This window comes from Pseudoalteromonas aliena (assembly GCF_038155085.1).
In the GTDB taxonomy this organism is placed as follows: domain Bacteria; phylum Pseudomonadota; class Gammaproteobacteria; order Enterobacterales; family Alteromonadaceae; genus Pseudoalteromonas; species Pseudoalteromonas aliena_A.
Map to the genome: position 1 here is coordinate 230,685 of NZ_JBAKAU010000003.1, position 57,671 is coordinate 288,355.

Annotated in this window: 55 protein-coding genes and 1 tRNA gene (2 of these 56 cut by a window edge); 37 read left to right on the forward strand and 19 right to left on the reverse strand. The window is 38.7% G+C overall.

All coding sequences use genetic code 11. From position 1 onward, the window contains the following. The 4 genes from proB to V6260_RS05345 all read left to right on the forward strand — a co-directional run. Window positions 1–494, forward strand: the 3' end of a protein-coding gene (gene proB, locus V6260_RS05330; RefSeq protein ID WP_341593076.1) for a glutamate 5-kinase. The gene continues 610 nt to the left of window position 1, outside the view; 494 of the gene's 1,104 nt are visible here — the last part of the coding sequence; its start codon lies off the left edge, out of view; the stop codon is at window positions 492–494. A gap of 132 nt (window positions 495–626) precedes the next feature. Then, a complete protein-coding gene (locus V6260_RS05335; protein ID WP_341593020.1) occupies window positions 627–986 on the forward strand; it encodes a glutaredoxin family protein in 360 nt (119 codons plus the stop codon). A 38-nt stretch (window positions 987–1,024) separates the two neighbouring features. Next, window positions 1,025–2,509, forward strand: coding sequence for a glutamate--tRNA ligase (gene gltX, locus V6260_RS05340; RefSeq protein WP_341593021.1), 1,485 nt, complete (start codon window positions 1,025–1,027; stop codon window positions 2,507–2,509). A gap of 168 nt (window positions 2,510–2,677) precedes the next feature. Then, window positions 2,678–2,977 carry a 2OG-Fe(II) oxygenase gene (locus tag V6260_RS05345; RefSeq protein WP_149615116.1) on the forward strand — a complete coding sequence of 100 codons (300 nt, stop codon included), beginning with the start codon at window positions 2,678–2,680 and terminating at the stop codon, window positions 2,975–2,977. A 13-nt stretch (window positions 2,978–2,990) separates the two neighbouring features. Here the strand turns inward: V6260_RS05345 and V6260_RS05350 are convergent, their stop codons facing one another. The 3 genes from V6260_RS05350 to V6260_RS05360 all read right to left on the reverse strand — a co-directional run bounded on the left by V6260_RS05350 (window position 2,991) and on the right by V6260_RS05360 (window position 4,132). Continuing rightward, window positions 2,991–3,386, reverse strand: a complete 396-nt coding sequence (locus V6260_RS05350; protein ID WP_341593022.1) for a hypothetical protein — start codon at window positions 3,384–3,386, stop codon at window positions 2,991–2,993. Between the two features lie 184 nt (window positions 3,387–3,570). Then, window positions 3,571–3,684: a hypothetical protein gene (locus V6260_RS05355; protein WP_341593023.1), complete on the reverse strand. Its 114-nt coding sequence runs from the start codon at window positions 3,682–3,684 to the stop codon at window positions 3,571–3,573. Further along, a complete protein-coding gene (locus V6260_RS05360; RefSeq protein ID WP_341593078.1) occupies window positions 3,638–4,132 on the reverse strand; it encodes a CPBP family glutamic-type intramembrane protease in 495 nt (164 codons plus the stop codon). The genes V6260_RS05355 and V6260_RS05360 overlap by 47 nt, the downstream gene beginning before the upstream one ends. 324 nt (window positions 4,133–4,456) lie before the next feature. Between V6260_RS05360 and V6260_RS05365 the strand changes: the two genes are divergently transcribed. The 3 genes from V6260_RS05365 to V6260_RS05375 all read left to right on the forward strand — a co-directional run bounded on the left by V6260_RS05365 (window position 4,457) and on the right by V6260_RS05375 (window position 7,627). After that, window positions 4,457–5,158 (forward strand): DUF3581 domain-containing protein, encoded by a 702-nt coding sequence (locus tag V6260_RS05365; protein ID WP_341593024.1) that lies wholly within the window; start codon window positions 4,457–4,459, stop codon window positions 5,156–5,158. Window positions 5,159–5,333: 175 nt separating this feature from the next. After that, a complete protein-coding gene (locus tag V6260_RS05370; protein WP_341593025.1) occupies window positions 5,334–6,581 on the forward strand; it encodes a DEAD/DEAH box helicase in 1,248 nt (415 codons plus the stop codon). Between the two features lie 59 nt (window positions 6,582–6,640). After that, a complete protein-coding gene (locus tag V6260_RS05375) occupies window positions 6,641–7,627 on the forward strand; it encodes a sensor domain-containing diguanylate cyclase (protein ID WP_341593026.1) in 987 nt (328 codons plus the stop codon). 133 nt (window positions 7,628–7,760) lie between these two features. Here V6260_RS05375 and V6260_RS05380 read toward each other — a convergent pair whose 3' ends face one another. Then, window positions 7,761–8,717, reverse strand: a complete 957-nt coding sequence (locus V6260_RS05380) for a hypothetical protein (protein WP_341593027.1) — start codon at window positions 8,715–8,717, stop codon at window positions 7,761–7,763. Window positions 8,718–8,966: 249 nt separating this feature from the next. Here V6260_RS05380 and V6260_RS05385 point away from each other — a divergent pair, with 249 nt between their 5' ends. Continuing rightward, on the forward strand, window positions 8,967–11,849 hold the full coding sequence (locus V6260_RS05385) for a pitrilysin family protein (protein WP_341593028.1): 2,883 nt from the start codon (window positions 8,967–8,969) through the stop codon (window positions 11,847–11,849). A 112-nt stretch (window positions 11,850–11,961) separates the two neighbouring features. Here V6260_RS05385 and V6260_RS05390 read toward each other — a convergent pair whose 3' ends face one another. Then, on the reverse strand, window positions 11,962–12,282 hold the full coding sequence (locus V6260_RS05390; protein WP_341593029.1) for a helix-turn-helix transcriptional regulator: 321 nt from the start codon (window positions 12,280–12,282) through the stop codon (window positions 11,962–11,964). Window positions 12,283–12,286: 4 nt separating this feature from the next. After that, window positions 12,287–12,694 carry a hypothetical protein gene (locus V6260_RS05395; RefSeq protein ID WP_341593077.1) on the reverse strand — a complete coding sequence of 136 codons (408 nt, stop codon included), beginning with the start codon at window positions 12,692–12,694 and terminating at the stop codon, window positions 12,287–12,289. A 344-nt stretch (window positions 12,695–13,038) separates the two neighbouring features. On the opposite strand from V6260_RS05395, the gene cysE reads away from it, so the two are divergent. Then, entirely contained in the window at window positions 13,039–13,857 is an 819-nt protein-coding gene (gene cysE, locus V6260_RS05400) for a serine O-acetyltransferase (protein ID WP_166420913.1), read from the forward strand. A 35-nt stretch (window positions 13,858–13,892) separates the two neighbouring features. Next, entirely contained in the window at window positions 13,893–14,579 is a 687-nt protein-coding gene (locus V6260_RS05405) for a hypothetical protein (RefSeq protein ID WP_341593030.1), read from the forward strand. Window positions 14,580–14,591: 12 nt separating this feature from the next. Here the strand turns inward: V6260_RS05405 and xseA are convergent, their stop codons facing one another. Next, window positions 14,592–15,932 carry an exodeoxyribonuclease VII large subunit gene (xseA, locus tag V6260_RS05410; protein ID WP_341593031.1) on the reverse strand — a complete coding sequence of 447 codons (1,341 nt, stop codon included), beginning with the start codon at window positions 15,930–15,932 and terminating at the stop codon, window positions 14,592–14,594. Between the two features lie 147 nt (window positions 15,933–16,079). On the opposite strand from xseA, the gene guaB reads away from it, so the two are divergent. The 5 genes from guaB (at window position 16,080) to rimI (ending at window position 20,309) form a co-directional block, all read left to right on the forward strand. Beyond that, entirely contained in the window at window positions 16,080–17,549 is a 1,470-nt protein-coding gene (guaB, locus tag V6260_RS05415; protein WP_341593032.1) for an IMP dehydrogenase, read from the forward strand. 140 nt (window positions 17,550–17,689) lie between these two features. After that, entirely contained in the window at window positions 17,690–19,267 is a 1,578-nt protein-coding gene (guaA, locus tag V6260_RS05420) for a glutamine-hydrolyzing GMP synthase (protein WP_341593033.1), read from the forward strand. 141 nt (window positions 19,268–19,408) lie between these two features. After that, window positions 19,409–19,485 (forward strand) — tRNA-Trp (locus tag V6260_RS05425). A gap of 64 nt (window positions 19,486–19,549) precedes the next feature. Then, on the forward strand, window positions 19,550–19,855 hold the full coding sequence (locus V6260_RS05430) for a hypothetical protein (RefSeq protein WP_341593034.1): 306 nt from the start codon (window positions 19,550–19,552) through the stop codon (window positions 19,853–19,855). Next, window positions 19,842–20,309: a ribosomal protein S18-alanine N-acetyltransferase gene (gene rimI / locus V6260_RS05435; RefSeq protein WP_341593035.1), complete on the forward strand. Its 468-nt coding sequence runs from the start codon at window positions 19,842–19,844 to the stop codon at window positions 20,307–20,309. Before V6260_RS05430 ends, rimI begins: the two co-directional genes overlap by 14 nt. A 72-nt stretch (window positions 20,310–20,381) precedes the next feature. Here rimI and V6260_RS05440 read toward each other — a convergent pair whose 3' ends face one another. Next, window positions 20,382–23,048: an ATP-binding protein gene (locus V6260_RS05440; protein WP_341593036.1), complete on the reverse strand. Its 2,667-nt coding sequence runs from the start codon at window positions 23,046–23,048 to the stop codon at window positions 20,382–20,384. A gap of 494 nt (window positions 23,049–23,542) precedes the next feature. Here V6260_RS05440 and prfC point away from each other — a divergent pair, with 494 nt between their 5' ends. The 4 genes from prfC to V6260_RS05460 all read left to right on the forward strand — a co-directional run bounded on the left by prfC (window position 23,543) and on the right by V6260_RS05460 (window position 28,878). Beyond that, on the forward strand, window positions 23,543–25,132 hold the full coding sequence (gene prfC, locus V6260_RS05445; protein WP_341593037.1) for a peptide chain release factor 3: 1,590 nt from the start codon (window positions 23,543–23,545) through the stop codon (window positions 25,130–25,132). A gap of 62 nt (window positions 25,133–25,194) precedes the next feature. Further along, on the forward strand, window positions 25,195–26,937 hold the full coding sequence (argS, locus tag V6260_RS05450; protein ID WP_341593038.1) for an arginine--tRNA ligase: 1,743 nt from the start codon (window positions 25,195–25,197) through the stop codon (window positions 26,935–26,937). A 513-nt stretch (window positions 26,938–27,450) separates the two neighbouring features. Continuing rightward, entirely contained in the window at window positions 27,451–28,089 is a 639-nt protein-coding gene (pdxH, locus tag V6260_RS05455) for a pyridoxamine 5'-phosphate oxidase (RefSeq protein WP_341593039.1), read from the forward strand. A gap of 21 nt (window positions 28,090–28,110) precedes the next feature. Then, entirely contained in the window at window positions 28,111–28,878 is a 768-nt protein-coding gene (locus tag V6260_RS05460) for a TatD family hydrolase (RefSeq protein WP_341593040.1), read from the forward strand. On the opposite strand, the gene V6260_RS05465 is transcribed toward V6260_RS05460, so the two are convergent. Beyond that, window positions 28,845–29,465, reverse strand: a complete 621-nt coding sequence (locus V6260_RS05465) for an AhpA/YtjB family protein (RefSeq protein WP_341593041.1) — start codon at window positions 29,463–29,465, stop codon at window positions 28,845–28,847. The two genes, V6260_RS05460 and V6260_RS05465, sit on opposite strands and share 34 nt — an antisense overlap. Before the next feature lie 145 nt (window positions 29,466–29,610). Between V6260_RS05465 and serB the strand changes: the two genes are divergently transcribed. After that, window positions 29,611–30,639, forward strand: a complete 1,029-nt coding sequence (serB, locus tag V6260_RS05470) for a phosphoserine phosphatase SerB (protein WP_341593042.1) — start codon at window positions 29,611–29,613, stop codon at window positions 30,637–30,639. Between the two features lie 19 nt (window positions 30,640–30,658). On the opposite strand, the gene V6260_RS05475 is transcribed toward serB, so the two are convergent. Then, entirely contained in the window at window positions 30,659–33,127 is a 2,469-nt protein-coding gene (locus V6260_RS05475) for a PilZ domain-containing protein (RefSeq protein WP_341593043.1), read from the reverse strand. A gap of 354 nt (window positions 33,128–33,481) precedes the next feature. On the opposite strand from V6260_RS05475, the gene radA reads away from it, so the two are divergent. Next, window positions 33,482–34,867 carry a DNA repair protein RadA gene (gene radA, locus V6260_RS05480; protein WP_341593044.1) on the forward strand — a complete coding sequence of 462 codons (1,386 nt, stop codon included), beginning with the start codon at window positions 33,482–33,484 and terminating at the stop codon, window positions 34,865–34,867. Between the two features lie 75 nt (window positions 34,868–34,942). Next, window positions 34,943–35,875, forward strand: coding sequence for a hypothetical protein (locus V6260_RS05485; protein ID WP_341593045.1), 933 nt, complete (start codon window positions 34,943–34,945; stop codon window positions 35,873–35,875). Window positions 35,876–35,928: 53 nt separating this feature from the next. On the opposite strand, the gene argE is transcribed toward V6260_RS05485, so the two are convergent. Continuing rightward, entirely contained in the window at window positions 35,929–37,077 is a 1,149-nt protein-coding gene (gene argE, locus V6260_RS05490; RefSeq protein ID WP_149602219.1) for an acetylornithine deacetylase, read from the reverse strand. Between the two features lie 223 nt (window positions 37,078–37,300). Here argE and argC point away from each other — a divergent pair, with 223 nt between their 5' ends. From argC to V6260_RS05525, 7 genes are all read left to right on the forward strand, one after another. Beyond that, window positions 37,301–38,311: an N-acetyl-gamma-glutamyl-phosphate reductase gene (argC, locus tag V6260_RS05495; RefSeq protein WP_341593046.1), complete on the forward strand. Its 1,011-nt coding sequence runs from the start codon at window positions 37,301–37,303 to the stop codon at window positions 38,309–38,311. Then, a complete protein-coding gene (gene argB, locus V6260_RS05500) occupies window positions 38,312–39,079 on the forward strand; it encodes an acetylglutamate kinase (RefSeq protein WP_002958765.1) in 768 nt (255 codons plus the stop codon). Between the two features lie 7 nt (window positions 39,080–39,086). Next, a complete protein-coding gene (locus tag V6260_RS05505; protein WP_341593047.1) occupies window positions 39,087–40,019 on the forward strand; it encodes an ornithine carbamoyltransferase in 933 nt (310 codons plus the stop codon). Further along, the gene (locus V6260_RS05510; RefSeq protein WP_341593048.1) at window positions 40,016–41,218 is read left to right on the forward strand and encodes an argininosuccinate synthase; all 1,203 of its coding nucleotides are present in this window, start codon (window positions 40,016–40,018) and stop codon (window positions 41,216–41,218) included. The genes V6260_RS05505 and V6260_RS05510 overlap by 4 nt, the downstream gene beginning before the upstream one ends. A gap of 51 nt (window positions 41,219–41,269) precedes the next feature. Then, complete coding sequence (gene argH, locus V6260_RS05515; RefSeq protein ID WP_341593049.1) at window positions 41,270–43,135, forward strand: argininosuccinate lyase; 1,866 nt, start codon at window positions 41,270–41,272, stop codon at window positions 43,133–43,135. A gap of 292 nt (window positions 43,136–43,427) precedes the next feature. Next, entirely contained in the window at window positions 43,428–43,625 is a 198-nt protein-coding gene (locus V6260_RS05520) for a hypothetical protein (RefSeq protein ID WP_341593050.1), read from the forward strand. 17 nt (window positions 43,626–43,642) lie between these two features. Then, window positions 43,643–44,176, forward strand: a complete 534-nt coding sequence (locus tag V6260_RS05525) for a hypothetical protein (protein ID WP_341593051.1) — start codon at window positions 43,643–43,645, stop codon at window positions 44,174–44,176. 1,042 nt (window positions 44,177–45,218) lie between these two features. On the opposite strand, the gene coaD is transcribed toward V6260_RS05525, so the two are convergent. Continuing rightward, window positions 45,219–45,710: a pantetheine-phosphate adenylyltransferase gene (gene coaD / locus V6260_RS05530; protein WP_341593052.1), complete on the reverse strand. Its 492-nt coding sequence runs from the start codon at window positions 45,708–45,710 to the stop codon at window positions 45,219–45,221. A gap of 196 nt (window positions 45,711–45,906) precedes the next feature. Between coaD and V6260_RS05535 the strand changes: the two genes are divergently transcribed. After that, a complete protein-coding gene (locus V6260_RS05535) occupies window positions 45,907–46,560 on the forward strand; it encodes a TetR/AcrR family transcriptional regulator (RefSeq protein WP_341593053.1) in 654 nt (217 codons plus the stop codon). 97 nt (window positions 46,561–46,657) lie between these two features. Beyond that, window positions 46,658–48,115: a tRNA uracil 4-sulfurtransferase ThiI gene (gene thiI, locus V6260_RS05540; RefSeq protein ID WP_341593054.1), complete on the forward strand. Its 1,458-nt coding sequence runs from the start codon at window positions 46,658–46,660 to the stop codon at window positions 48,113–48,115. A gap of 38 nt (window positions 48,116–48,153) precedes the next feature. Here thiI and V6260_RS05545 read toward each other — a convergent pair whose 3' ends face one another. Together V6260_RS05545 and V6260_RS05550 are read right to left on the reverse strand one after the other, a co-directional pair. Next, window positions 48,154–49,056: a 2-dehydropantoate 2-reductase gene (locus V6260_RS05545; protein WP_341593055.1), complete on the reverse strand. Its 903-nt coding sequence runs from the start codon at window positions 49,054–49,056 to the stop codon at window positions 48,154–48,156. Next, window positions 49,049–49,402 (reverse strand): VanZ family protein, encoded by a 354-nt coding sequence (locus tag V6260_RS05550; RefSeq protein ID WP_341593056.1) that lies wholly within the window; start codon window positions 49,400–49,402, stop codon window positions 49,049–49,051. Before V6260_RS05550 ends, V6260_RS05545 begins: the two co-directional genes overlap by 8 nt. Window positions 49,403–49,553: 151 nt before the next feature. On the opposite strand from V6260_RS05550, the gene V6260_RS05555 reads away from it, so the two are divergent. Next, the gene (locus V6260_RS05555; protein ID WP_341593057.1) at window positions 49,554–50,036 is read left to right on the forward strand and encodes a YajQ family cyclic di-GMP-binding protein; all 483 of its coding nucleotides are present in this window, start codon (window positions 49,554–49,556) and stop codon (window positions 50,034–50,036) included. A 400-nt stretch (window positions 50,037–50,436) separates the two neighbouring features. Beyond that, on the forward strand, window positions 50,437–50,775 hold the full coding sequence (erpA, locus tag V6260_RS05560; RefSeq protein WP_008169708.1) for an iron-sulfur cluster insertion protein ErpA: 339 nt from the start codon (window positions 50,437–50,439) through the stop codon (window positions 50,773–50,775). Window positions 50,776–50,824: 49 nt separating this feature from the next. Here erpA and V6260_RS05565 read toward each other — a convergent pair whose 3' ends face one another. After that, window positions 50,825–51,013, reverse strand: a complete 189-nt coding sequence (locus tag V6260_RS05565; protein ID WP_341593058.1) for a hypothetical protein — start codon at window positions 51,011–51,013, stop codon at window positions 50,825–50,827. Between the two features lie 444 nt (window positions 51,014–51,457). Here V6260_RS05565 and V6260_RS05570 point away from each other — a divergent pair, with 444 nt between their 5' ends. Further along, window positions 51,458–51,697: a helix-turn-helix domain-containing protein gene (locus tag V6260_RS05570; RefSeq protein ID WP_002958908.1), complete on the forward strand. Its 240-nt coding sequence runs from the start codon at window positions 51,458–51,460 to the stop codon at window positions 51,695–51,697. Between the two features lie 70 nt (window positions 51,698–51,767). Here the strand turns inward: V6260_RS05570 and V6260_RS05575 are convergent, their stop codons facing one another. The 4 genes from V6260_RS05575 to V6260_RS05590 are packed head-to-tail and all read right to left on the reverse strand — an operon-like array spanning window position 51,768 to window position 55,520. Then, a complete protein-coding gene (locus V6260_RS05575; protein ID WP_341593059.1) occupies window positions 51,768–53,147 on the reverse strand; it encodes an AmpG family muropeptide MFS transporter in 1,380 nt (459 codons plus the stop codon). Between the two features lie 46 nt (window positions 53,148–53,193). Beyond that, complete coding sequence (locus V6260_RS05580) at window positions 53,194–53,814, reverse strand: peptidylprolyl isomerase (RefSeq protein WP_341593060.1); 621 nt, start codon at window positions 53,812–53,814, stop codon at window positions 53,194–53,196. A gap of 2 nt (window positions 53,815–53,816) precedes the next feature. Further along, the gene (locus V6260_RS05585; RefSeq protein ID WP_341593061.1) at window positions 53,817–54,377 is read right to left on the reverse strand and encodes a YajG family lipoprotein; all 561 of its coding nucleotides are present in this window, start codon (window positions 54,375–54,377) and stop codon (window positions 53,817–53,819) included. Continuing rightward, on the reverse strand, window positions 54,378–55,520 hold the full coding sequence (locus tag V6260_RS05590; RefSeq protein WP_211001511.1) for a methyltransferase: 1,143 nt from the start codon (window positions 55,518–55,520) through the stop codon (window positions 54,378–54,380). A gap of 42 nt (window positions 55,521–55,562) precedes the next feature. Between V6260_RS05590 and V6260_RS05595 the strand changes: the two genes are divergently transcribed. From V6260_RS05595 to fabV, 3 genes are all read left to right on the forward strand, one after another. Further along, complete coding sequence (locus tag V6260_RS05595) at window positions 55,563–56,174, forward strand: alpha-ketoglutarate-dependent dioxygenase AlkB family protein (protein WP_341593062.1); 612 nt, start codon at window positions 55,563–55,565, stop codon at window positions 56,172–56,174. A gap of 53 nt (window positions 56,175–56,227) precedes the next feature. After that, window positions 56,228–56,539, forward strand: a complete 312-nt coding sequence (locus tag V6260_RS05600) for a BolA family protein (protein ID WP_341593063.1) — start codon at window positions 56,228–56,230, stop codon at window positions 56,537–56,539. Window positions 56,540–56,663: 124 nt separating this feature from the next. Beyond that, window positions 56,664–57,671, forward strand: the 5' portion of a protein-coding gene (gene fabV / locus V6260_RS05605) for an enoyl-ACP reductase FabV (protein ID WP_341593064.1). 186 nt of this gene lie beyond the right edge of the window; only the first 1,008 of its 1,194 coding nucleotides appear in the window; it begins with the start codon at window positions 56,664–56,666; its stop codon lies beyond the right edge, outside the window.

Here is a 57,671-nt window from a genome sequence, read left to right on the forward strand (position 1 = left end):
GTGGCACAAATTTAGGCACCGGTGGTATGGCAACTAAACTACAAGCAGCCGACATTGCAAGGCGCGCAGGTGTTGAAGTTATTATTGCTAAAGGCGCAGGCAAACACGTTATTTTAAAATGCATGAGTGACGAATTACCAGGTACGCGTTTTTTAAAACTTACCGCTCCAAAAGATGGCCGTAAAAAATGGCTACTAGCTGGGCCTAAAAGTACCGGCCAAATTGTTATAGATGCAGGTGCTATTACAGCGCTGCAAAGTAGAGGTGCAAGCTTACTCGCTAAAGGCGTTACTAATGCATTTGGACGTTTTGAAAGAGGCGATTTAATTGATTTAATAGATACTAATAATCAAGTGATTGCACGTGGTTTAACGCGCTTTAGTCGTACCGAGGTTAATAAAATAAAGGGTGCGCATTCTAGCCAAATAGGGCAGTTACTCGATTACGATAGTGGCGCAGAAGTACTTCATAGGGATAATATGGTATTGCTATAGCAGTACTTTGAATAAATTATTAGAAACAGATTTTAAATTATCTGAGTATAATTCTCGAATTATTCCACTTTTTTGATTGTAAATTTGTGCTAAAATCTGGCTCCTTAAATTGTTGTAAACAGAGCGCAGAACATGAAATTAGTTCGTTGGTTTTTAGGTTGTATAATCTTATTCTTTAATTTTGTATTTACTCCTCGCAGTAAAAAGCGTGCAAGCGACGAGCAAGCACAGCTTGATCAGCAAACCTCACAATTTAAACTGTATCAATTTAACGCATGCCCGTTTTGTGTAAAAGTACGTCGCGCTATTAAACGCGAAGGCCTGAATATAGAAACGCGTGATGCCAAAGGTAATGAGCAATATCGTCAAGAGTTACTAGAGCAAGGCGGCAAAGTTAAAGTGCCTTGCCTGCGTATAGAGCAAAATGGCCAAGTACAATGGATGTATGAATCAAACGATATTATTGCTTACTTAAACAAAGTAGCTGCATAAACCACTTTACTATCTCACTTATTTAAAGAGAATCTACCATGACAATTCGCACCCGTGTTGCCCCGTCGCCAACTGGTGACCCGCATCTTGGCACCGCTTATATCGCCTTATTTAACTACTGTTTTGCTAAACAACAAGGCGGTGAATTTGTACTTCGTATAGAAGATACAGACCAAGTACGTAGCACGCCAGAGTCTGAACTTGCGATTATGGATAGCCTACGCTGGTTAGGGCTTGAGTGGGATCATGGTCCTGATGTGGGTGGCGAGTTTGGTCCTTACCGTCAATCTGAGCGTAGCGATTTATACAAAAAATACGCGCACCAGTTAGTTGACGATGGTAAAGCGTTTTACTGCTTTGCAACAAGCGAAGAGCTTGAACAAATGCGTGAAGAGCAAATGGCAGAAGGCCTGCGCCCTAAATACGACGGTCGTGGTTTAAACCATACAGATGAAGAAATTAAAGCAAACTTAGCGGCAGGCAAACCTTACGTTATACGAATGAAAATTCCAAGCGAAGGCACATTTAAGTTTAACGACTACCTACGAGATGAAATTGAGATCCCGTGGGAAAACGTAGACATGCAAGTGCTTTTAAAAGCGGATGGTTTCCCAACGTACTTTTTAGCGAACGTAGTTGACGACCACCATATGCAAATTAGCCATATTTTCCGTGGCGAAGAGTGGATTAATTCAGCGCCTAAGCTATTAAAGCTTTATGAAGATTTTGGTTGGGAAGCACCAGTACTTGGTCACTTACCATTACTACGTAACCCAGATAAATCAAAGCTATCTAAGCGTAAAAACCCAACGTCTATTAACTACTATAAAGAAATGGGCTACCTGCCAGAAGCCGTGCTTAACTACTTAGGCCGTATGGGTTGGTCAATGCCAGATGAGCGTGAAAAGTTCACGTTAAACGAGATGATTGAAAACTTTGACATGAAGCGTGTATCGCTTGGTGGTCCAGTATTCGACGTAGATAAATTAAGCTGGTTAAACGGCATGTGGATCCGTGAAAATCTAACCGACGAGCAGTTAATTCAGCGCTTTGTAGATTGGAAGTTTAATGGTGAAATGTTAGCTAAAGTATTACCTGAGGCTAAAACGCGTATTAATACCCTTTCGGATATGGTTGAGCTTGCTGGGCATTTTGTAGGTGGTATTCCAACTTACGATCCTGCGCTATTAACAGCCGGTAAAGCAGACGAAAACGTAATACGCCAAGCTCTACAATTTTTTGTATGGCAGCTTGAAGGCTTGCGTAGCTTTGATAAGCCCGCTATTTTTGCAATAGCAAAAGAAGTGGCTACATTCCACGAGCTTAAAATTAAAGACTTTTTAGAGCCAATATTTGTCGCAATTACTGGCAAAACATCAAGTACGTCAGTGCTTGATGCAATGGAAATATTGGGGTCTGACCTATCACGTGCTCGTTTACGTGTAGCACTTGCTCATTTAGGTATTTCTAAAAAGCAGGCTAAAAATATAGAGCGTGCGTACCGCGAATACCCAAGTGCATAATTGCTAAACAATGTACTTTTAAAAGCCGAGCTTATTAGGTTGTAAATAAGCTCGGCTTTTTTGTTTCAGGCTGTTTGGCTATATGCCATCGCGTATTGATATTGTTTAGTTCAAGCATTGGCGCTTTAGCAAATGCTAAAATGCGCCATTTAAACAAAAGGAGGCAGTATGATCGCAACAGTTAAAAACAAAGCTATTTTCAGCAGTAATACATTTTCGATAAACCTTGTTACTTACCCAACTAATCACAGTGTAATGAATCATATTGACCCTGTGCAGCAAGGTCGCTATTACAAGCTCAATTTTGTACTAGTAAAGCCTAAAACTGGCGGGGTATTTAAATGCTCCAAATGCATTATAAATTTATTTAATCGCGTGTATTTGTTCAGACCCGATAAGTACGAACACAGCGTATCTAAAATCGAGTCTGGAAAGCGTGTGCTGCTTAGCTTTGCGCTTAATATATAATTTGCACCTTTACTTATTGATAGTCGTAAGCTTGTCCGGTGCATAAAATAGACAAATCGCAATATGATACAGACGTTTCACTACAGGAATTAATAGTAAAAGCATTTCCGCCTCTGCGCATAGCATCAGCTTTAAGTAAATCAATCGCGTTTGATTTAGAGCGATTGTAACTTACATTATTGTTACCCATACCGTCGCCATCACAGCTTTCACCTTCTATTCGCCCTAAAAGTGTTGCGCCACTTTCGTGTGCTTCTTGGTCGCTATAAAATTGCTGTAAACCTCTTTTATTAACGTAAGTGCCAATTTCTTGAGATAAAACGCCGTTGTCTATATCTGTATGATAAGTCATTCCTGAACAACCCGTTATTGTGGCGAGCACTGTTGTTGCCATTATAAAACGTAGCATATTTTTTAGTCCTTTAATTTATTATTTAAAGTAGTAAATTACTAACAAAATCAAATGCTGACAATGTTTGCTAACGGGTAAATTGTTAGCATTTGTAAATGTATTTAGATTTTACTGAGTATAGGGTAAGTAAACAAAAAGAAGTGACAAACATTAACTAGCCAATGGCATGTAATAGCAGACTTTAAGCGTTGCGTTTTATAAAAATATAGCCATGTCCTAAGCCTGTAATAAATGAAACTAATACATAGTTAAATCCTCCAGCAAAATGTGTCAAAGCAAACACTGCAGCTGTCATTATCAGAGTTGGTAGTGCTAAACGAGATTTGGCTAAGTTTGGTTTGTAATAAACCTCTAAACAAAGCCTCCTCAGCTACACAGGTAAATAAAAGATTAATAGCAATAAAGGCTAACCAAAAGTTGGGCACTTTTGGGTTAAAGCTTACAAGTCCAAGCATTAAAGCTATAGTGAGCGAAGCTAAAACCGTAGCAATAATTATAAAAATAGGCTGTTTAACGTTTAATCGACTTACTTTATTAGAGTCTGCTTTTAAGGCTTTTTTATTCGAATAAAAGTAAGCACAAAGAAATAACCCCGCCATCGCTTTATCAAAATTTGCATAAAAGGTAAAAGCAATCGCATCGCTTGTAATACGCTCATCTATAACAATAGGGAGGTTATTAAAACCAGGCACCCAATGAAGTGCTAATGCAAGTGAGAAAGTTATAAAAACAGTACTTAACATAGCGCGTATTATTGCCCGCTTTGCATTTAGCACACAGTAGTATAAAACAACGTAAAGCCCGATGCTGAGCAGAGCATATAAATTTATATAACCTTGAAAATACGCACTTATAACACTTTAAACTATCAAGTAGCGCGAAAGGGTTGTCGTATTATCGATATTTTGTAGTACGAAAAACACATAAAATTTATAGCGCTACTAAATAAAAGTCCTTGTTTTTATTGCTATGTTTTATTAAGCCATTAATCTAACAGATTCGACCTCTCAATATTTTTTTTCTGGTAGTATAGCTAGGTTATAAGCAGTTTAAGCAGTGAACACACTATGTTAAGTCCTTTTTTTCAGCAGCACGCTGATTATGTTTCTATCTCTCGTGAGCAGGGTTGTCGATTCGCTAAATGCGTTGCTGATGATTTTAATCCACTTCATGACAAAGATGCCAAAAAGTTTTGCGCGCCAGGAGACTTACTTTTTTCATTGGTACTAGAGCGCTACGGTATTAGTGAACAAATGGAGTTTACTTTTGCCGGTATGGTTGATGAAAACACCAAACTACATTTCCCTGAGGGAGCTGAGGAGTTTGATGTAACCAATGGCGAAAAAGTAATTTTAAAGGTAAAGCGCAGCGGTAAAACCAGCCAATGCCCAGCACTAACTAATAGTCTAATAAAAAATTATGTTGAGTTTTCTGGTACTACCTTTCCGCATGTAATTATCCCATTAATGGGTAAGCAAGAGGTAATGATAAACCCTGCTCGTCCGATGATAATTTACGAATCAATGCTTATTAATCTTGATAACCTTGATATAACTGCGCCAATACTTGAATTTGCAGAGCCTAGTTTTGAGTACACTGGTAAGCGCGGAAAAATTACACTACGTTTTAACCTGTTAGAAAACGGCGTTAAAGTGGGCAGTGGTGAAAAGCACATGGTGGTTTCGGGTATTCGCGAATACTGCCAAGCAACCGTTGACGATTTAATCGCGTTTTACAACGAACGTAAAGCAACACTAAAGCCAACTTAAAGCTACAGAAAATTATAAAAGGCGCTAAATACAAAGGTTATTTAGCGCCTTTTTTATCGTTTTAGCGTAAAGCGAAAGAGAGCAATCACGATAAAATACTTTTCTGGGCTGGTTAATTTACGCAGTACAGTAATATGCGTACAATAGCGCTCTTTGTTATTTTAAAGCTAAGCCTATGTCTGCCAATACGTTCACATCACTTAATCTCGACCCGTTATTATTAACAGCGATTGAGCAAAATAATTACACTCAGCCTACCGCAATTCAGATTAAAACTATTCCGCCTATTTTAGCTGGAAGTGATGTAATGGGCAGCGCGCAAACAGGTACGGGCAAAACCGCCGCCTTTGTTTTACCTCTATTACATAAGCTTTTAAATACCCCTAAAAAAGATGAGCAAGGCCTTGCCCGCGTTGTAATTTTAACGCCAACACGAGAGCTTGCTCAGCAAGTATTTGCCAGCTTTGAAAAGTATGCACAAGGCACTAACATCAATGGTGCTTTAGCCTATGGTGGCGCAAGTATTGGCCCTCAAATTAAAGCACTTAAAACAGCACAAGTCATAGTGGCAACACCGGGACGTTTGCTTGATCATATAGTTAAAGGCAGCGTGATACTTTCAAGCGTAGACTCTTTAGTGTTTGACGAAGCCGACCGCATGCTTGATATGGGTTTTATTGATGAAATTAAACGTATATTGCGACACATCCCGGGCGATCGCCAAACTTTACTATTTTCAGCTACGTTTGATGACAGCGTGTTTGAACTTAGTAAAAAACTACTTAAAAACCCAGAGCTAATTGAGGTTGATAAACGTAACTCAGCTGCGGTTGAAGTAGAACAAGTTATTTACGCTGTTGATGAAGACCGTAAGCGCGAACTTGTATCGCATATGATTGGCATGAAAAACTGGCGCCAAGTGCTTATTTTTACTCGCACAAAACAAATGGCTGATCAGCTCGCTAAAGAAATGTGTAAAGACGGTTTAAAAACCGAATCAATCCATGGCGACAAATCGCAAGGCGCACGCGACCGTGCATTGCAAAACTTTAAAGAAGGTATTACGCGCGTACTTGTTGCAACCGATGTCGCTGCGCGTGGTTTAGATATTTCTACACTTCGATACGTAATTAACTTTGAACTACCGTACATTGCCGAGGATTACGTGCACCGTATTGGCCGTACAGGTCGTGCTGGTGAACAAGGACTTGCTATGTCGCTGGTAAGTCTTGATGAGCAATGGCTGCTAGAAGAAATTGAAGTGTTACTCGATACGCGTTTAACGCCGCAGTGGTTAGAAGGTTACGAGCCAGATCCTAATAAAAAGCCAAAAGATAATCGTAAAAATACTAACAAGTCGCGAAAAGAGCGTGATAAAAAACGCATTACTGGTAAAAGAGAGCCAAGTAGACGTCGTAAATAATAGCTTTTATTTTACTTTTTTGCCTATACTGGAGCTATTAAATAGCCGAGGTAAAGTTAATGTTTGAAACTGATAAATGGGCATTCTCTGGTGTTGATGGCCAAATATCTTTGCATAAATGGCAAAAAACAATCGATCTTATCACGGGGCTTTTTTTAGCCCCGTCTGGTTATATAGTTCAGGCAACAAGCAAAGGCTATCGCGTTGTTATAAAAAGTAACGAAGGTGGTTCCAACTTTGAAACAAACCCGATACTTCCCCCTCAAACACCTCTTTTTTGTCGGCACGTCGCTGAAACTAATAATATTTTATATGTTAATGATGCAAGCAATAACGATGCATGGAACACCCTACCAGAAGTAGTTGAGGATGGTGTTGAATCCTACCTAGGCTTACCTATTCATTGGCCAGAAGGTGAAGTATTTGGCACGCTATGCTTAAAAGACACTAAAATAACTAGCTATACCGATGAATACTTTGAGCTCATAGAGCAACTACGCGATTTAATTGAAGACGACCTTGCGCTTGTTTACAGCTATGAACAAATGCGCGAAATAGCCATGTTAGACTCATTAACAGATATTTATAATCGCCGAGCACTTAACCTACTAGCTCAGCAAAAGCTTAATTTAGCTCTGCGTTTAGGCTTTGACGTGTGTTGCTTGTTTATTGATATAAACGACTTTAAAAAATTAAACGACACCTTTGGGCATGAAGTTGGCGACAAAGCCTTAATTATTCTAGCGGATACGTTAAAAAGCCATTTAAGAGATGCCGACATAGTAGGGCGTTTAGGTGGTGATGAGTTTGTTGCAGTAATGCAATTAAGCGATAAAAGCAAAATTAGCTACATCATGGATAAAATATCCTCTGAGTATACAAATGCTTTACTAAAAGAAGGTGTTTGCGATTTATCGCTCAGCATAGGTTATAGTTTTACTAATAAACAAAAGCAGCCCTTTGAAGCGCTATTAAATGATGCCGACCACGCAATGTATAAAAATAAACAAGCGTATAAACAGGCCAAAAAATTAAATAAAAAATAATACTAAGTTACATTATGTCTCTTGTGGTGGATTTGATGAAACTTGAAATAAGTATCTTTAAATTAAATTCTCCCCATAAAAAAGCAAGCCATGAGGCTTGCCAAGAAGGGTGTGAATTTTTTTAGCCTTGGCTTTAAGCTATTAGCTTTTCAGCAAGGTTTAATTCCATAATGGCTTTTAATAAACGGTATAAGTTAATTGACGCGTCAATTTCTTCTTTACGGTTTGTTAAGCTTTCAATATTTAAGCCCAGTGGCACGTCTAGGTGCGCACAGCTTTTAAGTATTAAGTCGAGGTTTTCGCGGCAAATACGGACCGATTCGCTTAATGTATTGTCTGCATCAAGCATGCGCCATTTAGTTGCCTCTGGCACTGAGATACCCAACCATTGCATAAATTCTAAGGTTTTTTCGCCGCCGCACGGGGTAAACGTTAATATAATACGTTGTGGTGTAATACCCTGCGCTTTACACGTACGTGCGTAGCTAGTAATTAGCTCTATAGTCGCTTGTGCATCGTAAACAGCTTGCGATATAAAAAACTGACAACCTTGTGCTGTTTTTTCTATTAATCGTTCGTGCTCATTTCGTTTGCTTGAATGGCGTTCAGCAATAGTAACGCCACCTAAAAAGAAATCATCTGATTGCTCAGTCAATACTTTATATGCATCAGGCAGGCTTAACTTTATATCGCCTAGCGATGATGGGCTACCTACTAAAACTACATTTTGTAAATCGTAGTCGTTTTTAGTTTCACTTAACCAATCTTTAAATTCACCTACGCCACGCTGCGCAACACTTTTATAAGTAATTACATCTTGTGCAGATAAATTACGAATTAAATGGCTGTATTCACGCGGATCAACGGTTTGTTTAAACGCAAACGGGCGAGCCTGATTTGTACGGCTGCTTTCGTCTTGAATGTCGTAAATTATCACGCCGTCGTATTCAATTTCGTGTAAGCGAGCTAATAGCTTCTCTGCAATGGTTTTTAATTGCGCTTTATCGGTGCCAATTTTAGGCGGCGTAGTACCAATAAGATAAACACCTTGATTGGTGTCTTCTATTTTCTCTTTTAATGATAAAGCCATAATCCTCATTCCAGCCAAGTGCGTGTTAATAGTTTTAATATAGCAGCCATTTAGACGTCTAGATAGATTTATTTAATGAAAGTTTTTCAACTTAGGTGAGGAATATTCATACTGATAATTTAATAAACTGGCTGATTGACACAGTTGTTTACATAAAAAATGGGCTAAAGCTCTTACATTTACTAGCTTTAAGGCATAATCGTATTAATAATCTAACAATAAATTTGCTCAATTTAAAAAGGGACAACAATGAAATTTAAATTATTAGCAACCAGCTTAGCAGTATCGCTGGCGTTAACCGGTTGCGCAATGCAGCAAAATCAAAGCACGCAAACAACAGCACAACAAGAACAAGTAAATAAAGCTGATGATCGTGTTTTTTCACAAGATTACTTAATTGAAGAACTAGAAAACGGCTTACGTGTCATGGTTGTTAAAACCGATTACCCTGATGTAGTGTCGCTGCAAATTCCGGTATCGGTTGGGTCGCGTAACGAAGTTGAAGAGGGCAAAACAGGCTTTGCTCACTTTTTTGAACACATGATGTTCAAAGGTTCGCAAAAATACCCTGAAGATGTGTATTCAAACATATTAAAAAATTCAGGTGTTGATAACCGCGCGTATACAACAAACGATTACACAAATTACCATTTAAATTTTTCAAAGCAGCATCTTGATGAAGTACTTGAGCTTGAAGCTGATATTTTTCAAAATTTAACCTACACCGAAGAGCAATTTAGAACCGAAGCGCAAACAGTAAAAGGTGAATACTTAAAAAATAACGCCAGCCCAATTCGTAAATTACTCAGCGCTGTACGCGAAGAAGCGTTTGATAAGCACACGTATAAACACACCACGATGGGCTTTTTTAAAGACATAGAAGCCATGCCTGATCAAATGGCCTATGGTAAAGAGTTTTTTGCTAAGTTTTATAAACCTGAGTATGTGTCACTTGTTATTGTGGGCGATGTAGACCCACAAGCAACAATGGCAATGGTTAAAAAGCATTGGGGCAGCTGGAAAAAGGGTAACTATGTTGCCGACATTAAAGCAGAGCCTGTGCAACAAGCACCAAAATATTTGCACCAGCAAGATGAAGCGCTACCAGGGCATTGGTTACTTGTATCCTACAAAGGCGCTGCGTGGGAGCCTGCTAAAAAAGACAGAGCAGCACTTGATTTAATCTCACAACTTTATTTTTCAAATAACTCTGATTTATATCAAGAGCTAGTGGTCGACAAACAAATTGCCAGCCAAATGTTTACCTATAACCCAGAGACTAAAGATCCGGGTTTATTACACGTATTTGTTAAGGTTGAAAACGCAGACGATTTAGCAAAAGCACGTGATGCTATTAACCGCACTTATGCAAAAGCACGCACAGAGCTTGTAGATAGCCAAAAGCTGAGTGATTTAAAATCGAACCTTAAATACAGCTTTATTAATGGTTTAGACTCATCACAAGCGATTGCATCTACGCTTGCCAGTTACATGCATTTTGAGCGCGATCCTGAGGTTATAAACCAGCTTTATAAATCGGCCGATAATGTAACAGCTGAAGATATTAAAGCGATTGCCAATAAATACTTTGTTGATAACTCTCGTACTACCGTAACAATGTCGGCACTTGATAAAGCCCCAGGGTTTGAACAAGAAGCTAATTTAAATGCGCTAACAGCCAAGCTTGAACAAGCACCTGCGAAGCCTGCATTTAAAGTACTTGATAAAACCAATAGCTCGCCATTAATTGATATTAACTTTTTATTCAATACCGGTGCGGCTGCCGACCCGCAAGGCAAAAAAGGCGTTGCAGCGCTTACTGCGGCTATGCTTGCACAAGGCGGTTCTCAGGCGACAAGCTATAAAGATATTCAAAAAGCACTTTATCCGCTTGCGGGTAGTTTTGGCTACCAAATAGATAAAGAAATGCTGTCGTTTCAAGGGCGTATACATAAAGATAATGCGGCGCAGTGGTATGCACTTGTGAGCGATCAATTACTCAACCCAGGCTTTAGAAATGACGACTTTAAGCGCCTTAAAAAAGAAATGATCGACGGCATTAAGTCAGGCTTAAAAGCATCTAACGATGAAGAGCTAGGCAAAGAAGTGCTCTACAGTGCGCTTTACAAAAATCACCCTTACGAAAGCTACAATTATGGTGATATTTCTGATTTAGAAGCGTTGACGTTAGATGATGTTAAAGCGTTTTATAACAGCGAGCTTACGCAATCAAAACTCACGGTTGGTTTAATTGGGGCTGTGCCTGCTAAACTTAAAGCTAAAATGATGAGCGACTTTGCAACACTACCAAAAGGTGAGCAAAGCCGTTTAACTATTCCTGATGCGCCAGCGCTTAAGGGTCATCATGCAACGATTGTAGAAAAGTCAGCGCAATCGACGGCGGTTTCGTTTGGTTTTCCTATTGATACAATAAGAAGCAGCGAAGACTGGACAGCCCTTTGGCTTGTGCGTTCGTACTTTGGTGAGCACCGTAGTTCTAACAGCTTTTTATATGAGCGTATTCGTGAAACTCGCGGTATGAACTACGGCGATTACGCATACATTGAATACTTTCCACGGGGCATGTTTCAAACCAAGCCTGATGCAAACCTAGGGCGCTCAGAGCAAATATTTCAAGTGTGGTTACGTCCACTTCGCTCTAATAACGATGCGCACTTTGCAACTCGTACCGCTTTGTTTGAGCTAGATAAGCTCATTAAAAATGGTATGAGCGAAGATGACTTTGAAGCTACGCGTAACTTTTTAATTAACTTTGTGCCGCAAATGGTTGCAAGTCAAAACCGCCAATTAGGTTACGCACTTGATAGCGAATTTTACAACACAGATGACTTTGTAAGTTACGTCACTAACAAACTTAAAACGCTAACGCTTGCTGATGTAAATCGCGTTATTAAAGAAAACCTACAAACAGACAATGTTCACTATGTGTTTATTACTGGTGACGGCGCTGATATGCAAAAACGTTTAGCATCGCAGCAAACATCGCCAATGGTTTACAACACCGATAAACCAGCTGAGCTTGTGGCTGAGGATAAAGTGATTGCTGATTATAAACTGGCAATTCCTGCAAAAAATATTGAAGTGATGAAAGTCGATAAAGTATTTCAATAATTTAAGCGGTTTTTAGACTATCTTTAAACGTACAAAAAATGCCTCAGTGCTTAAAGCTCTGAGGCATTTTTATATTAATACTTTAAGCGAAAGCATAGGCTTGTTACTAATATCATAAGCTCGTTATTAATAGCATACAGCCAACTCCAAGTGTAAAGCTAATTAAAGAGCTTATAGCAATAGCTACAATAAACTTTTTCGTTGATTGGGCTTTAACCGTTTCATCTACTTCTAAGTCGTCCAAATTTATAAGCTCGCCTTGGCGCACTTCAAATACTGCGCATAAAGCCATTGTGGTTTCTTTTGATGCCGCACCTTCTTTTTCTACACGCTGAACGGTACGTAAGCTTACATCGCAGGCATCGGCAAGTTGCTGTTGTGTCCAATTAAATTGCTGCCTAAGTTCTTTTATTGTTTTAGGGTTAAGTTGCATGCGTTTATTTACCTACCACTAAGTCAATTAACGCAAAGGTTGAATACCCACCTAGGTATCCGGCAAGTACACAGGCAGAAAGAAAGAGGACGGCTCTTTTCGGATCTTTAATAAAAGGAAGTACAGTTTGTTCTTGCTGCTTTATTTGCTCATTATTTTTAAAAAAAATACATTCAAGCTTGCCGGTGATGATATTTAGCATGTGATATTTAACTTGGTAGTTATGTTCTTTAAACTCAAATGTATGCGTGCTTTTTCTACCAACGCTACGCTTACTACTAACTAAATCGTCGTTGACGTAGATTTCTTCTTTGCCTGTAAAGTAGCTGCCAAAACAGGCTATTTGATTGTCACCATCTTGAAAGTAAAATTTGTAACCTAATTTTTTTGTATTTAATATATCGTTTTTCATCATCGTTATCCTTGTTGAGTTGATGATGCTAATTTAGCGTTTGTTTTTGTTATTTACGCCGTCAGCTGTACGCCAGTATGTATTTTGGCATATGACAGGAGAGCTGTCATATGTTGTTAGCTTTTGATTTTTATTGATTTATTATATTTTAAGTCTGTATTGTTCATTTTAGCTACTGTCGTATAACTTAATCTAAAAAATAGGTAAGTATTTAAAATATCATTTCTAGTTGCTAGTTATATCTAATAACCAGAACAAATAACTAAGGGATTAACACCTTTGTGGCTAAATCCGTTAGACTTGGGAAAAGGCTATTTTATATCAACTTAAGGCAGTGCAGTATTATGCGTCATGCAATTTGGCAACAGCTTCGCGACGAAGCTAACGATGTAGTAAAACGTGAACCATTATTAGCAAGTCATGTGTATTCATGCATTTTGAATCATGATTGTTTAGGTTCGGCATTAAGTTTTATTGTTGCTAATAAATTAGCTGATGCGGTGGTCTCTGCATTTACTATTCGTGAGTTATTTGATCAGGCATTTGTAAAATGTGACCGTATGCTGTCTTTTGTAGCTGAGGATATTAAAGCAGTTAAAGATAGAGATCCCGCTGCGGAAACGCATCTTACCGTGATGTTAAACCTAAAAGGTTTTCATGCTATTCAGGCGCACCGTTTGGCCAATTGTTTATGGCAACAAAATCGCAGAGAGTTAGCGCGTTTTATTCAAAGCCGTACATCTGAAGTGTTTGGAGTAGATATTCACCCAGCGTGTAAAGTGGGCAAAGGCATTATGTTTGACCACGCAACAGGAATTGTTATTGGTGAAACAGCGGTAATTGAAGATAACGTATCAATTTTGCAATCTGTAACGCTTGGCGGCACGGGTAATGAGCAGGGCGATCGTCATCCTAAAATTAGAGCGGGCGTGTTAATTGGCGCCGGCGCTAAAGTACTGGGTAATATTGAAGTAGGTGAGGGCGCACGCATTGGTGCAGGCTCTGTTGTGCTAAGTAATGTACCTGCGCATACGACTGCGGTTGGTGTACCAGCTAAAATTATTGGTCGACCGGATTGTCCCTGTCCGGCGCAAAGTATGAACCAAAACTTTTTAGCAAATCCTGAACCTGAAAACGAATCACATACGAGCGCAATGCTATAAGTAATTAAAAACAATAAAACTTAAAAGGAATTAACATGAACAAGAATAGTTTATTGGCTCTAGGGATTGGGTTTATTGCTGGTGTAGGTTTAACTTGGAGTTATTTTAATTTAGCTTCAAGTGATTCAGAGGCTACTGATTTACAGCAAGGTTATGCAAACCAGCCAAAGCCTAATGCTGAGCAAACAAAAAGTAATGAAGTAACTGCAGATGATGTTAAACCTGCCGTTACTGAGCAAGTCGCTAGTTTAGAGCAAAGTGATGCTAGCGCTCCAATTACGGCTGAAACTGAAGAGCTCGATGACTTACCTCTTGATGAGCAAGTTGTGCAACTTAAGCAACAACTCGCCGAGCAAAAAGCAACAGTTAAAAGTATTTTAAAGCAAATGAGAGGGCCTTCAGATTTTGAGCAGATTTTACGTGATAAATTTGAAAATCAAACGCGCGATGAAGAATGGGCTTATCGTACTGAAATGGCATTACAAGATTTTTTATTAACAGCAGATTTGGCAATTATTCCTGACGTTGTTAGTGCAAAATGTAAAAAAACAGTATGTGAATTTGAACTTGCCGCCCCCACTGATAACGATGCATTTGGGAGTGCTCAATGGCGAGAGCTAAACGACAAGTTGATGGAACAAGAGTTTTGGCAACAATTTAAAAGCACTACCTCCACATCAAGCGATAGCGAACTTAAAATGTTGCTAAGTACAGAGCTTTAAATTGTATCAGTATTAATTAATAGGTATGACCTGCGATTCTACAGAGCCATCGGCAAGCTCTGTAATTAACACATCGCCTGTTTTAATTTGCCCCACCGATTTAACCACTTTGCCTTGTTGTGTTTTAGTTATGCTATAGCCGCGCGCTAAAACATTAAGCGGGCTTACCGAGTCCAGCTTACTTGCTTGTAATCCTAGGCTATTATTGGCTTGCTGTAATTGTTGTTGTATAGCTTGGTTTAACCTTGCTTGTAATTGCGAAAGTTGGTGGCTTGCTGTAGCGAGTTTTTTATCAGGTGATTGGCGCATTAAACGCGGCGTTAAATTATTGAGTGTGCGCTCTTGCTGATATAAACGGTTTCGCATAGCTTGTTGCAGTGCAATGCTTAGCTCATCCAAACGTTGTGATTTTTGACTAAGTTGGTTACGCGGATGGCATAAATTAAGGCGATGCTGTAGGTGCATTGCTAGTGCGCGTTTGTCAGCAATGTCATGTTTAAACGCGTTAGACAAGCGATTAACTAATTGCGTTACTTTGTTATGTAGCTCCTGCGTATTTGGGCTTACAAGCTCAGCTGCGGCTGATGGAGTCGCTGCGCGAACATCGGCAACATAGTCACTAATAGTGGTATCTATTTCGTGACCTACCGCACTTACTATGGGTAATTCACTTTTATAAATAGCACGGGCAAGTTGTTCGTGGTTAAAACACCATAAATCTTCAAGTGATCCGCCGCCGCGCCCTAAAATAAGCACGTCTACCTCATTGCGCGCATTTGCCAGCTCTATTTGATTAATTAAATGCACATGCGCTTCTTTGCCTTGCACCATTGCAGGATAAATTATGACTTCTAATTGCGGTGCACGGCGTTTAAGTACAGTTAAAATATCTTTTATAGCTGCGCCCGTTGCTGAGGTTATTACACCAATACGGTTTATACTTTGCGGTAGTGGTTTTTTGTACGCTGAGCTAAATAAGCCCTCGGCAGCTAAGCGCATTTTTAGTGCATCAAACTCTTGTTTAAGCTGACCTTCTCCTGCAGGCTCCATATGTTCGACAATAAGTTGATAGTCGCCTCGAGGTTCATAAAGTGATACACGTGCTTTAACGGTGACTTGTGCGCCATTAGTTGGGCGGTAGCTTTGGTTGCGATTATTCCCTCGCCACATAGCAGCCTTAATTTGCGCTTTATCGTCTTTTAACGAAAAATACCAATGGCCGGATGCTGGGGTAATAAAGTTAGAAATTTCACCCGTCAGTACTAAAGATGCAAAGCCTTGCTCAAGCACTGTGCGAATTTCTCTATTAAGGCGCGACACGGTGTAAACCGTTTGCGAAGGCTTCGAAAACATAAAAAACAACCTAAAATTATTTATGAGGCAAGTTATAAAGTAAGTTTATCATAAATAATTGCGAAATATTATTTACGAATGCTCAGAACGCTGTTAAAATTTGGCCGCAATTCCTTATCTTAGATCCACATGTGAGAAGTTGCCAAAATGCTTAGAATTGCTAAAGAAGCTCTTACCTTTGATGACGTACTTTTAGTACCTGGTCATTCTACTGTTTTGCCACACACGGCAAATATTTCAACTCGCTTAACGCGTGGTATCAAACTTAACTTGCCGCTTATTTCAGCATCTATGGATACTGTTACAGAAGCTCGTTTAGCTATTGCCCTTGCGCAGGAAGGCGGTCTTGGTTTTATCCATAAAAACATGACCATCGCAGAACAAGCGAAAAACGTACGTAAAGTTAAAACCTACGAAGCAGGTATTGTTTCATACCCTGTAACGGTCACTGCCGATTTAACAATTGCAGATGCAATTGAGCTTTCGCACGAAAAAGGTTTTTCAGGTTTTCCGGTTACCGACAGCAATAATGTACTTGTTGGTATTGTAACAAGCCGTGATATGCGTTTTGAAACTAAGCTTGAACAGCCCGTTTCTACTGTTATGACTAAAAAAGAAAAGCTAGTAACTGTTAAAGAGGGTGCCTCTCGCGAAGAGATTTTAGGTTTAATGCATGAACACCGCATTGAAAAAATCTTAGTGGTAGACGATGCGTTTAAACTTAAAGGCATGATCACAGTAAAAGATTACCAAAAAGCACAAGATAAACCAGATGCATGTAAAGATGACCAAGGCCGTTTACGTGTAGGTGCTGCGGTTGGTGTTGGCGCAGGCACTGATGAGCGTATTGCTGCATTAGTTGAAGCGGGTGTTGATGTTTTACTTATCGATACTTCTCATGGTCACTCTCAGGGGGTTATTGACCGTGTATCGCAAACTCGTCAAGCATACCCAGATTTACAAATTATTGCGGGTAACGTAGCGACAGCAGAAGGTGCTATTGCTCTTGCAGATGCAGGCGTTGATGCAGTTAAAGTCGGTATAGGCCCTGGTTCTATCTGTACTACACGTATTGTTACCGGTTGTGGTGTTCCACAAATTACCGCTATTTCAGATGCTGTTGAAGGCTTAAAAGGTCGCGACATTCCTGTAATTGCTGATGGCGGCATTCGTTTTTCTGGCGATATTGTTAAGGCACTTGTTGCTGGTGCATCGTGTGTAATGGTGGGTTCTCTTCTTGCTGGTACAGAAGAAGCACCAGGTGAAGTTGAATTATACCAAGGTCGTTATTACAAATCTTACCGTGGTATGGGCTCATTGGGCGCGATGGATCAAAAAGAAGGTTCATCAGATCGTTACTTCCAAAAATCAAACGAAGCAGACAAGTTAGTACCTGAAGGTATTGAAGGTCGCGTAGCTTACAAAGGTCCAATTGCAACGATTATTCATCAGCAAGTGGGCGGCCTACGAAGCGCTATGGGCTTAACGGGTTGTGCAACAATTGAAGAGCTAAATACAAAACCACAATTTGTACGTGTTACTTCAGCAGGTATGGGTGAGTCGCACGTTCATGATGTGCAAATCACTAAAGAAGCACCAAATTACCGCTTAGGTTAAGCACCTTAATTAGATAAATTATTGGGCTTGTTTTACAGGCCCTCTTTTTAGCCCCTTATAAATATCAGTTGCATTAAATCAACGTTTAATAAAATTGGTATTCAAAGCGGCAGTTAGCATCAGACTTTACGAGATACTCCATGAGCAAAGATATTCACGATTCACGAATTCTCATTTTAGACTTTGGTTCACAATACACTCAACTAATCGCCCGTCGTATACGCGAAATTGGTGTTTATTGTGAGCTGTGGGCATGGGATGTGACTGAAGAGCAAATCCGCGAGTTTAACCCACAAGGTATCATTCTTTCTGGTGGTCCAGAATCAACAACACTTGAAAATAGCCCGCGCGCTCCTGAGTATGTGTTTAATGCAGGCGTTCCTGTATTAGGCATTTGTTATGGCATGCAAACAATGGCAGCTCAACTTGGTGGAAGTGTACACAGCTCTGATAAAAAAGAGTTTGGCTACGCACAAGTTGAAAAAGTAGGCCGCTGTGCATTATTTGATGCAATTGAAGACCATATTACTGATGGTGGCAACGGCATACTTGACGTATGGATGAGTCATGGCGACAAAGTAATGGACATTCCAGCTGATTTTACAACAACAGCTAAAACATCTACTTGTCCACATGCTGCAATGTCTAACGAAGAAAAGCGTTTTTACGGTGTACAATTTCACCCGGAAGTAACGCATACTCATCAGGGGTTACGTTTGCTTGAGCGTTTCGCTATTGATATTTGTGGCTGTGAAAAATTATGGACTGCCGCAAAAATCATTGATGATGCTATTGAGCGTATTAAAGAAACTGTAGGTGATGACGAAGTTATTTTAGGTCTCTCTGGTGGTGTTGATTCATCAGTAGTGGCTATGCTTATTCACCGTGCAATTGGCACAAAGCTAACATGTGTATTTGTTGATAATGGTTTACTTCGTTTAAACGAAGGTCAGCAAGTAATGGACATGTTTGGTAATAAATTTGGCTTAAACATTGTTAAAGTTGAAGCTGAAGAGCAGTTTTTAAATGATTTAGCTGGTAAGTCAGACCCAGAAGATAAACGTAAAGCCATTGGTCATACGTTTATTAATGTATTTGATGAGCAAGCCAAAAAGCTTAAAAATGCGAAATGGTTAGCACAAGGTACAATTTATCCTGACGTCATTGAATCAGCGGCATCTGCCACGGGTAAAGCGCATGTTATTAAATCTCACCACAATGTGGGCGGATTACCAGATGACATGAAAATGGGCCTTGTTGAGCCATTGCGTGAATTATTCAAAGATGAAGTACGTAAAATTGGTCTAGAGCTTGGTTTACCGTACGACATGCTTTACCGTCATCCTTTCCCTGGACCAGGTTTAGGTGTACGTGTACTTGGCGAAATCAAAAAAGAGTACTGTGATTTACTACGCCGTGCTGATGCTATTTTCATTGAAGAGCTACACAAAGCTGATCTTTACCATAAAGTAAGCCAAGCGTTTACTGTGTTCTTACCTGTTAAATCGGTAGGGGTCATGGGTGATGCACGTAAATACGATTGGGTTGTATCTCTTCGTTGTGTTGAGACTATTGATTTTATGACGGCGCGTTGGTCACATTTACCTTATGAGTTTTTAGGTGTGGTTTCTAACCGTATTATTAACGAAATTGATGGTATTTCTCGTGTTGTTTACGATATTTCAGGTAAACCACCTGCAACTATCGAATGGGAATAAGCCCAATTGTTTTTTGAGTAATAAAATACGGCCAATTAGCATGTTAATTGACCGTATTGCTTACTTTGAAAGCAGTTGAACTAAAAGAGTGATTTTTCTCTTTACCTTTAGAGAAACTTCTCTATAATTCGTCGTCATTGCAGGGGCGTAGTTCCAATTGGTAGAACAGCGGTCTCCAAAACCGACGGTTGGGAGTTCGAATCTCTCCGCCCCTGCCATTTCTTCTTTACATCGTTTTTATTACTTCTTATATTGTTCAAATGTCTAATCTACTGAGTTGTTATGCATCCACGTTACGCAGCTATTTTTGATATAGAAAATCTTGAACTCAATCAACATTATTGTCCAAAAATAAATGATCAAGCTAATACTTTATCGCAAAGTGCGATAGCTAGTTCTTTAACGCTCAATGAGCAATTACTTGCAGACATTAAACTCAGTGCCGCACCTATTATTATAAATAGCGTTGTACAGGGCAGTGAGATGCAATTAAACGACAATAAACTTACATTGCCATCCCCACAGCTCAACGCCTCAGAAAAGCGTGCTTTATGGGCTTTAATGAGTGAACACCTTGATAAACTTTAAATCAGTAGATGAAACTGCAATACCCCAATTAATGGCCATCGAAACAGCGTGTCATAGCCATCCGTGGACTTTAAATACAATGAGTTCATGTATAGGCGGGCGTTATTTTAATGTTGCTGCATTTGATGAGGCGAGCATAATTGGTTTTTATATCGGTGAAAAAGCAGGGCCTGATTTTACGCTTATGGATATTTGTGTAACACCAAGCCACCAGGGTAAGGGTATTGCAAGGCAGTTGTTAGCTCAGTTTATTGAATATGGTAAACAGAAAAATGCTGAAAACCTCTTTTTAGAAGTACGCGAATCAAATGCGCGGGCTATTGCGCTATATGAGAACGCAGGCTTTACAGAGATGTCAGTGCGTAAAAACTACTATCCAAGTGATAATCCGGCCAAAAATGGCTTTGAAGATGCTATTTTAATGGGCATGGCATTAGGTTTAAACTTTTCATAATTAAAGTCGGTGATTAGCGTTTTAGCATAGAGGACTAACGCACCGAACTTGTACTATTTAGTAAGTTTTCTTTTAGGTTACTTTGCCACTAATTGCTTGTTCAATGGCTGCTATTAATTTATTTACCAGCTCGTCTCTTGGCACTTTATTGTTACTTTTTAAGTTTTCTTCTAGTGCCGCAGCGCTGTGATAAATTTCATTAAAATTAAAGCACCCAGAACTACCTTTTATACTGTGCGCTATACTTCTTAATGCTTCCCAGTCATTACAATGTTGCAGAGTTTTAACTTCTTCTAAATAAGTAGGTAAGTTGGCTAAATAGTTATCAGTAATTTGCTGAAACTTTTCGCTTTTTAATAAGCTATCCCACTTATTTTGATTATCCTTTTCAAGATGCAGGTAGCTTACGAGTACATTTTCCAGGGCATCTTTATCAATGGGTTTAGCAAGTGCTTTGTCGCAACCCGCTTCTAGGTAAGTGCCTATATCGTGGTTCATCACATTGGCGGTAAGGGCGATGATAGGGCCATCGTATGCTGCATGACGAAGCATTTTAGTCGCTTCTAACCCGCCCATTACAGGCATTTGCATATCCATAATAATAAGCTGGTAGTCGTTAACAAGTGCCATTTCTACAGCTTGTGCGCCATTACTAGCCATATCGGGTTCAAGGCCCCAAGTTTGCAGTAATAATTTAATTAATAGTTGGTTATCAGGGTTATCCTCAGCGACTAAAATATTAGCGTCAAAACTATTGGTCGCGAATGATAAAAGAGGATCTTTCTCTGGGATTAGCTGGCTTTCTTGCGTTAAAAATTCAAGGATTGGTTGATCATCAGATAATTGACAAGCTACTGTTATACTAAAACGACTCCCAACCCCAACTTCGCTTTTAAGCGTTACATCACCACCAAGTAGTAATGCTAAATTTTTAGAAATACATAATCCAAGGCCTGTACCACCAAAACGGCGTGTGGTTGTGGTATCTGCTTGTTCGAAAGGCTTAAAAACACGCCCTATTTGATGCTGTGACATACCAATACCGGTATCTTTAATTACAAACTCTAGCCTTTGACTTGCTTGTAAATAATGTACGCAAATAGACACACTGCCATTTTCAGTAAATTTAACAGCATTATTAGCAATATTTATAAGTATTTGTTTTAAGCGGGTCACATCACTATAAATGGTTCGAGGTAGCGGCAGTTGATAGTCGATATTAAGGGTTAATTTTTTTTCTTGTGCTAGTGGTTTAATAATTGATTCAATATCGTGCACAAGCTGTACTACATTTAATGCTGATAAATCAACTGCTAGCTTTTCGGCTTCAATTTTAGATAAATCGAGGATGTTATTTATTAACTCTAATAAGTGTTTTGAATTACGTAAAATAGTGCTTAGGTGTTGCTTGTCGTTCGCTACTTTATTGTTGTGTAGCAATTGCTCTGTAAAGCCCATAATAGCCGTAAGCGGCGTGCGTATTTCGTGACTCATGTTAGCTAAAAAACGACTTTTAAGCTGATTAGCTTGCTCAGCTTGGCCAATAGCAAGCTCTAGTTGGCTGTTCATAGCTTCAAGTGCTTTAGTACGACTTTCTACTTTATCTTCAAGATGATGTTTATACTCTTCAAGCTGCTGCTGGTAATGCCTTATTTGATTAACCATATGGTTAAAGTCATTAAATAAAACGCCTAATTCATCATTAGTGTGCGCAGGTAAGTGCACTAATAAGTCTCCATCACCAACACGATGACTGGCAGCTCCTAGCAACTCAATTGGGTTAAGTAATAAATTGCGTACCACTACAAAAATTAATATTGGCAAGGTGATCACGGATATAATGACAATTAAGCCAGTTATTAAGCTTATCGCTTTACCTGATTGATAAAGAACCGCTTTTGGAATGGTTGAAACGTAATAATATCCGCCGGGCATTTGTACGGCAAAAATCATTCGTTCTATTTTATCTATGCTTGAGAGTTCAATGGTAGAAAGCATGCCTATGTCGGCAAGGTCGTGTATTTGGTTAAGCTCGTATTCGCTTATGTATTGGCCGCGCATGTTGTAATCGGAGCTAAATAAAATTTTTCCGTCTTTGGTCAACATTAAATTAAGTGTGTTGTTATATGGCGCTTCTAAAATACTGGAGTTGAGTATTGAAGGCTCTATATGTATTACAATAAAACCAAGTTGTTGTGGGCGTTTTAAATAGTAATCAACACTATAAATTCGCTGTATAAAGTACAAACTTGTGGTGCCATCGTTCTTTTGAATCATAAACTGCTGTTTACTTAAATTACTTTGCAGCACTTTGTTAAAAAAAGGGTAACTTTTAGGCGCAGTGGTTAGGTTAGTTGAGTAGTAGGCATCACTTTTGCCACTAGCTGAAACTAAATTAATGCTAATTATATCTGGATAGGCTTCACTGTAACTGGCAAATACATCCATAAGCGCACCTAGTTTTCGGGTATAATTGCCGCTGGTAAGTGTGTCGTTAGCTAAAAAGTCGCTAAGTACCGGAGATCTAGAAAGAAGCTTTGCAGTAGAGTGAAAAGAGTCTATGTAATTAAATATTTTTTGTTGTTGCTGCTCAACAAAACGACCCATTATTAAATCAGCTTGCTTTTGTGTAGAGTTGGTTACATTGGTGAGTGTAAAGCCACCTAAAAATAGTAACGGTAAGATAACAAGGGGAGTTATATACCATAATAATCTAATGCTTAACTTACTGGTTTTCATGACCAAGTGACTTACCCTCCATGCAATCTATCAATAGTATGCGTTACGACTTTATTACACAAGCTTGTAGCGGTCTTAATGGCTGAAATACAACCAGTTATAAAACAGATTTACCTAGTGTATAGGATGTTTTATTTGTTGTAAGATATTGAAATTAAATTGTTAATTTAAAGATTGTAGAGGTTTTTTGCCTAAATATTAATTCATAGATGTTTAAATTATTACCTTTCAATCATTTTTAATCGTTCTTAAGTTAAGTGAGTCATTTCGATTTATTACAAAGCCAAGATATTTTTATGTTAGATAGCACACTTTTATACCGACTCCTGTTACAATTGCCACTATTAGAAAATTAGCTATATGGCGTTAATTGTTGTCAATTTATTCATACTAAATTGCTCAAAGCTTAGTTAATAACGATCAACTTAACGGGTTGCCTTGCATACACTTAACGTTATGCATGTAACTTGGTATCAAACTAAAAGAATTTATCAATGGCAGACCAGACTATTATCAATGAAATCAGCAAGCGAAGGACTTTTGCAATTATATCGCATCCGGATGCTGGTAAAACCACCATCACCGAAAAAGTACTTTTGTTCGGACAAGCGATTCAAAAAGCCGGAACTGTAAAAGGCCGTGGCTCTAATCAGCATGCAAAGTCTGACTGGATGGAAATGGAAAAAGAGCGTGGTATATCGGTTACTACCTCAGTAATGCAGTTTCCATATAATAATGCGCTGGTTAACTTACTTGATACCCCTGGACACGAAGACTTCTCAGAAGATACATACCGCACGCTGACTGCGGTAGATTCGTGCTTAATGGTTATTGATGCCGCAAAAGGTGTAGAAGAGCGTACTCGTAAACTTATGGAAGTTACGCGTTTACGTACTACGCCTATTGTTACCTTTATGAATAAGTGTGACCGTGATATTCGAGACCCAATGGAGCTACTTGATGAAGTAGAAACAGAGCTAAACATTGCCTGTGCACCTATTACGTGGCCAATTGGTTGCGGTAAAGAGTTTAAAGGTGTTTACCATATTCACAACGACGAAGCGGTTTTATACAAAACAGGCCAGGGCCATACTATTCAAGAAGTACGTACAGTAAAAGGGTTAGATAACCAAGAGCTTGATACAGCCATTGGTGAAGAACTCGCTGAGCAACTACGTGAAGAGCTTGAGCTTGTAATTGGTGCATCAAACGAATTTGACCTTGAGCTGTTTTTAGCGGGTGAACTTTCGCCAGTGTACTTCGGTACAGCACTTGGTAACTTTGGTGTTGATCACGTACTTGATGGCTTAACACAGTGGGCCCCAACGCCATTACCACGTGAAACAGAAGATCGCCAAGTAGTTGCAACAGAAGAAAACTTTACTGGCTTTGTCTTTAAAATACAGGCCAACATGGACCCTAAACACCGTGACCGTATTGCTTTTATGCGTATTGTGTCGGGTAAATACAGCCAAGGCATGAAAATGAACCATGTACGCCTTGGTAAACAAGTCAGTATTTCTGATGCGGTAACGTTTATGGCAGGCGATCGTGAGCGTGCAGCGGATGCATTCGCTGGCGACATTATAGGGCTACATAACCACGGTACAATCCAAATTGGTGATACCTTTACGCAAGGCGAAAAGCTTAAGTTTAGCGGTATTCCTAACTTTGCGCCTGAGCTGTTTCGTCGTATTCGTTTGCGTGATCCGCTTAAACAAAAGCAGTTATTAAAAGGCCTAGTACAGCTTTCTGAAGAAGGTGCAGTACAGGTATTTAGACCGCTTATTAATAACGATTTAATTGTAGGCGCGGTAGGTGTACTACAGTTTGACGTAGTGGTAGCGCGCTTAAAAGCTGAGTACAACGTAGATGCAATTTACGAAGGTGTAAACGTAAATACAGCGCGTTGGGTAAGCTCAACTGACGTTAAAAAGTTTGAAGAGTTTAAGCGTAAGTGCGAAAGCAACTTAGCACTCGATGGTGGCGATAACCTAACTTACATAGCACCGAGCCGTGTAAACCTTAATTTATCGGTAGAGCGTTACCCAGAAGTAACCTTTAACCATACTCGCGAAAACTAGAATCGACTGACTACAGTTAACTGAAAGCCTGCTAAGGCGGGCTTACAAAGGTAAATAATATAATGAACATTCGTACTATTTTAGTAGAAAAAGCCATTGCCGCCATGACCGCAGCAGGCCTACCTGAAGATACAAACCCAGCGGTTACACAAAGTACACGCCCACAGTTTGGTGATTACCAAATTAATGGTGCAATGGGTGCCGCTAAAAAAATGAAAAGTAACCCACGTGAGCTTGCGCAAAAAATTATTGATCAGTTAGATGTAAGCGACATAGCTGAAAAAACTGAAATTGCTGGCCCTGGTTTTATTAATATTCATTTAAAGCCTGAGTTTTTAGCCAAAAGCGTAGAAGCGGCTAACAGCGATGCAAAGCTTGCCGTAAAAGAGCATACTAAGCCACAAACTGTCGTTGTAGATTACTCATCGCCTAACCTTGCAAAAGAAATGCACGTAGGTCATTTACGCTCAACCATTATTGGTGATGCAATTGTACGCGCCCTTGAATTTAGAGGCGATAAAGTCATTCGTCAAAACCACATGGGCGATTGGGGCACACAATTTGGTATGCTGATTGCGCATTTAGAAGATCAAATTAGCCAAGGCGTAGATTTAGAGTCGGTAGCGCTTGCTGATTTAGAAACATTTTATCGCGACGCTAAAAAACGTTTTGACGATGAAGAAGGTTTTGCAGATAAAGCCCGTGATTACGTTGTTAAACTACAAGGTGGCGATGCGCACTGTGAAAAACTATGGAAGCTATTTATAGCTACCTCAGTTAAGCACTCTGAAGAAGTTTACAAACGTCTAAATGTAACGCTTACTCAAGACGATATTATGGCTGAAAGTGCTTACAACAGTGAACTTAACGATATTATTAGCCTATTAAAAGATAAAAACATTGCTGTAGAGTCGCAAGGCGCACAAGTGGTGTTTTTAGATGAGCTTGCAAATAAAGATGGCGAGCCATCGGCGTTTATCGTGCAAAAATCAGGCGGTGGCTTTTTATATGCAACCACTGATTTAGCCGCGTGTGATTACCGCTCAAATAAATTGGGTGCTGAACGTATTTTAATATTTGTAGATGCACGCCAAAGCCTTCACTTTAATCAAGTAGAGCTTACAGCACGAAAAGCTGGCCTTTTACGCGATGAAACAAGTTACGAGTTTTGCCCGTTTGGCACCATGATGGGCGCTGATGGTAAACCATTTAAAACCCGTACCGGTGGCACTGTTAAACTGGCTGATTTACTTGAAGAATCAATTAGCCGTGCAGCCGCAAAATTAGCTGAGCGTGAATCTGATTTATCGGATCATGATCGCAGCGAAATTGCGCGTAAAGTAGGTATTGGCGCAGTTAAATATGCTGACCTTTCTAAGCACCGTACCAGCGATTACATATTCAACTGGGACACCATGTTAAGCTTTGAAGGCGCTACAGCACCTTACCTGCAATATGCTTATACTCGCGTGCGTAGTATTTTCCGTAAATCAGGTGTAGATGCTGCTACGCTAAATGCCGATGTAGCTATTACAGAGCCGCAAGAAAAAGCACTCGCACTTAAACTGCTACAGCTTGAAGAAGTGCTTGATTTAATGATCAACGAGGCCACTCCACACGTATTATGTGGTTACTTATACGAGTTAGCTAGCCTATACATGACATTCTACGAAGCCTGCCCAGTACTTAAAGAAGGCGTAGAGCCAAGCGTACGTGACAGCCGTTTAGTGTTGTGTAATTTAGTGGCAGATACGCTAAAAACTGGATTGGATTTGTTAGGCATTGAAGTCATGGAGCAAATGTAATCACCGTCGCATTTTAACCTAATACTGCGTTATCCACCCCGACTTACCCTAATCACATACAAACCGTATGCTCATAGGGATAAGTAGGAGTGGATGCCTTGTCTTAGGCTAAACTACTTAGGTGAACGTCTGCTTCGTGTAGTTCGCTTTGACTGCGTTGTCGTGCTTTTTTAGCCTAAGTCACATACTAATTGTATGCTTCTTGGCATAAAAAAGCACTTCGCCTTGTCAGCACTTCTACACTTGCAGATATCTGAGTTGTGTAGTTCGCTTTAGCTGCGTTGTCGTGCTTTTTAGCCTAAGTCACATACAAACCGTATGCTCCTTGGCATAAATAGTTTTACCGCCTTGCTAGCACTCCTACACTTGCAGATGCAGGTTTGCACCGTAGATTGGGTTGAGTGAAACGAAACCCAACATTAAACAAAGCATTTTTATTTTTGCTCTTATAACGATGAACAACCTGACCTTACTTACCCACATACGCTTTAATAAACAGAGAAGGATTTGTTTATGAAACTCGAAGATATCCGCCGTGAATACTTGCAAGACGCGTTAAGCGAAGACACTTTGCAAGATGACCCATTTAAACAATTTGAAACATGGCTTGAGCATGCTGTGGGCAGTAACGTGCCTGATCCAACGGCAATGGTTGTGGCAACGGTTGATGAAACAGGGCAGCCTTCGCAGCGTATTGTATTGTTAAAACACCTTGATGATAATGGGTTTGTATTTTTTACTAATACGGGCTCTCGTAAAGCACAAGAGCTAAAAGGTAACAATAAAATATCGCTGCATTTTCCATGGCACCATATGGAGCGACAAGTAATTGTATACGGCGAGGCTAAACCTCTACCTACATCAGCGGTAGCAAAATATTTTTTATCGCGCCCAAAAGAAAGCCAATTGGCGGCATGGGCTTCAGCGCAAAGCAGGCCAGTGTCGTCGCGTAAAGTCCTTATGGAAACTTTTGCTAATATGAAAAGCAAATTTGCCAAAGGTGAAATTCCGCTTCCTGATTTTTGGGGCGGTTACTGCGTAGTGCCTTCTAAAATAGAGTTTTGGCAAGGTGGTGCGCATCGTTTACATGATCGTTTTATGTATCAGCGCCAAGCAGATAATAGCTGGCAAATTACACGCTTAAACCCTTAATAAATAGATGAGTAAGTAACCGTGCAATTTATTGACTCTCATTGCCACCTCGACTTTAGCGAGTTTGATTCAAGTCGTGAATCTCTCATAAGCGAGTGTGTAGTAAAGGGAGTTAATCAGTTCGTTGTGCCAGGCATTACCCTTGCTCAATCGCATACCCTCATAGATCTCAAAGCAACCTATCCAAGTATAGAAATAGCGGCAGGGTTACACCCTTATTTTTTAAAACAGCATAAAGAATCGCACATTGAAGCGTTATTCGAGTTTGCAACTACAAATAAGCATCGGCTGGTGGCAATTGGTGAATGTGGACTTGATAGAAGTATTGAAAATCTCCCCAAACAAACTTACTTATTTGAACAGCAAATAGAGATTTCTAATGAGCTAAGCTTACCGCTCATTGTGCATCATAGGCAAAGCCATGATTTAATTGCGCAATCGTTTAAGCGTTGCAAGCCAAAAAATGGGGGAGTGATTCATGCATTTTCAGGTTCAATCCAACACGCGCAGTATTATATCAAACAGGGTTTTAAACTTGGCGTAGGCGGTATTATTACCTATGAACGTGCAGCTAAAACCCGTGCTGTTATTGCCGTTATTGAGCCAGAACACTTAGTGCTTGAAACGGATTCACCTTCAATGCCGTTAAGTGGCTATCAAGGGGAAGTGAACACGCCATTGCATATACCTGATGTTTTTAACGTTTTATGTGATTTAAAGCCAGACAGCGAAAGAGAAATACTTGCAAAACAGCTTTACGATTCTTGTTCAGATGTTTTTTGCATATAGCGGCTTACCTGCCAGCGTTTTAGTCCACGTCCTAATTGCCACGTAAAAATACAAGCAATCACTAGCATTAATAGTACTTGACGACCTAAGTCATGAAAATGATTATGGCTGTCGGCAATTGCTGCGCGAGTCAAATAGGTAACTGATACAAAACCAAGTGGACGGTCGTCATCGCTAATAACTGGTTCTATAAATGGGGTTTTTAATTTGCTTATCCCAGGGGTAGAATCAGAGAGTTGACCATAAATATGGTGCGTCTGCCAATTGTCGCTACTGGCTAACAAAACCCCTTGTTGATCGTAAATAGTGGCTGACAGCACGAATTCATCTTTACTTATATCGTTACAAATTGTGTTTAGCTGGGGTTTGTTTTTTTCGATTAAAGGTGTTTTAACATTTAAAGCCATGAACTTAGTGAGGCTTTTTGCGGTGCTGTCGGCGCTATCATAAAGTAATTGATGACTCTGAAAGCTACTATTAACACCTACCCAGCTTAGTAATACAAAGCAACTAGCCGCAAGAATTAAACGCACAAGTCGTTTTCTTTGAGATGCGGTTATAGGATTTTTAATATGGTTATTTTTCATAGTCACCGTTTATGCTACTGACAGCATTTTAATTTGATGTTACAACTATACTAACTATAACCTTAAACCCTACCTGATGGCGAATTTAGCATTAAAAACTGTTAGCTTAGTGTGCTAATTATCAGGAAATAAACACGGAGATCCCATGTCGCAAATGAACATGGCACACCAAGCTGCTGAGCAGCAATTAGTAAACTTAACTTTAAATAAATGGTTTAGCTATAGTGATGAAATATTTACACCTATTGGTAATATTCCTGATAAAGCATTAGGGCTATTTTGCATCGCATTTGCAGGTGATTTTGAAGAAAAGCACATTACTAGCATTGTTAATTTTTTAGCGACACATAACCAAACAGTCACAGCTATGTGCCAATATCAACCCGACCTAGGATTAGCCCCTGCATTGTGTTTTTACGCGCAAAATGCAGATAAAACTATAAACCCGCTTGCGCTACAAGAATTTTCAAGCACGCTTGATTGTCAATTAGTGCAAATTGCTACGCCGCCTAATTTATATGAGCCAGGTTTGTTGGTTATGGATATGGATTCAACTGCAATAACTATTGAGTGCATAGACGAAATAGCACGCCTTGCGAATGTATACGATGAAGTTGCCTCTGTAACTGCACTTGCAATGGCGGGTAAACTTGATTTTAGTGAGAGTTTGTATCAGCGTGTAGCTAAGCTTGAAGGTATTGAGAAAAGCTTAATTGAAGAACTGAAAAGCACACTACCACTCATGCCTGGTATTAAAATACTGTGCCAAATTTTAAAGCAACATAACTGGTATTTGGCTATTGCTTCAGGTGGTTTTGTGCCTTTTGCAGAGCGCGTACAAGAGCTTATTAATTTAGATGAAGTGCATGCTAATGTACTTGAATTTGAAGACGACAAACTAACAGGTAAAGTACTCGGTACGATTGTCGATGCGCAGCAAAAATCGGTCGTTTTAGAGGCGATTCAACAAAAGCTAGGGCTTAAAAAAGTACAAACAGTAGCTATTGGCGATGGCGCAAACGATTTAGTCATGATGGCAAAAGCTGGCCTTGGTGTGGCTGTACACGGTAAACCAAAAGTAGTTGAGCAAGCACAAGCGGCTATTTGTGAAGGGTCATTATTGCAATTGTTGTATATGTTGGCTATTCCGTTAGAAAAAGAGCCAACACTTTAAAGTAATTAAGCTAAGCTGCTTAGCGTAAGCGGTTTAGCCAAATTAGTTTACGGCGACTCATTTGTTCAACTAGCTCTCGTTTGAGATCTAAATGATTAAGCGCTTCATCGGTTATATCTATTATATCCCCAACACCAGCTACAGACCATATTGCATTTTCTAAATCTTTAGCTTTATGAATCGCATACTGACTCACGTACTTTAATTCATTAGATAAATAGTCTGTATCAGGACGGCCAGTGCGCGATATATACAGTCGCATTACAAATATGAGATTAGCTTGGATCCCCTTGTTTATTTGTTTATAAAAACTAGAGTATTCGCTACCTAAAACACACTGAGTACTAATAGCATCATCGATGGTACTTTTTCGTGGATCAAAATTAATGACTAGCGTAAATGGTAGGGGGGGATCTTGTCGGCTTCGATCCTTTATATTTGGTGTGATTACATTAGTGATTTGATCTTTGGTTAAAATATTTGATAAATCAGTTTTTTTCTTTAAAAGCCCAAAGCTTTGTAAAATAGTATGTAAAGGGTTGGTATAGAGGCCTAAGCCAATAGCGCCAGCCTTAAAATGAGCTGACTCTTTATGAAGGTAAAATGGAAATTGACATATAGTTTTTGTAACCATGTTACGTAGTGCTAGAGACAGACCAGGAACTATTGGCTTTTCTTCAGACACTTTAAGCTTATCTTTATTTTTTTCAATTAGCTGGGTGAAAAAGTCAACTCCTGCATGGGTTACGTTATTTGTAGTTTCTGCTTTCAAATTAACTATTCTTAAAGATTTACTTATAGCTTTTACTTCATAAACTAACTGACTAAGATTATGTTTTTTTGTTATTTTTTGTAGATCAATAAATGATAAAAGTACAGAGTCACCAACTTTAAGAGTAACAGGGTATGGAAACTCGATCTGTAATCCCATCACTGAGAAATCTAGTGTATGACCACTCGTATTTATATCATTAATATTAACTTCTAAAGCTGTTTTATATAAATATCGTTTACTCGCTCGTAAATTTACATATTCAAGTGCAACTTCATTTAAGCAAGGAAAAGAGCTGCTTCTGGGGTGGCCAAAACTTTTTAAATGCGGAATAAATGAAGGGTCATAATCAAGCAACTGGTAATTCTTTGCTTCAGCAGTGGTTCCTATACTAGTTAGCACGACTAAATACTTCACGTCTACAATAAAGCTTTGCACACGAGCAGAAGGTTTTTTATTTAGCTTTGCAATATTCTTTCCTACGGTATCTGGTAATGAAAGAGGAATATAAGAGTCGTCCGAATGGCTTGGCATTATCTGCAATTTAAAGCATTGAAAGCTATCTTTTTTACTCCCAAACCCTAAAAATAAGCTCTTAAATTCAGGATTATTATTTAGCTCGCTCTGTGTTGCTGAATAGTAGTAAATTTTGCCGGAGGATACATGAGTAAATGTATACAAATAATCTTCTTTTACAGCTGTAGGCTGCGTTAATAACTTCGAAATGCGTTGATGATTTAAAACATTATATAAACACACAGCCCTTCTTTCATCAGTAAAATAGCGCTGGATAAAGATATTGTTTTCATTGGTTAAGCTCAGATTTGGGACTAATAAAGCATTTTTCATGCTCAAAAATACGTATAAGGATGTTACTCGTGGGATGTAATATTGTTCGTATCCTTTTGAAACGATTGCATCTAAAGTGTTATCAAGGTTTACTTTATAACGTCTCTTGTTTGCGTTAATAAAATTTTCTAAGAATGTATCAAAACTTTTATTATTTTCAATGTAGGTACGTTTTAAGCGTATATAATTAAAGCTTTTAGACGTTTTTTCTAAAGCAATAACTTCATATTGAATTCCGTTTTTTAACCCCAGCTCAAAGTCTTGTTCTAAACCAACTAATCGAAGGGCTATTAATTCACCTTTTTTTACAATATAACTAATAGGCAGCTTCACTTTACAGCCACTTAGAGAAATATCAGAGGTATTAGCTGCAATATTTTTTTCATCGTTATGCTCAATAGTAACTTTTATTGAGTAGTTCATCCGTTCTTCGGTTCGATTTTCGTACGAAGCAAATTTTATAACTTCAACGTCGAAGTTATTGCTTTGTATTTCAATATTTGTTCTGTCATTAACCTTTGTTAAATAGATATCCTTTGTGTCCATTACCTTTTCATAGACAGCTAAAGTGTAACCACCATATGACTCAATAGCTTTTTTGAAAATTTCTATGGCCTTATCATTCATGAAGTGCTGTTTACCAGCAAATTCATAAAGTTTTATTTGCCCTTGTACTAAACCTCGTAAATCAATAAATCGCTCAGTTGGTTGAGATAGGCGAGACATTTCCATTTTGATTAGAAATTGCTCAGGCTTTGTTAAGTTTGACGTGAGAGAGTAAAAAATAGAATCAAACTTTTCACTACCTAAGTATTTTTTTAGCTCATCTACGATACTTTCGTGTTTGAGCAATATGTCATCAGCCATTTATGGAACCATCGTCATTTGTTTTGAAAAGTAGTTATACAGTTTGCTTATTTATCCGGTAACTATAAAAGTGTATCATTTTAATATTATCGGTATAACTAGCACAGTAACGGTTAACTAAATATAGAATTATGAATTAATCGCCAATTTTTTGGCTTGTTACTTTAAACTACTCATTAAGCAATAAGTGTGCCTTAAGTTAGGCTAAAAAAGAAAACTGCATTCGTACGTTATAATTGTAACGTTAAATCTTCTCACATAGCGACTGTGTAGCTTAAGTAAATGTTTGAGCTAGTAATATAAGCACTTAACAATAAGTATTTTTTAATTAAAGAACAGTAGGTAAAGTTATAAATGGCTAAAGCGGCAAAAGTAGAGTTTGTTTGTACCGAATGCGGCATGAACTATCAACGTTGGCAGGGTCAATGTCGCTGCGGTGCGTGGAACACATTAGCGGAATTTAAGCCTTCAGCAGGGTACAGTAAAAAAGCATCAATACGAACAAACGTTGGTGGTTATGCTGGTGGTGTTGGTGGTGGCTCTAAAAAAATCAATGATATTGCTACATCAGAGGCTGAAAAGCAGCTAACTGAAATCGGCGAGCTTGATCGCGTACTAAGCGGAGGGGTGACTACTGGCTCAGTTAATATAATTTCGGGCGATCCAGGGGCGGGTAAGACAACTTTGCTATCTGACCTAGTGGCGAGAATGTCACAACGTATGCCATCACTTTACTGTACAGCAGAGGAATCTTTATCGCAGTTTAAAAACAGGGTAAATCGGTTAAAGTTAAACTATAACCCAGACGAGCTTTATTTACTTTCAGAAACGAGTGTTGAAACCATCATCGAAGAGCTCGATAAAAATAAAATTAAGTTTGCTGTTATTGACTCTATTCAAGCTGTAGTAACCGATACGGCAAATGGTAGCCCAGGTTCGCCTTCTCAAGTAAAAAGTGCTGCGCAAGCGCTTACTCAGTACTGTAAGCAAAATGATGTAACCATGTTTATTATTGCCCATGTAAACAAAAATAATGAAATAGCAGGCCCTCAAACACTTGTACATATTGTTGATGCGCTTTTACATATAGACACCAACGATGGGCAAATACGAACTCTTAGGGCAAATAAAAATCGCTTTGGTGATATTGATACAGTGGGCATTTTTAAAATGTGTGAACGTGGTATGTTAAGCGTTGATAATCCAAGTGAAATATTTTTATCGGGTTCAACCACCGACTCACCTGGGTCTACTATTACCTGTATTCGTAAAGGGAATCGTAATCTATTGCTCGAAATTCAATGTTTAACTACCGAAACAGAGGCTGAATTTCCGCAGCGTGTTTGTGTTGGTTTAAATATGAATCGTATAAAAATGCTGACCGGTATATTACGTAAACATACTAAAACTAAAATATTTCACGATACGTTTTTTAATATTGTGGGTGGTTTAAGAATTGATGAGACAGAAACCTGCATCGATTTAGCATTAGTAACCGCGTTACTTAGCAGTTTAAACGAATTTGTTGTACCTCGTACCACATGTATTATGGGGGAGCTTAGCTTAAATGGCGATGTACGCCCAATAGATAGTGGTGTACCGCGTGTTAAAGAGGCTGCACAACATGGTTTTACAGAAATATATATTCCATTTCGCAATTACCATAAATCGATGGAAGGGCTAGGCGCTAAAATTACCCCTGTAAAAACAGTACATGAGTTACTTAGTTTGATTAATTAACACTTATCGGTGATGTTCTTCAGTGTTACTCTTAAGTTGAGACACTTTATAGAAAGAATTAAATAAGGAAATGACATGAAAAAATTAGTTATAGTTGCAGCTATTGTGGCCGCAGGCGTTGGTGGTGTTAGTTACGCAAACTACGTAGCAACTCAAGAAGTGCGTGCAGAAGTAGATAAGCAACTTGCTTTAGTAAGCGAGCAAACTGGCGCTACATTTAAATACGCTGGTTTATCGGCAAGTGTTATTTCAAAGAGTGTAGAAATAACAAACATGGAAGTAATAAGCCCTGAAGGTGACAATGTTGCTAACATTCAAAGCATTGAAATAACTGGCTACGAGCCGGATAAAATATCACCACATACATCATTTGATGTAAAAAGCTTTCAGTTTGATAAAAGCTTCGTATCAAAATTACCAGCTGATACAAACGAAATGTTAGCGTCGGCAAGTTACGACTTACACTCATCACTTGATTACGATGAAGAGTCTGGCAATAGTGATGTAGTAGTTAATCTTGATGCAAAAGACATTGTTAGTTTTAATATGGATATGGGTTTAGCTAATTCAAAAGCGTTAATGGATGCTTCATTGGCTATTAGCAAGGCGCAGCAAGAAGCGGGTGATCAACCGCTGACGTATGAGCAAGAATTACAGCAGCAAACACTTGTTATGCAAGCAATGAGTAAGTTAGAGCCGCGTAATGTTAGCTTTGCCTTAAATAACCAGGGTAAATTAAAAGATTTACTATCAAGCGAGCTTGAAAAGCAAGGTATGACGCTTGAGCAAATGGAAATGACGCTAGAGCAACAGTTACAACAAGCTCCTGTAACTGAAGATATTGCAGAGGCTTTAACCAGCTTTGCGAAAGGTTTAAATTCATTCAGTGTATCTGCAAAGCTACCTGAAGGTAAAACTATGATGGAAATTAACCAACAAGTTATGATGCTAGTAGGGCAACCTGAAGAACTAGTTAAGTTTATTAACTTAGAAGTTAAAGGTAATTAGGCCTTAGTTCTGTATTAATAAAGGCGCCAATTGGCGCCTTTATTGTAATTTTATTAGCTAAAGCAATTTGCTTTTATAAGATCAGTGATTATTTGTTGTGATGGTTTTATTTTTTCCATCGCTAAAAATTCATCAGGCTGGTGTGCTTGGTTAATTGAGCCTGGGCCCATTACAATCGTTTCACAACCGAGTTGCTGGATAAACGGCGCTTCAGTGCAGTAATTTACCGCGACCGCTTTTTGCCCCGCTATTTTTTCAGCCATTTTTACTAAAGCACTGTCGGTGCTACCACTAAATGCCGGTATTGGTTCATGTAAATCAATAACGCTCACCGCATTTGGGTATTGCTGATTTATCTCTTTCGTTGCATCGAGTACTAATGCTTGTAGTTCTTGTACACTTAAACCTGGTAATGGGCGCATATCTATATGCATTTCACAGCAACCACAAATTCTATTCGCGTTATCGCCACCATGAATATTACCTAAGTTTAATGTTGGGTAAGGGATTTCGAAGTGGTTTATTGAATACTTATGCTTTAATTGTTCTTTTAAGATCATCAATTTTGTAATCACTTTATGCATTACTTCAATGGCGTTAAGACCACGTTCGGGATCGGAGCTATGCCCAGAGCGACCAACCACTCTTATTGCTGTACTCATATGGCCTTTGTGCATAAATACTGGAGTCATATCAGTAGGTTCGCCTATTATACAACGCGCAGGCTTTAAATTAGGGTGCTTACATATTTGTTGTGCACCAGCCATCGTTGTTTCTTCGTCGGCAGTGGCAAGGATTAAAATAGGCTGAGTTTGCTGTTTTTCATCAAGCTCACTAATCGCTTGTAATACAAAAGCAAAAAAGCCTTTCATATCAATACTTCCTAGCCCATACAATTTATTATCGAGTTCGGTAAGTTTAAATGGATTATGATTCCAACGACTGTCATCAAAAGGCACTGTATCAGTATGACCAGCTAGCATTAGTCCGCCATCACCTTCTCCGCGTTTAGCTAATAAATTATAGCGCCCTTTACCTCCTTCTAGCTCTATAATTTCACACGTAAAACCGATTGTTTCGCACCAACTGGCTAGGAGTTCAATTACGTTTTTATTGCTCATACAAAGGTTGTCTTCAATAGCACTAATAGAAGGGGCTGCAATCAATTGTTGGTACATGGAAATAAACGAAGGCAAAGGCATAAAAAATCCAAAATTATTATTCAATTTAATTGCATAACAATATAAAAGTATTTATGATGAATATCAATTCACTTTTTAAGCATAAATATATTAAAAGTAACGCCATGAAAATAATGCGACGATAATCAAAATTCATTAATAAAAAATACTTAATTAGCGTCTAAGCTAGTTTAAGCGAACATTATAGATAAGTAGTAATTAATTTTAAGATAACGAGTAAAAAATGAATGTAGTGATTATTGGCGCAAGCGGATACAGTGGCGCAGAGTTAGCAAGCTTAGTTGTTAAGCATCCAAACTTAACTTTAACAGGCTGTTATGTATCTGAGGGTAGCTTAGATAAAAATAAATTGCTAAGTGATTTATACCCAGAGCACCTTGGCTTACTAGACTGCCCTTTACTCCCTCTTAGCGTATCAGCTTTCGATGACATTCAAAGTGATGCTGATTACGTATGCTTATGTACCGATCACAAAGTAAGTGTTGATTTAGCGCCGCAATTTTTAGCTATGGGTAAAAAGGTATTTGATTTATCTGGTGGCTATCGTTTAGCAAGCAATGACGACTACGTTACTTACTATGGTTTTGAGCATCAACATCCGGAGCTTTTAAATGAAGCTGCTTACGGTCTAGCTGAGTGGAACCATGATGGTATCGCCAATGCAAAGCTAATTGCTGTTGCAGGCTGTTACCCAACGGCAGCGCTTAATGCGCTAAAACCGCTTAAGCAAGCAGGCTTATTGAGTAGCGAAAGTATTATTATTAATGCGGTTTCGGGCGTTACAGGTGCCGGGCGTAAAGCCAGCGTTGGTACGCATTTTTGTGAAGTGTCGCTTGCACCTTATGGTTTGTTTAACCATCGCCACGGCCCTGAAATTGAACAACACCTTGGCCACAACGTTTTATTTACACCGCACTTAGGTAATTTTCCACGCGGTATTTTAGAAACTATTTATGTACAGCTTAAGCCAGGTGTTACCAAGGAAAACGTTACATCGGCTTATCAAGTACTTTCGAGCGAGCCATTAATTCGTTTATTAGGTGATAAAGTACCTTCAATTAAAGGTGTAGCTAAGCAGCCATTTGTTGATATTGGCTGGCAGCAACAAGGAACGCAGTTAATTGTGATGTCTGCTATTGATAACTTATTAAAAGGCGCTGCTGGACAAGCTTTGCAGTGTATTAATATTTCTATGAATTTAGATCATACCACTGGTTTAAAAGGGGCGTTTTAAATGAGTAAAAAAACGTGGGTAATTAAACTAGGTGGTGCAGTACTTAATACAGAAAATGCAGCAAAAGCGTTGTTTGATGTATTAAATGAGCAAACAAATGATGAGTTTGTCATTGTACATGGCGGTGGCGCTTTAGTTGATACATGGTTAAAACAAGCGGGTTTTGCCAGTGCTAAACACCAAGGATTACGTATTAGCCCAGCAGAGCAAATGCCTTATATAGTCGGAGCACTCGCAGGTTGCGCTAATAAACAATTAATGACTCAAGCTATTAGTGCAGGGCACAAGCCTGTGGGCTTAAGTCTTTTTGAGGCAGGTGTTACTGCAACTCAAAAGCTAAAAGCGCTTTGCTTAGTGGGTAAATGTAAAAGCAACGACGATTCTATTGTTAATGATTTACTTAAAATCGGTCGCCTACCCATTGTTAGCTCTATAGGCTTTGATGAGCAAGGGCTTTGGTACAACGTAAATGCAGATGAAGCAGCAGCGGCTATTGCTAGTAACTTAAATGCTGAGCTTATTTTTATGACGGATGTTGAAGCAGTGCTTGACGAAAATAAACAGCCGTTACATCAACTTGACACAAAACACATTGATACTTTAATTACAAATGGAGTAATTGTGGGCGGGATGGAGGTCAAAGTTAAGACCAGCCTTCACGCTGCCCAACATTTACGACGCGGTGTGTATATTTCCAGCTGGCAAAAGCCAGAAAATTTAACTGCTCTGCTACAAGGCGAGCATGTCGGAACTAAGATTACACCATAGGTTTATTATGTTTGAGAATTTTTTAACGGGTTTAGAGTTAGACCAAGAAGGCGCACTTAATTTATTAAAGTTAGCGCAAGATATAAAAGCAAAACCAGAAAAATACAGCAATGTATTAGCGGGAAAATCAATCGTAACATTGTTTGAAAAACAAAGTTTACGTACTCGCTTATCGTTTGATATAGGTATTAACCGCCTTGGTGGCCATGCAGTTTATTTAGATCAGCAAAATGGCGCTATGGGTGCACGTGAATCAATTAAAGATTTCGCACTTAATATTTCTACTTGGGCTGATGGTATTGTTGCACGCGTAAATCAGCACAGCACATTAACTACATTAGGTGAATACGCATCAGTACCGGTAGTAAATAGTTTGTGTGATTTATACCACCCATGCCAAGCTCTTGCTGATTTTTTAACGCTTCAAGAAGTTCACGGCGATGTGAGCGAGCTTAAAGTGGCTTACTTAGGTGAAGGCAATAACGTGACTCATTCATTGATGTTACTTGCCGCAACGCTAGGTACTGACTTTGTTGCTGTAACACCAAAAGGGTGCTCGCCAGATTCACAAATACTTAAAAAAGCAGAGCAAATTGCAGCAATGAATGGCGCATCAGTGATGGTGAGCGATAGAGTTGAAGCAGCTGTTGGTGCAAACGTTGTATACGCAGATACATGGGTATCAATGGGTGATACAACACCGCTTGAGCAAGTAAAAGAAAAATACATGCCTTATCAATTAAATCAGGCATTGCTAGATCAAACCGGTGCAACTACGGTATTACATTGCCAACCGGCACACCGTGAATTTGAAATTACCTCTGAGGTAATGGATGGTCCAGCATCGAAAATTATTCAACAAGCAGAGAATCGCATGCACGCGCAAAATGCTTTGCTAGTTACATTACTAAATCCAAATTTTGTTAAGGAACACCTATGAGTTCAATTAAAAAAGTCGTTTTAGCCTATTCAGGTGGTCTTGATACATCGGCTATCGTGCCATGGTTAAAAGAAAACTACGGTTGTGAAGTTGTTGCGTTTGTAGCGGATGTAGGCCAAGGCGCAGAAGAACTTGAAGGCGTAGAAGCTAAAGCAATCGCTTCAGGTGCTTCAGAATGTTACGTAGTTGATTTAAAGGATGAAATGGTAAGTGATTACATTTATCCAACACTTAAAACCGGCTCGATTTACGAAGGTACTTATTTACTAGGTACGTCTATGGCGCGTCCTATTATTGCTAAAGCACAAGTTGAGATTGCACGTAAAGTAGGTGCTGATGCACTTTCTCATGGTTGTACTGGTAAAGGTAATGACCAAGTTCGTTTTGAATCATGTTTTGCAGCCCTTGCTCCAGATTTAAAAGTAATTGCGCCATGGCGTGAGTGGGACTTATCGAGTCGTGAATCATTACTTGATTACTTAGCTGAGCGTGACATTCCGTGTTCAGCATCTGCTACAAAAATTTATAGCCGTGATGCTAACGCTTGGCATATTTCGCACGAAGGTGGTGAGCTTGAAGATCCATGGTGTCAACCAACTGAGCAAGTATGGACTTGGACTAACTCTCCAGAGCAAGCACCAGATAAATCAGAACTAGTAACTTTAAAAGTTGTTGAAGGTGAAGTGGTTGCTGTAAATGGCGAAGAACTTAAACCATATGACTGTTTAGTTAAATTAAACGATATTGCATCACCTCATGGTGTTGGACGTGTTGATATTGTAGAAAACCGTTTAGTCGGCATGAAGTCACGCGGTTGCTATGAAACACCAGGTGGCACAGTCATTATGGCAGCGCTTCAAGCCATTGACGAGCTAGTGCTTGATAAAGCAAGCCGTAAATGGAAAGAAGTACTAGGTGGTGAATTTTCACATTTAGTATACGACGGCCGCTGGTTTACACCACTTAAAGATTCTATTTTAGCCGGTGCAGAAGCACTTTCTACACTAGCAACAGGTGAAGTGGTACTTAAGCTATATAAAGGTCAAGTAACTGCGGTTCAAAAGCAATCACCAAATAGCTTATATAGCGAAGCATTTGCTACATTTGGTGAAGATGATGTGTATGACCAGTCACACGCTGAAGGCTTTATTCGTTTATTCTCGCTTTCGAGCAGAATTTCAGCATTGGCTAAAAAGTAAATTATTTATAGCCCCTTATAAAAGGGGCACTACAGGGTTTGGAGAGATTTCATGGCATTATGGGGCGGACGTTTTTCTACGGGTCCAGATGAGGCGTTTAAGCAATTTAACGACTCACTTCCGTTCGATTACCAGTTAGCAGAGCAAGATATTATTGGATCTGTGGCATGGGCTGGTGCACTTGAACAGGTAAATGTACTTTCAAGTGACGAGCATACAAAATTAGTAGCAGCATTAAACGAACTGCTTGAAGAAGTAAAAGCAGATCCACAGGCTGTAGCAACCTCAGGTGCTGAGGATATTCACTCGCACGTTGAAGCTGCACTAATCGAAAAAGTAGGCGATTTAGCTAAAAAGCTACACACAGGCCGAAGCCGTAATGACCAAGTAGCCACCGACTTTAGATTATGGTGCCGCGATACTGCCGATCATTTGCTTGGTGCTATTGCCGGATTAAAAGCTGAATTTGTTGCCCTTGCAGAGCGTGAACTAGGCACTATTTTGCCTGGCTACACTCATTTGCAACGCGCTCAACCTGTATTGTTTAGTCATTGGTGTATGGCCTACGTAGAAATGCTTGAACGTGATGAAAGCCGACTACAGGATGCTAAAACGCGTTTTAATTTTTGCCCGCTTGGTAGTGGTGCATTAGCCGGTACAGCTTACCCAATTGATCGCCAAGCTTTAGCGCATGGCTTAGGTTTTACAGGTGCGACGAAAAATAGCCTTGATGGCGTATCTGATCGTGACTTTGTAGTCGAGCTTTTAAGTTGTGCGTCTATTTCGATGATTCACTTATCTCGTATGTCAGAGGATTTGATTTTTTATAATTCGGGTGAAGCCGGATTTATAGAGCTTGCTGATAACGTAACATCAGGCTCATCGCTCATGCCTCAGAAAAAAAATCCTGATGCACTTGAGCTTATTCGCGGTAAAACCGGACGTGTATTTGGTGCATTTAGCGCTATGATGATGACGTTAAAAGCGCTGCCACTTGCATACAATAAAGATATGCAAGAAGACAAAGAAGGCCTGTTCGACGCTATGCCAACATGGCTTGCATGTATTCATATGGCGCAAGCATGTATTAAAGGCGTAAAAGTAAATGGCGATAAAACGTTAGTAGCGGCAAAAGGCGGCCACGCTAATGCCACCGAACTTGCTGATTACTTGGTTGCTAAAGGTGTGCCATTTAGAGAAGGTCATCACATTGTGGGTGTACTTGTACAGCTTGCGATTAGCGAAGGTAAAACGCTTGAGGAGCTATCACTTGAGCAGTACAAATCAGTAAACACTGTATTTGAAGACGATGTTTACCCAGTACTTGAAATTGATGCCTGTATAAAAGCGCGTCAAGCACTTGGTGGGACGTCTATTGAGCAAGTAACTAATGCTGTTAAAGAAGCCAAAAAAAAACAGCAAATAACGGTACGTGATGCAAATTTAGATGATGTAGAGGCAATTGCCACGCTTATACAGCACTGGGCAACGGTAGGTGAAAATCTGCCTCGTGCAAAAAGCGATATGGTGCATTCTATTAACGAGTTTGCGGTAACTGAAATAAATGGAAAGGTATCTGGCTGTGCGTCGTTATATATTTACGACACTGGCCTTGCTGAAATACGCTCATTGGGTATAGACCCAAAAAGTAAAGTGTCGGGGCAGGGTAGACAGCTTGTAGAGCACCTACTTACTAAAGCTAAAAAGTTAGCACTTAACCGAGTTATTGTATTAACACGTGTACCAGATTTTTTTGAACAACAACGTTTTACTTTTTGTAGTAAAGACTCTTTACCTGAAAAAGTAATGAAAGATTGTGAACTTTGCCTTCGTAAAGAAAATTGTGACGAAGTAGCAATGGAATATATTTTGAAGCTAAGTACACGTGCGGAGATCCCGTGTAAATACGTAGCTTAAAATCCCTGGATATAAAAAACGTATGGTTACCCCTGTGCGTTTTTTTATGTGTATAACGCGCTGGTCAGATGAGTTTGGCGATTAATTAGGGCTTTAGGTTAATTTTAACAAATGGTTGTCCGAAGCATGTATTTTTTAGATGTCAAAAAATATTGGCACGTTGGTTGCTTTGTATTAAGTAGATAGCAAAAAAATAGCTATCACTGCTTAAAACAGGTAATGCAATTACCTACATGATGGCGTGACTATAAATAGCACCAAAAGATATTAAAAATTCATAAGGAACAATTACATGCAAATTTCAGCTAATAACCAACTACAAATGCAAGCATACAATAAAACACAACAATTACAGCCTGCAACGGAACAAACTGCTAGCCCTAAAACACTACAATCTGATACAGTAAGCTTCTCTCAAGAAGCTATGAGTGCTGCGAGTGCGGAGCTCCAGCGTGGTGGTGCTATTGTAGTTCCTGTAAGACCAAAATAATAAATTATAGGTTTTTAATGTTTTTAACTGAGTTTTTTGGGTTGTTTTCCCTGTCTGCTTTTCTGATGTGGGGATTTTTGATGGCGTTTTTTTTTAATGTTTTTGTTTATACATTAGATATAAAAAGAAGAACGACTCTATTGCTCAGTTCGTTTATTATGATGGTTTCTTACACTCTATCTGATTATTTTTTTACATGGCTTTCTATTCAAAATACTTTATATTTAGACTGGGCTCTGTACGATTTTGCAACAATATCAGCGCTTATATGTGCATATATATGTATAAAAAATACAACTCCATCTTTTTTGTACTTAATATTAGGCTTATCAATAAACTCAATTTTTTTTCTAGGTATGTATCTAGATATGTATATATATAAAAATCAAACTCCTTGGTTTTTCTGGGATGCTTACACGTATACAGTGAACTTTATAGATTTAGTTATGATTGTTGTATTAATTTTAGACCGAGACTTCCTCGGTCTTCACAAATTAAAAAATAAACTCCTTAGCTACTTTAAGTCAAACGATGCCCAGAAAGTAACTTAGCTTTAATGTACCTCACTGAAGCTCTAATGGACTACGTAGAAGCTTTCTCTCAATGGGGCTTTTTAATGGCCTTCTTATACTGTTTAGCTTCCAGTATAAATAAAGAAAATAAGTCTCCTGTTTATTTATCTGCACTTATGTTTTGCTCATACATTTCTAGTGGTTACATAAACTTATTTGAAAATTTATATTTAAGCTGGGCGCTCTATGACTTTATTACCATTTTAGCTTTGTTAACTTTACAGTACTTTAAAGTGCTCCAACGTTCTGCGGCTTTTCACTTCATCATAATTTCGTTAACAATAAATGCTGTACTCACCCTTATAATGCATTATGACCTGTACGTGTTATATAACTATGAACCTTGGTGGTATTGGAGTGCTTATTCTATCGGCGTAAATATGCTCGATGCTTTAATGATTCTCTCACTGGTGTTTGCTCCGAGAAAAACTAAACCCTAACTTTCTTTACACCTTATTTTAATATAGAGGTATGAAGTAATATGTAAGTTCTGAGCATGGAATTTTTAAGAAAGTAGGGGGCTATATTTTTCTTTTGGGCTAGATGGTTATATGACTATATGGTTTTTCATACTTGCTTTATATAGCTTTTTAGCAAGCCCTAATAAACAGGGTTAAGGCTGTGCTCAACTGTTTTATAATGTTGATTCCCTCGCACTTAGCTTTTTATACTCGGTGTATTTAAAATTGTAGTTATTTCTTTTACGCATATTATTTGCATGTAGGTATTGCATTAATGCTGAGCGTATTTAGGTGGTTGTGGATGTTGTATGGTTTCTTATACCTATTATCGATATCTCTATGCTTCTAATACGAATCATCAAAGAAGATCGCATAAACTCGTTTGGTTATTGATACCAATTCGCAATAATACCTAATCAATTTGAGGGATTAAATCTGACACTAACTGCGTGTAAAGCTTCTTATATAGAACAACTAAATAACGAGTTTTTTGCCTTGTTATCAACACGACTTTCTTATCTCAAAATAAATCACTTAATTATGCGAATTGGTATAGATTGCTATTGTGCGCCTAAGCCTAATTTATTTTTTAAGGCTTTAACTATAAGAGGGTCTACAAATTCACTCACGTCGCCATTATGACGAGCGACTTCTTTGACGAGTGTTGATGAGATAAATGAATTTCGCTCTGCGGGTGTTAAAAATACGCTTTCTAAATCTGGATTTAAGCGGCGATTCATATTCGCCAATTGAAATTCATAGTCAAAGTCAGATACAGCTCTAATTCCTCTTATTAGTACTTTAGCTTTATGATCACGTGCTAAATCGGCCAGTAAACCAGCAAAACCAATGACTTTAACGTTGTCTAAATGGTTCAATATACTATTTGCTAAATCGACTCTTTCTTCAAGAGTAAAGCATGGCTTCTTACTAGGGTTGTGCGCAATGGCAACGATAACAGTATCGAACATTTTCGCGGCACGTTGAATAAGATCTGTGTGTCCGTTTGTAAGTGGGTCAAAAGTACCTGGGTAAATTGCAGTAACGTTCATTAGGTTCACTATTTATTATTTTGATTAAGTTTAGCAGTGTTTTTTCCACAAATCAGCTTTGCTGACTAAGGTATTAGTTTACAAATAGCAAAAACAGTTAAGTGTTTGGTGGGAGTGTTTTAATCGTAAATATTTGTTTATACTGGATGGTCTATTTGAAGTCATTTAGCTTGTAAGATAATTTGAGTGTTAGCGTATGAATACCAAGGATAAAATAATACACGCCAGTATTTCGTTATTTAACGAAAATGGTGAACGTGCAATATCAACAAATCATATTGCATCTTACTTAGGGATGAGTCCTGGGAATCTTTATTATCATTTTAAAAATAAAGAAGACATTATTCGTCATATTTTTGCGTTGTATCGTGATCATTTAAATACTCACTTTAAACCTATTAATAAAGATGATGATGCATTTAATCATTTAACGGCTTATTTAGATTCGTTATTTGAATTGATGTGGCGTTATCATTTTTTCTACGACAATCTCGGTGATATTCTCTCTAGAGACACTGAATTAAAACAAGCTTATATTGATTTTCAGTTGGAGTTATTAGAGCAAGTTCGTAAGATTATCCTAGGTCTTCGCGATAGTGAAATGATTGCAATTGATGAGCAAGATGTTATTGATTTGGCCCATACGCTTAAGCTAACTGTTAGTTTTTGGACGCCTTATATAAAAGCTCGTCGGCCAAGTGGTACATTGGCTGAGCAAGATATCTATTATGGTATTTTAAAAGTGCTGACATTATTTAGAGCGTACAGTACCGAAAAAAGCATTGATAAAATGAACTCGTTACGCGAAAAATATACTGAATTAGCTCAACAATCCCCAACGATTGCTTAATCGACAATTACCGGCTGTTTCCTAGACGATGAATTTTTTGCTATAATCGCGCGCCAAATGTCTGGTAGCGCGAATTCCCGCAGTCTAAGAGTGAACTATGCTTAAATTTATCGTCAAACTACATCCTGAAATAGCTATTAAAAGCCGTTCAGTCCGTAAACGCTTTACTAAAGTGTTAGAAAATAACATTAAGATTGTATTGCGTCGTGTTGACGAAAAAGTACAAGTTAGAAATAACTGGGATAACATTTCAGTCGTTACTAAATTGGTAGATGAACAAACACGCTTAGACTTTATTGACAGCCTCCAGCGTATTCCTGGCATTGTGCAGTTTATTGAAGTGACTGAAACTGACTTCACTACGCTTGACGATATCTATAAAAAAACCATAGACCTAGTAGGGCATACCATTATTGGCAAAACATTTTGTGTTCGCGCTAAACGTATCGGGCAACATGATTTTACTTCAACAGATTTAGAACGTTATGTGGGTGGTGGTTTAAACCAGCACGTGGAAGGTGCGCGCGTTAAGCTAAGCCGCCCAGAAGTTACTATTCGCTTAGAAGTAAAAGATGATAAAGCTTACATAGTTACGCAAACTCACTTGGGCATGGCGGGCTTCCCACTGCCAACTCAAGAAGACGTGCTTTCGCTTATGTCGGGTGGTTTTGACTCCGGTGTAGCAAGTTATCAAATGATCCGTAAAGGCGCTCGTACGCACTTTTTATTCTTTAATTTAGGTGGTGCAGCCCACGAAATTGGTGTTAAGCAAGCAAGTTACTATTTATGGAAAAAGTTTAGCTCTACTCATAAAGTTAAATTTGTAACTGTTGATTTTGAACCTGTTGTTGCTGAGATTTTAGAAAACGTTGAAAACAGCCAAATGGGTGTTGTACTAAAACGTATGATGATGCGTGCAGGCAGCCAAGTGGCTGAAAAACTAAACATTCAGGCACTTGTAACAGGTGAAAGTATTGGTCAGGTTTCAAGTCAAACACTGGCTAACTTAAGTGTGATTGACCGCGTAACCGAAACGCTTATTTTGCGCCCGTTAATTCAGCACGATAAACAAGAAATTATTAATATTGCGCGCCAAATTGGTACCGCAGAAATGGCCGAAACGATGCCAGAGTACTGTGGTGTGATTTCTAAAAAGCCAACGGTTAAAGCTAAAATTGATGTTATTAAAGGCGAAGAAGAAAAGTTCGACTTTGATGTGTTAAATACCGTAGTAGAAAATGCCCGTATTATGGATGTGCGCGACATTGACGTAGAGGCTAAGCAAGAGCTTAAAGAAGCTGAGTCGGTTGCTGATTTACCAGCTGGAGCAGTGGTTGTTGATATTCGCTCTCCAGAAGAGGAAGACGCAGCACCACTTGAAGTAGATGGCATTGAGGTTGTGCATTTGCCGTTTTTCCGCCTAGCGACTAAATTTGGTGATTTACCAAAAGACAAAGACTACTACCTATATTGCGATAGAGGTGTAATGAGCCAGTTACAAGCGCTTATTTTGCATGAGCAAGGCTTTGATACAGTTAAAGTTTATCGCCCATAAACAACAAACCTTAAGTTAAGTATTTATGTAAGCGTGGTTTATACCACGCTTTTTTTTGCCTCAATTTTAGCAAGTAGCTCATTGTTATAAGGTGTTTTAATATTATAAAGCTTGCCTTGCTGAGCGATATAGCCACAAATGGCTCTAATTTCTGTCGTTCTATTATGCTGCACATCTTGTTGCATGGATGAGTAATTATCGCAGGTTAGCTCCATTATTTTATAAGCGGTGTTTAAAGCTTTAATTAACGGAATATTAAGACCTTGGGCCCTAGCTATGTTGCAAGCTTCATTGAGAGCGTTAAAAATTACAGCATTGAATTTTGGTGCACGTAACTCACCGTTTTTTACATTGTTTAGGGCGCTCAGGGGATTAATCGCAATATTAACAAGTAGTTTTTCAAAACGAAGCTGGTGAATATTGTCAGCCCACTTAATGCTAGGTACTACTTTGAATACATTAGTGATGACTTCCTTATTTTGAAGCGCTAGGTTATTACAACCGCCAATAATACTTTGCCCCTCACCGGTATGTTGCACAATATACTGGTTTGATTTAAAGCCCGCTATGCTTGTAGTTAAAAAGTATAGTGCTTGGTTACTATTGAGCTGATTATTTATTTCATCAACATTTCCCATACCATTATGAGAAAGAACAACAGAGCAATGATTTGGTAAAAGCGGCTTTATTTGTGAAAATGCATCAAGTACTTGAAAGGCTTTAACGGTAAATAAAACAACATCAAATTCAGCCGCTTTATTTAGCTGATTTAATGCAATAAATTGTGCATCAATTTTTTTAGATGCCCCATTACCTCGACTATAAAAACGGGTGTTTGTTGGGCTTTTGCGAGTTAAAATACTGACATTATGCGATGCGCTTAGAAAGTGGCTTAACAATAAGCCAATAGCACCATCGCCAACGATTAAAATATTAGCCATATGGGTTCTTTTTTCGAGGTGTAAAAATTACTCTGAGTAAAAAATAGCTTGCAGCACCTGCAAAATCAGCTAAAAAATCCCCCAGTGATGCTTGCCTATAGGGAAGGGCGTCTTGCATAATTTCTATAGAAGCACCATAACCCGCCAATAGCATTATTTGGGCGTATAAAGGCAGTTTGAATGCTTTATCCATTATGATAGCTAAAATGAAAAAAATCCCGAAGTGGGCGACTTTATCAACATGTGGAAATAAATTAACAACTCCCCCTTTTACTTCCTTTGCAAATAAGAAAGTAAAAGCCACTATGCTGATTAGAAAAATTGCTTGATAAACACGCCTTGTCACGACAGATCCTAAAATCGCTTAAAAAAGAATCGTCAGTATATCAAAGTAAATTAGTATCGCACCTGAACAACATGCAGAAAAATGTAAAGATTTATAATTTTAGCGTTATAATTGCCGCATAAAATTGAGATTAAATAGTTAGGAGAAATTAATGCCTTCATTTGATATTGTATCTGAAGTAGAAATGAACGAAGCTAAAAACGCGGTTGATAATGCAAATCGTGAGCTAGAGACCCGCTTTGACTTTAGAGGCGTTGATGCATCTATTGAGCTAAATGATAAAACAATTAAGCTTAAAGCTGAAGCTGACTCACAAGTTATGCAATTGTTTGATATTTTAGCCGGTAAAATATCTAAACGTGGTATGGATGTAGCAAGCTTAGAGCTTCAAGATATTACACGTGCGGGTAAAAATGTTTTTCGTAACGTTGCCCTAAAGCAAGGTATTGAAAAAGACATGGCAAAAAAAGTAGTTAAAGCCATCAAAGATTCTAAAGTAAAAGTACAAGCTGCAATTCAAGGTGAAGAAGTACGTGTAACAGGTAAAAAGCGCGACGATCTTCAAGAAGCTATGCAAGTAGTTCGTAGTGCCGATTTAGGCCAACCTTTCCAGTTTAAAAACTTCCGCGACTAAATACCCTTCTAGCAAAGGTGCTAAGCTTATTGCTCGATCACCTTTGCTTTTATAAAAGCAATACACATACATCACTCTTTTATAGTAATGACATTTTTTTGAATGCAACGTGCGGTTAAAAATGATTTACTTCTACAAATCAAGATAAATATTAATCACTATTGGTTTTTCTAATTGTTCATTTTTTATTTTATTAAAAGTGCATTTTTCTGTTTTTTCTATTTTTGGTAGGGGTTTATCTTGGGGTGTATGTTGTTCTTTTTACTTGTGGCTTATGTTGGGGGGGGGCTTTGTTTTAAATTTAAATTAGAGTGACCTTGATAAGTGAGTTGTTCGCTATACTTGATTAAAATACTAGGGTATTGGATAATTGCGCTATTACGATATTGAGGGTTTTAGAATGTCTGAAGAATTACCAATTAAGTTCAGCGATGCTGCTGCTGTTCGTGTTAAACAGTTAATCGACGAAGAAGAAAATCCAGAACTAAAATTGCGTGTATATGTAACAGGCGGTGGTTGTTCTGGTTTTCAATATGGTTTTACTTTTGATGAAAAAGCAAATCCTGGCGATTTAGAAATAGTAAAAAATGGTGTGACTTTGGTTATTGATCCTATGAGCATTCAATACTTGGTCGACGGTGAAGTTGATTACACTGAAGGGTTAGAAGGTGCACGTTTTTTTGTATCGAATCCAAACGCGACAACGACTTGCGGTTGTGGTGCAAGCTTTAGCGTTTAACAGCTAAACGCTAAATAGAATAAAGCCGCTTTTGCGGCTTTTTTAATGCTTACAAATCAGTTGGTGCGTATTCGGTAATTTGCATTATCAATACAAAAAAACCAAGTACAAAGGCTGAAAACGCTAAAATATACATAAAGCCTTTTTTACCTTGTTTAATCGGTACCCCGTTGTGACGCAAAAAAAAGTACCAACCTAAACTCAACACGATAGGTAATAAAAAAAGAAGTCTGAACATTACTTGGCCTTTTTAGTGCAAATTATTGCTTAATAATAAACGTGTGGCATTAAAAAGGAACAAATATGTTATAAATATTTTTAAGCTGTTTTATCAAGGTAATATTATTTTTTAATATTTCTGGTAACTTAGATTAAACATTCAGTGTTTATAAATGTTCGTTCAGGCTGATTTAGCACCGAGTATGTAATTAATTATTTAACCAAAGTGTTAATAGTATATAATGTATCCAAGAATGAGACGGGCAAAATTTCATTCTCAATAAAAACAAATCTTTACCATATTATTAGCGTAGTTTTTAGCTATGTTGGTGGAGTGAGTAGCAACACATGCTTTATTAAGCAATAGCTTGCTATTGAAAGTATGACTGCTTACCTGCCTACGGCTATTGATAGAAACTACTGCTTTAATGGGTACGTCAAATCATCTAGTAGGAGATGTAAAATGATGGGCAAAACAGTTTCTTCTGAAGAAAATGCAAAGCTAACAAAGTGGCTTAAAACTAAGCGCCATGAAAAGGGTCATACAATGCGAAGCCTAGCACAAGTGCTTGGAACGCCTCATTCATTTATCGGTAAGATTGAAAATCAAGAACGCCGTTTAGATGTCATTGAGTTTGTTCGCTATTGTACAGCTCTAGAAGTTGATCCACATGAAGCACTTAGCTTGCTAAAAGTAGATTAACTCAATAATTGCTTAGTACACTTTAAGGGGCACTTGATAGTGCTAAGCAATATGTTAATGCAGGGATGCATTAAATGTTTTTATGGTAATTATTCTCAAGTTCATACAACTTATGTCTAATCAGATATAAAAATATCAACGAAGGTAAAACCATTAAGGCTGTTAAAATAAAGAACAGCGACCAATTTCCCATTAACCAATCATCAATTACTACACCACTGTAGCTTGAAAGCAATGTGCGCCCTAAATTCCCTAATGACGCCAGCAATGCATAGTGCGTTGCACTAAATGCTCTATCACATAGCATCGATATAAAGGCCACCATAGCGACTAACGACCACGCTTGCGTAAACCCATCAATAACAATAGCAAAGGCATACAGCCTTAAGTCAGGGCCAACTAAAGCAATCCAAGAGAAAGCTAAGTTTGAAGCTGCCATTGCTAGGCCGCTTACAAATAAACCCTTAACAATGCCATATTTTTGATTAAATAAACTGCCAATAAAGGTAAATATGATTGTAAGTACCGCTGTACCTAACTTCGAAAAAGTAGCTATATCACTATTGCTAAAGCCTATTTCTTTATAAAAAACTATCGACATGCGTCCTAAGAATGCTTCGCCAATTTTAAATAAGAATATAAATGCCAGTAGCGCGAGGGCGGTTTTAACCCCATTTTTAGCAAAAAAAGTTTTAAATGGGTCTATTACTGTTACACCAAGCCAAGCAATAACTTTGGTAAACGGAGTTTGCTTAATACTGGCGAGTTTTTCTATGTATGTACGTTCAAGCTCAGCATGTACCGCTTCTCGGTTTGATTTTGGCTCTTTAGCAAACAGCACCCCACTCATCAGCAGCAATATTACGGCGGCTAAAAAATAGTATACTTGTGGCCAATCTAAAGAAGGAATGTCGGCCATATAAAAAGGAATGGCACCTAATAGCGCGTAGCCTGTCCACCAACCCGATGTAGCCATGGCTGCCGCAGCAGTGGCTTTGTGCGATTCGTTTTCGTTTAGGGTGTCTATTCTAAATGCATCAATGGCAATGTCTTGTGTTGCTGATGCCACTGCAATTAATAAACATAATGCGGCAGCAATCGCTAAATTAGCTTTTAAATCAAGGCCAGCTAACATTAGCGTGCCAATAAACATAAAGCTTTGGCAAAACAATATCCAACTGCGTCTTTGGCCTAACCATTTATATAAAAAGGGGAGTTTTGAGCGGTCTATCAGAGGTGACCATAAAAAATTAATGCTGTAAGCGCCAAAAACAATACCAAATAAGCCAATCATACTGCGGCTTAAACCTTCGTCTTTTAACCACGCCGACATAACTGAGCCAATCAAAACCCACGGAAAACCACTGCTCATGCCAAATATAAAAATATTGATTAAGCGCTTATCTTTAAAATAAGAAAAGTATTCGCTAACAGAGAGAGATTTGCTCATAGGGCCTTCATTGGCGGTTGGGTGCAACTTAGTTGCACCTCATTAATTATAATGGTACTTGCTCAAGTACTTTAATATTTAAAATAACAACAGGTTTTTTAGGCACGAAATCGTAGCCAATTTTTTCATTAAAATCAGTTTCAACAGCCATAATTTTATCAAGTGTTTCGTAGCCTTCCATAACATTACCAAAAACTGCAAAACCCCAATCTTTGCCTGGGTTTAAATGATCGTTATTATCCATGTTAAAAAAGAACTGACGAGTGCCAGAGTGAGGTTCTCGGTCTTGATACGCCATGGCAATGCTATACATATCGTTTTTCATGCCGTTACCGCTTTCGTTAAATATAGGGGCGTTTTCGTGAAGACCATCGTAGTCTTTGTCATAACCGCCACCTTGAATAACAAAATCGCGATCGTTTTCCACATCGCGCTCAACCCGATGAAAAATGCTGCCTTGGTAACTCTTATCTGACACGTACGTTAAAAAGTTATTCACCGTAATAGGCGCTCTCGAGCGATCAAGTTCAACCACTATGCTGCCCATTGACGTAACAATTTCAACGCGCGGAAAAATGTTATCTTTTTGCACAAAGCGGCCTTCTTGGGCTGCATAGCTACTTACACTAACAAATAGGCTCAAGCAGATTAAAAAAAGTCGTTTCATAGTTAACCTTCTAAAAATTCTATTAATTCGGGGTCAGATACAATGCGGGTAATAATTTGTTCAGTCAACTTATTGAGCTGGCCTTCAATTTTTGCACGTTCATGACTAAGTGGACCTTCAAGGTTTGCACTTCCTCGATATACTTTACTGAAATTGCTAGTAGAGCGGATAACACGTACTCCAAGCTCAATAGTCGCTTCGCTTGTGTGGCTCATTAATTTTTCAGTTACAACGGCTTGCAGCGCGTGAATGTCGACTTCAAAGCGCACTGTGGCTAAGTTAGATATACTTGCACCGTTTCGGTTAAGGGCGCTATCTAAAACACTTTTAACAGAGTCAGTTATACCTTGGCTTGCAAAGGTTTTAGTTTTGTCTGACTCTATTAGTTTAAGAGTGGATGTATCACCACGTAAATCAATTACACTGGTGCTTAAGCTACTATTGAGAGTGCTAATTTGGCCATTTTTATAAACAGGATTAAGTATTACTTGGCCTGGTTGCTTTGCGCAGCCGGCAAGTACAAGTAGTGCGCAGCACGTAACTATAATGTGTGTTAATTTCATTTATAGCATTCCACTATTTTTAGTTGCACTTAAAACGACAAACTTTTTGTTTGAGCCTAATAACTTACAGTTACCAAACATACGGTTTAACTTGTCATGATAATCTAAATGACGATTACCAATAATACGCAGCTCACCACCTTCTTTTAGCGTGTCTTTTGCTTGTTTAAACATTTGCCATGCTATGTGATCGGTAACTGCTTGAGCTTGATGAAATGGAGGGTTACATAAAACCATATCCACACTGTCTCTTTCAAAACCTGTTAAACAGTCATTTTCAATAAATTCGCAGTTATCAAATTTATCACCTTGGTTAAGCTCTACATTTAACCTTGCAGACTCCACAGCCATGTATGACTCATCAACAAACGTAACCGATGCGTTAGGGCAACGAGATAGTGTCATTAAACCAACCACACCATTACCACAGCCTAAATCAATAATGCTTTTTGCTTTAGGGGTTTGCGGCAAATAATTAAAAAAGAATCGAGCACCAATATCTAGCGAATCACGCGAAAACACATTGGCGTGGTTTGTTATATTAAATTCTGTGCCTTCAAGTTCCCACGTTACAGGGAAATCAGCGGCTTTATAACCACCTTTAGCCGTGCTTAATATTAGACGTGACTTTTTAACCGCTAAACTTGTTTTCGTTTCACCAATATATTGCTCAAAGGCCTTTATTGTTGAGTTATGAATTTCTTTTGTTTTACCGGCAGCAATAACAGGTGTACCCGGTGCAAGTACTTCGCTTAACTCACTAAGTTGAAATTGTAAAAATCCAACATTACGAGGAATTTTAATAAGTACTAAATCAACATCTTCTGGTAAAGCAGACAAGCTATCGAGCTGTGTAAATTCTGCTGTAGATAGTTTGTTTTCTTTTAAATTGTAAGCTGCAGCTTGATGGCTAATATAAGAATCGTTAACTGAACAAACCGTTAATTGATTAAAATAACAAGCAAGCGCACCAAAGCTATCGTTCAAAATAAGCAAAGAGCGACATTCAGGGTGATGTTCGTTAACATAATTGATAAGGTACTCATCCGCCGAATCCCACGCTTGTAAACTGCGGTTTTTTTGATCCAAAGGGAAGCGTTCAAGAGTAAAGGTTTTATCGCCTAGCTGGGCTTGCGTCGTCATAATGGTTTGTTGATCAGTAATCTAATGTAGGTAAATTCTAACATGCAACGGCAAAACGCCAACCCCCAACAGTTACCAAATGGCTTTTCTTATCAAAGTAGAGCACTTAGTGCGCAAAAAAGCCTCGATCTGTTTTATTATCTTAAAAAAAATTTACACTGGCAGCAACCCGATGTCACTGTTTACGGTAAAACAGGCCCTATCCCTCGGTTGCAATGTTTTATGAGCGATTTAAATATTGAATACGGCTATTCGCATAGTAAACAAATAGTCGAGCCGTGGAATGACATATTGTTAAATATGCGAAAACGCCTAGAGCTTCATTTAAATAAGCCGCTTAACTCGTTACTTGTTAATTATTATAGAGATGGCAACGATACAATGGGCTGGCACAGCGATGACGAGATAGAGCTTGGCCCAGAGCCTACTATTGTTTGTATATCGCTAGGTGCTGAGCGCGTATTAAAGCTCAAACAAAAAGCGACTAATAAAGTGACCGATTTAAAGCTTCATAGTGGCAGTTGTTTGATTATGAACGGGCATAGTCAGCGCGATTATCAACACGCGATACCAAAGCAAACAACACTTGTACATCCGCGAATTAGTTTAACTTACCGATTTATTGAACACATTAAACAAAAGCAATTTAGTTAGTTAAATTAAGTTGTTATAGTGAGTTGATAAATTAGCTAATCAAACGGTCTTTTATGTCTATGCAGCAACAAATTCAAGAAAAAATCAGCAATGCTATCGCCTGTAAGCATTTAAATGTAATAAACGAAAGCCACATGCACAGCAAAGGCACTGAATCACACTTTAAAGTAATTGTGGTGAGTGAAGAATTTGCAGGTAAGCGTTTGTTACAACGCCATCGCCAAATTAATGAAATATTAAAAGATGAACTAGCAAATCACATACATGCACTCGCTATTCATACCTACACACCTAATGAATTTACAGAGCACGACGGCGAAGCGCCTGACTCTCCTAATTGCTTAGGCGGCTCAAAGCTTGACTAAGAAAAATGTAAGTTAATTATAATAAATAGGGTCTTTGGTCGGTATTTAACTGATCAGATCAGTGTTTTTAGTATTAGCCTTTAAACTAGCGCTAATTTTTATAGTAAAAGATATAGGATGATCAATGGTCATTAAGCCAAAAATTCGTGGATTTATCTGCACTAACGCACATCCAGCTGGTTGTGCAGAGCATGTTCAAGAACAAATTAACTATGTAAAACAACAAGGCGCATTGAAAAGCGCCCCAAAAAATGTACTAGTTATTGGCGCATCAACAGGCTACGGCTTGGCATCGCGTATTACTGCTGCGTTTGGTGGTGGTGCTAAAACATTAGGTATCTTCTTTGAAAAAGAAGGGAAAGAGCGTAAAACAGGTTCTGCTGGTTGGTACAATACAGCAGCATTCCAAGACGCTGCAGATGAAGCTGGCCTTTGGTCAAAGAATATTAATGGCGATGCGTTTTCTAACGAAATTAAGCAAAAAGCAATCGACACGATTAAAGCTGATTTAGGTAAAGTAGACTGTATTATTTACAGCCTTGCATCGCCTCGTCGCACAGATCCAAATACTGGCGAAGTGTTCTCTTCTACACTCAAACCAATTGGTAATGCAGTTACCACTAAAAACCTAAATACATCAAAGCGTGAAATTGATGAAATAACGGTAGAAGCAGCAAGCCAAGATGATATCGACAACACTATTAAAGTAATGGGTGGCGAAGATTGGGAAATGTGGATTGACGCTTTAAAAGAAGCCGATGTACTTGCTGATAACTTTAAAACGACGGCTTATACGTATATTGGTAAAGAGTTAACGTGGCCAATTTACGGGCACGCTACGATTGGTAAAGCAAAAGAAGATTTAGACCGTGCTACAGCCGCTATAAAAGCCTCTACTAAAGCGCTAAATGGTGAAGCGTATGTTTCATCACTTAATGCGGTAGTAACACAAGCGAGTTCTGCTATTCCTATTATGCCCTTATACATCTCAGCTTTATTTAAAGTAATGAAAGCTGATGGCACTTACGAAGGAACTATTGAGCAAATTCATGCTTTATTTAATGAAAACCTTTATGGTGAAATGCCGCGCTTTGATGAGGGCGGTCACTTATTCCAAAACTACAAAGAGCTA

What these genes read in the sequence shown, in the direction of transcription:
- V6260_RS05350 (WP_341593022.1), bottom strand. Translation starts at nt 3,386, where the DNA reads ATGCTACGTTTTATAATGGCAACAACAGTGCTCGCCACAATAACGGGT.
- V6260_RS05570 (WP_002958908.1), top strand. Translation starts at nt 51,458, where the DNA reads ATGATGGGCAAAACAGTTTCTTCTGAAGAAAATGCAAAGCTAACAAAG.
- V6260_RS05580 (WP_341593060.1), bottom strand. Translation starts at nt 53,814, where the DNA reads ATGAAACGACTTTTTTTAATCTGCTTGAGCCTATTTGTTAGTGTAAGT.
- V6260_RS05485 (WP_341593045.1), top strand. Translation starts at nt 34,943, where the DNA reads ATGAAAAAATTAGTTATAGTTGCAGCTATTGTGGCCGCAGGCGTTGGT.
- V6260_RS05585 (WP_341593061.1), bottom strand. Translation starts at nt 54,377, where the DNA reads ATGAAATTAACACACATTATAGTTACGTGCTGCGCACTACTTGTACTT.
- gltX (WP_341593021.1), top strand. Translation starts at nt 1,025, where the DNA reads ATGACAATTCGCACCCGTGTTGCCCCGTCGCCAACTGGTGACCCGCAT.
- V6260_RS05440 (WP_341593036.1), bottom strand. Translation starts at nt 23,048, where the DNA reads ATGAAAACCAGTAAGTTAAGCATTAGATTATTATGGTATATAACTCCC.
- V6260_RS05395 (WP_341593077.1), bottom strand. Translation starts at nt 12,694, where the DNA reads ATGAAAAACGATATATTAAATACAAAAAAATTAGGTTACAAATTTTAC.
- V6260_RS05390 (WP_341593029.1), bottom strand. Translation starts at nt 12,282, where the DNA reads ATGCAACTTAACCCTAAAACAATAAAAGAACTTAGGCAGCAATTTAAT.
- erpA (WP_008169708.1), top strand. Translation starts at nt 50,437, where the DNA reads ATGTCTGAAGAATTACCAATTAAGTTCAGCGATGCTGCTGCTGTTCGT.
- V6260_RS05380 (WP_341593027.1), bottom strand. Translation starts at nt 8,717, where the DNA reads ATGGCTTTATCATTAAAAGAGAAAATAGAAGACACCAATCAAGGTGTT.
- V6260_RS05575 (WP_341593059.1), bottom strand. Translation starts at nt 53,147, where the DNA reads ATGAGCAAATCTCTCTCTGTTAGCGAATACTTTTCTTATTTTAAAGAT.
- argE (WP_149602219.1), bottom strand. Translation starts at nt 37,077, where the DNA reads ATGCCTTTGCCTTCGTTTATTTCCATGTACCAACAATTGATTGCAGCC.
- V6260_RS05335 (WP_341593020.1), top strand. Translation starts at nt 627, where the DNA reads ATGAAATTAGTTCGTTGGTTTTTAGGTTGTATAATCTTATTCTTTAAT.
- V6260_RS05475 (WP_341593043.1), bottom strand. Translation starts at nt 33,127, where the DNA reads ATGGCTGATGACATATTGCTCAAACACGAAAGTATCGTAGATGAGCTA.
- guaA (WP_341593033.1), top strand. Translation starts at nt 17,690, where the DNA reads ATGAGCAAAGATATTCACGATTCACGAATTCTCATTTTAGACTTTGGT.
- V6260_RS05405 (WP_341593030.1), top strand. Translation starts at nt 13,893, where the DNA reads ATGAACAAGAATAGTTTATTGGCTCTAGGGATTGGGTTTATTGCTGGT.
- V6260_RS05365 (WP_341593024.1), top strand. Translation starts at nt 4,457, where the DNA reads ATGTTAAGTCCTTTTTTTCAGCAGCACGCTGATTATGTTTCTATCTCT.
- V6260_RS05375 (WP_341593026.1), top strand. Translation starts at nt 6,641, where the DNA reads ATGTTTGAAACTGATAAATGGGCATTCTCTGGTGTTGATGGCCAAATA.
- V6260_RS05345 (WP_149615116.1), top strand. Translation starts at nt 2,678, where the DNA reads ATGATCGCAACAGTTAAAAACAAAGCTATTTTCAGCAGTAATACATTT.
- guaB (WP_341593032.1), top strand. Translation starts at nt 16,080, where the DNA reads ATGCTTAGAATTGCTAAAGAAGCTCTTACCTTTGATGACGTACTTTTA.
- V6260_RS05510 (WP_341593048.1), top strand. Translation starts at nt 40,016, where the DNA reads ATGAGTTCAATTAAAAAAGTCGTTTTAGCCTATTCAGGTGGTCTTGAT.
- V6260_RS05535 (WP_341593053.1), top strand. Translation starts at nt 45,907, where the DNA reads ATGAATACCAAGGATAAAATAATACACGCCAGTATTTCGTTATTTAAC.
- radA (WP_341593044.1), top strand. Translation starts at nt 33,482, where the DNA reads ATGGCTAAAGCGGCAAAAGTAGAGTTTGTTTGTACCGAATGCGGCATG.
- argH (WP_341593049.1), top strand. Translation starts at nt 41,270, where the DNA reads ATGGCATTATGGGGCGGACGTTTTTCTACGGGTCCAGATGAGGCGTTT.
- argC (WP_341593046.1), top strand. Translation starts at nt 37,301, where the DNA reads ATGAATGTAGTGATTATTGGCGCAAGCGGATACAGTGGCGCAGAGTTA.
- argB (WP_002958765.1), top strand. Translation starts at nt 38,312, where the DNA reads ATGAGTAAAAAAACGTGGGTAATTAAACTAGGTGGTGCAGTACTTAAT.
- V6260_RS05370 (WP_341593025.1), top strand. Translation starts at nt 5,334, where the DNA reads ATGTCTGCCAATACGTTCACATCACTTAATCTCGACCCGTTATTATTA.
- prfC (WP_341593037.1), top strand. Translation starts at nt 23,543, where the DNA reads ATGGCAGACCAGACTATTATCAATGAAATCAGCAAGCGAAGGACTTTT.
- V6260_RS05545 (WP_341593055.1), bottom strand. Translation starts at nt 49,056, where the DNA reads ATGGCTAATATTTTAATCGTTGGCGATGGTGCTATTGGCTTATTGTTA.
- V6260_RS05355 (WP_341593023.1), bottom strand. Translation starts at nt 3,684, where the DNA reads ATGACAGCTGCAGTGTTTGCTTTGACACATTTTGCTGGAGGATTTAAC.
- argS (WP_341593038.1), top strand. Translation starts at nt 25,195, where the DNA reads ATGAACATTCGTACTATTTTAGTAGAAAAAGCCATTGCCGCCATGACC.
- V6260_RS05590 (WP_211001511.1), bottom strand. Translation starts at nt 55,520, where the DNA reads ATGACGACGCAAGCCCAGCTAGGCGATAAAACCTTTACTCTTGAACGC.
- V6260_RS05525 (WP_341593051.1), top strand. Translation starts at nt 43,643, where the DNA reads ATGTTTTTAACTGAGTTTTTTGGGTTGTTTTCCCTGTCTGCTTTTCTG.
- cysE (WP_166420913.1), top strand. Translation starts at nt 13,039, where the DNA reads ATGCGTCATGCAATTTGGCAACAGCTTCGCGACGAAGCTAACGATGTA.
- V6260_RS05465 (WP_341593041.1), bottom strand. Translation starts at nt 29,465, where the DNA reads ATGAAAAATAACCATATTAAAAATCCTATAACCGCATCTCAAAGAAAA.
- coaD (WP_341593052.1), bottom strand. Translation starts at nt 45,710, where the DNA reads ATGAACGTTACTGCAATTTACCCAGGTACTTTTGACCCACTTACAAAC.
- xseA (WP_341593031.1), bottom strand. Translation starts at nt 15,932, where the DNA reads ATGTTTTCGAAGCCTTCGCAAACGGTTTACACCGTGTCGCGCCTTAAT.
- V6260_RS05600 (WP_341593063.1), top strand. Translation starts at nt 56,228, where the DNA reads ATGTCTATGCAGCAACAAATTCAAGAAAAAATCAGCAATGCTATCGCC.
- V6260_RS05360 (WP_341593078.1), bottom strand. Translation starts at nt 4,132, where the DNA reads ATGTTAAGTACTGTTTTTATAACTTTCTCACTTGCATTAGCACTTCAT.
- serB (WP_341593042.1), top strand. Translation starts at nt 29,611, where the DNA reads ATGTCGCAAATGAACATGGCACACCAAGCTGCTGAGCAGCAATTAGTA.
- V6260_RS05555 (WP_341593057.1), top strand. Translation starts at nt 49,554, where the DNA reads ATGCCTTCATTTGATATTGTATCTGAAGTAGAAATGAACGAAGCTAAA.
- V6260_RS05385 (WP_341593028.1), top strand. Translation starts at nt 8,967, where the DNA reads ATGAAATTTAAATTATTAGCAACCAGCTTAGCAGTATCGCTGGCGTTA.
- V6260_RS05520 (WP_341593050.1), top strand. Translation starts at nt 43,428, where the DNA reads ATGCAAATTTCAGCTAATAACCAACTACAAATGCAAGCATACAATAAA.
- thiI (WP_341593054.1), top strand. Translation starts at nt 46,658, where the DNA reads ATGCTTAAATTTATCGTCAAACTACATCCTGAAATAGCTATTAAAAGC.
- V6260_RS05595 (WP_341593062.1), top strand. Translation starts at nt 55,563, where the DNA reads ATGCAACGGCAAAACGCCAACCCCCAACAGTTACCAAATGGCTTTTCT.
- V6260_RS05430 (WP_341593034.1), top strand. Translation starts at nt 19,550, where the DNA reads ATGCATCCACGTTACGCAGCTATTTTTGATATAGAAAATCTTGAACTC.
- pdxH (WP_341593039.1), top strand. Translation starts at nt 27,451, where the DNA reads ATGAAACTCGAAGATATCCGCCGTGAATACTTGCAAGACGCGTTAAGC.
- V6260_RS05505 (WP_341593047.1), top strand. Translation starts at nt 39,087, where the DNA reads ATGTTTGAGAATTTTTTAACGGGTTTAGAGTTAGACCAAGAAGGCGCA.
- V6260_RS05565 (WP_341593058.1), bottom strand. Translation starts at nt 51,013, where the DNA reads ATGTTCAGACTTCTTTTTTTATTACCTATCGTGTTGAGTTTAGGTTGG.